Origin of the sequence: Haloferax sp. Atlit-48N (genome assembly GCF_003383015.2) — an archaeon.
Lineage (GTDB): Archaea > Halobacteriota > Halobacteria > Halobacteriales > Haloferacaceae > Haloferax > Haloferax volcanii.
Genome location: NZ_CP137689.1, coordinates 927,437 through 980,487 on the forward strand (window position 1 = coordinate 927,437; position 53,051 = coordinate 980,487).

Sequence of the window (53,051 nt, forward strand, 5' to 3'; positions counted from 1 at the left end):
TGGACGCCTACGTCATCGTCGTCGACGACCCCGTCGAACTCGGGATGCAGCGGACCGCCGAAAAGGAGGGCCTCAGTTCCATCTCGGACATCGACATCGTCGACTACGCCCGACACCCGCTTGTCGAGACGACCCGTCGACTCCAGTAGCCCGGCGTCAGCCGTCCACGTCGTACTCGGCTTTCCACGCGTCGACGGTCTCGCGCGCCTCGGCTTCCGACTCGAACCGCTCGCCCTCGTAGCCGCGGCCCTCGGCGGACTGGTAGAGCCGGTCGACTCTGACGTGCCACGCGTTCGGCCCGCGTCGGAGCCGAATGGTCGCGTGACCGTCGCTCCGCTCCCACTCCACGATGCGGTCGTCCCGACGGACTTCCGTCCAGCTCATGCCGGTGAGTGGCGGCGAAGCCCGAAGTGTCTACCCATCCACCGGCGTCGAGGCGTCGGCCATCGCCGCGGCCGCCGGGCGCGTCTCCGCACCGCACCCCGGACAGACCGCGTACCCGAGTCGGTCGTAGGGAACCTCCGGCGACGGGCGCTCCAGCCCACACTCCTCGCACGTGAAGTACGAGACCCATTCGAAGGACATACTGACACGCAGGCGTGTCAACGTATTAATTAATCACCGCTTACTGTCCGAGACGGACGGTATCGGTGTGGTTATTCCACGCCGCGCCAACGGAGGAGACGATGACAGTCGAGAACCCGCGGCGGGCGCTCGGGGTGGTGTTTCTCATCGTCTTCGTCGACCTCCTCGGGTTCGGTATCCTCATCCCGGTGATTCCGCTGTACGCCCTCTCGTTCGGCGCGACGGAGTTCGTCGGGAGCCTGCTCATCGCCTCCTACTCGGCGATGCAGTTCCTCGCCGCGCCGCTTTTGGGTCGCCTCTCGGACTCCCGCGGTCGGCGGCCCGTGCTGCTCCTGTCGCTCACGGGGAGCGTTCTGGCGTGGCTCCTGTTCGGCGTCGCCGGGTCGCTCGCGGTGTTGTTCGCCGCGCGGATGCTCGCGGGCGCGATGGGCGGCAACATCGCCACGGCGCAGGCGTACATCGCCGACATCACCGCCGCGGACGACCGGGCGAAGGGGCTCGGCCTCCTCGGGGCCGCCTTCGGCCTCGGCTTCGTGTTCGGCCCCGCGCTCGGCGGCTTCTTCGCCAGCGAATCGGTCATCGCGGCCGCGCGGGGCGTGTTGCCCGCGTTCGTCCCCGTCTCGGAGTTCTCGCTGCCGAGTTTCGCCGCCGCGGTCATCACCGGGACGAACCTCGTCGTCGCCTTTTTCGTCCTGCCCGAGTCGCGGCCGCCGGATGCGCACGAGACGCCGGCCTCGGCCGAGCCCCGCGAGTCTCGCGTCCAACAGCTCCTTTCGGCGCTCCGGTCGCCCGGACTGGGCACGCTCGTCGCCTCCTTTTTCCTCGTCTCCTTCGCCTTCTCGGCGCTCGAAAGCCAGTTCATCTTCCTCACCAACGACCAGTACGGCTACGGCGCGACCGAGAACGCGGTGCTTCTCACCTACGTCGGCGTCGTCCTCGCGGTCGTCCAGGGCGGCCTCGTCGGCCCGCTCACCGACCGCTTCGGGGAGTACCGACTGGCGGTCGGCGGCGCGGCGATTCAGGTGCTCACGCTCGCGGCCGTCCCCTTCTCACCGCAACTGGGCGCGTTCGTCCCCGACCTCGGTGCGCTCTTGCCTGTCGGTCCCGTCCTCCCGGCGGGCGTGCTCGCGTTGCTCGTCGTGATGACGCCGCTGTCGTTCGGCAACGCGCTCACGAACGTCTCTTTGAACACGCTCGTCTCCCGCTCGGCGACGGACGACGAGCAGGGCGGCGCGTTCGGTCTCACTCAGAGCGCCGGAAGCCTCGCTCGGACGTTCGGGCCGGCGCTGGCCGGCGGGCTCTACACCGGTGTCGCGTTCTGGACACCGTTCGTCGTCGGCGGCGCGCTGATGGTTCCGATTCTCGTGCTCCTCGGACGGCTGGACCGCGAGGCGGTCACGTCGACGGCGGGGTGAAAAAAAGGAACCCGGGTCGGCGGGCGGGCCAAGTCGGTGAGCGAGTCTTCGATTCTCAGGCGGGCGTCGGGCCGTCCGGGGCCGACGAGTCGTCGTCGGACCGGAACTGCGAGACGAGGTCGAGCGAGTCGTCGGCGCTGCCGAGCAAGAACAGCGAGTAGTACCGGAAGTACGTCACGACGGGCATCTGGACGACCGCGCCGACCGCGATGGTCGCGAGGACGAACAGCACGCCGAGCGCGCCGAAGACGACCAGGCCGACCGTCGAGAACAGCGCGACGTTCGCGGCGTTGAGCGCGAGGAACGCCGCGCCGCCGACGATGGCGAAGGGGATGGCGACGACGAGCACGGCGAGGAGCGCCGCGATGCCGACAGCGATGCTCGCGAGGATGCCGAGGATGAACCGGACGATGACGTACAGGCCGAACTCGGAGAGTTCGGCGCGGAACACCGGCACGACCCGTCCCCACGACGACAGGAGCGCGCGGTCTTCGGCTATCATCGTCGGGACGACGAAGTCGGTCGTCAACTGCATGACGATGGCGACGACGAGCAGTAGCGCGATGGCGAGGAAGACGAGCGGGATGGCGAGGAGGCCAACCGCGGGCGTGACCGCGACGGAACCGAGAAGCACCGCCGCGATCGGGAGCAGGATGACCGCGAGGACGGCGACGAACAGCCCGGCCTGAAAGCCGAACAGCCTGACGCCGAGCCAGAAGCGCTCGCGGAACGGCTTGCGGATGCGCACGTCTTTCGTGACGACGGCGTCCACGAGGACGAACTGCATCACGGAGCCGACGAACATCCACACGAGCCAGAGGACGATACCGACCGCCACGAGCGCGATGACCGCGGCGAAGACGTTTTCGGGCGTCACGAACCCGGGGAGCGAATCGGTCGGGATGTCGGTCGAGCCGCCTCCGGTGGGGGTGGTCGTGCCGGTGTTGCTTCCGGCACCGCCGCTCCCGCCGAGACCACCGACGAAGAGGGCGATGAATGCGAGGCGCGCCCATCGACCCGCGTCGAACGGGAGGAGGAGCGACGTCGTGGCGTCACGAGCGTCGTCGAGGGCGTCGATTGCTTTCCAACTCATGGCCGACAATGCGACGCCCCGCGAGATAAAGCTGTTCGAGCGCTAAGGTGTCTCTCGCACGCCGGTCGCGTCTACCGCCCGGAAGCGCCACCCATCGGCGTCGTCCGCGGGGCGTTCACACCGCGGGGCCGAGCCGACACCCTCAGGGGAGTCCGGTTCGAACGCTCGCGGTACATGGTAGGTGTCGAAACCGCGCTTCGCCTCGGCGGCGGTCTGGTGTTGTTGCTCGCGAACGCCTTCTTCGTCGTCTCCGAGTTCGCGATGACGCGCGTCCCGCAGTTCGACGAGTCCGCTTTCGAGGGCTCCCGCGGGCTCGAACTCGCGTGGGAGATGACGGAGCGACTCGAAGTGTATCTCTCGGGCTGTCAGGTCGGGATTACCATCGCCAGCGTCGGCCTCGGCGTCGTCGCTGAACCCGCGGTCGCGGCCACGTTCGACGCGGTCCTCGGCGGCGGCGGGGCGGCGGGCTCCCACACGTCGCTTTCGGTCGGGCTGGCGCTCGTCGTCATCAACCTCTCGCACGTCGTCCTCGGCGAGCAGGTGCCGACGTACCTCGGCGTCGAGCGCTCCCGCACGGTGGCGAAGTACACCGCGCCCGTCCTCTACGGCTGGACGAAGCTGATGTACCCGGTCATCGTCGTCGCCGACTGGCTGGCGAAACGCCTGCTGTCGCTCGTCGGCGTCGAGATAACCCGCTCGTGGCAGGAAGCCGAACTCGACGACGAGGACGGCGACGGCTCCGCGGGTGAGGGCACCCGGCTCACGCGCGGCGAGGTCCGCAGCCAGATGGGGGACGTGCTCTCACAGGGTTCGCTCCCCGAGGACCGCCGCGAGGAAGTGCTCAACGCGCTCCGAATCGGTGAGTTGCCCGTCCGCGACGTGATGGTCCCCGCCGACCACGTCGTCGCGCTCTCGGCCGACGCGACCACCGACGAGAGCCTCGAACGCGTCCGGTCGAACCCCCAGCACTCGCGGTTCCCGCTCGTCGGGGACTCGCTGGACGACGTGCGGGGCGTCGTCTACGCGCCGACGGTGCTCTCGAACATCGACCGCCTCCAGTCGGGCGACCGCCGCCTCGACGACATCGCCGCGCCCCCGCTTTCGGTCCCCTCGGACCTCTCGGTCAGCGACCTCATCGACCGCTTTCAGGAGGAGAATCAGGAACTCGCCATGGTCCGCGACCCCGAAAGCGGCTCCGTGGTCGGCCTCGTGACCGCCTCCGACGCCTTCGAATCCATCACCGGCCAGCTCTACGACCCGCTGGACCTCGGGGCGTAGGACGCCCGCGGACCGGGGTGGGCCGGCCGGTGGTCCGCGACCCGCCGCGCTCGCGGACCGCCCACGCTTTTCCCCCGGCGCTCGTATCGACTCGCATGACGCCCTTCGAACGACGGACCCGCGCCTGTCAGGAGCGACTGACCGACGTGGACGCCGACGCGACCGTGCTGTTCCCCAGCCGAAACCTGCTGTACCTCTCGGGCTTCGACGAGGAACCCGCAGAGCGCCACCTGCTTCTGTTCGTCCCTCGCGAGGGCGCGCCGGCGTTCCTCGTCCCCGACCTCTACGAGACGCAGGTCCGCGCCGAGTCGTGGGTCGCTGACGTGCGAACGTGGAGCGACGACGACGACCCGCGGGACGCCCTCGCGGACATCGTCTCGGACCTCGGCCTCGCCGGCGGCCGCGTCCTCGTCGACGACACGATGTGGGCGCGCTTCTCGCAGGACCTCCGGGCGGCGCTCCCCGACGCCGACTTCGGCCTCGCGAGCGAGGTCGTCGCGCCGCTGCGCGCGCGGAAGGACGACGCCGAACTCGACGCGCTCCGCCGCGCCGGGGCGACCGTCGACCGCGCGGTCGAGCGCGTCCGCGACATGGGCGCGGACGCCGTCGGCATGACCGAGAACGAACTCGCCGCGGAAATCGAGCGCCACCTCGCGGACGAGGGCGGCGAGGGGATTCCCTTCGGCCCGCTCGTCGGGTCAGGTCCCAACGGCGCGATGCCCCACCACAGCCACGGCGACCGCGTCATCGAGTCGGGCGACCCGGTCGTCCTCGACTTCGGGACCGTCGTCGACCACTACCCGAGCGACCAGACCCGAACCGTCGTCTTCGCCGGCGAACCGCCCGCGGAGTTCGCTGAGGTCCACGGCGTCGTACAGGCCGCCCGGACCGCCGCCGTCGAGACCGTCGAACCGGGCGTCGCCGCCGGCGACGTCGACCGCGCGGCCCGCGAGGTCATCGAGGAGGCGGGCTACGGCGACCGATTCATCCACCGGACCGGCCACGGCGTCGGTCTCGACGTACACGAGGAGCCGTACATCGTCGCCGGGAGCGACCGCGAACTCGAAGTCGGGAACGTCTTCAGCGTCGAACCGGGCGTCTATCTCCCCGACGAGTTCGGCGTCCGAATCGAGGACCTCGTCGTCGTCACCGACGACGGCGCGGAACTCCTGAACGACACCGACCGCGGCTGGCGCTGCTGACCGGCCACCGGTAACGTGACCTGGAACTATTAACTTCCTGACCACCGTAGCGGGCGTATGGTCTCCCGACAGACGCTCGTCGTCACCGGGTTCGTCCTCGCCGCCCTCCCCGCCGCCTATCTCGTCGAGCTAGCCACCGGACAGTTCGTCCTCTCGTTTTTCGCGCTCCTCGGCGTCGGCGTCGGCGCGCCGTCGCTCGTCAACGACTACCTCGATAGTCGCGAGCGCGACGAAAACGGGGTCTGAGTCCGAATCCCGAAAAAATCAGTACCGTAGTCGATACCGACGCGTTGGCCGTTACTCGTCGTCTTCGTCGGCGGCCGCGTCGTCAGTCGCACCGTCGTCAGCCGCGCCGCCGTCGCCGGACGGCTCGACGTTGCCGATGATGGCGTCGATGTCGGCGTGTTCGTACAGCAGGTCGCGCATCCGGTTGACCGTGCGCTCGTCGCGGGTGCGGCCCGTGCTGACGATGTCCTCGGCGCGGTCGGTCACGGAGAGCGTGTCGCCGTTGACGAGGAGCACCGGGACGCCTTTCTCTTCGGCCTTGCCGATGACGGCCCCGACGGGTCGGTGGCCGCCGGTGAGGATGATGCATTTGACGCCGGGGGCTTCGAGCGCGGCGCGCTGGATGTTCGCGCGGTCGCCGCCGGTGATGACCGCGGCGTTCTTCGTGCGGCGGAAGTAGCGGAGCGCCGCGTCGCCGCCCATCGCGCCGACGAGGAAGCGCTCGACGAAGGCGTCGGTCGGCGCGTCGGTCGCGAGGTCCGCGCCGAGTTCGTTGGCGAGTTCCTCGACAGTGACGCCCGCGAGGTCCTTTTCGGTCGGGACGACGCCGAGGACGGGAACGCCGCGGGCTTCGAGGAACGGCGCGACCTCGGTTTCGAGTTCGTCGTAGGCGGAATCGCTCACGCGGTTGAAGACGACGCCCGCGAGGCGGTCGGGGCCGATGTCTTCGACCGCCGCGACCACGTCGTCGAGGTCGCTCGGGTGCTGGTAGTCGGCGACGAGGACGACTTCGGCGTCGAGGAGGTCCGCCACGTCGCCGTCGGTGAGGTCCACGATGCCGCCGGTGCGGTAGGAGCCGCCGCCCTCGACGAGCATCAGGTCCTTGCCGGCCGAGATGTCCTCGAAGTGGTGGGAGATGACCTCCGAAAGCTCCTCGGCGTTCTCCTTGCCGCGGACCGCGCCCTGGATGAACGTCGGGGAGTAGACGACGGGTTCGAGCTGGTGCATCTCCGCGTCGATGTCGAGCAGTTCGCGGGCGAGCATCGGGTCCTCGTCGAGCGTCTTGCCGGTGCTGGACTGGAGGCGGGTGCCCTTGGGCTTCATGTAGCCCACGTCCAGTCCGCGCTCCGTGGCGAGGACGCCGAGTGCGAGCGTGATTGCGGTCTTCCCGGTGCTTTCTCCGGTCGAGGTGACGAGTACCGTGTTCATTGTTGAGTGATAGGGTGGTGAAGTGTTTAAAGTTCGTCCGGGTCGACGGTGAGTCGAACGTCGACGGCCTTCACGCCGTCCGGCAGCGCGACGAGCGGGTTGATGTCGAGTTCGAGGATGGCCGGGAAGTCGGTGACGAGCTGGGAGAGTCGCTGGATGGTCTCCGTGATACCGCCGATGTCCACCGGGTCGTTACCGCGGGCACCGCGGAGCATCGGCGCGGCGTCGATTTCCTTCGTCATGTCTTCCGCTTCCGTCTCGGAGACGGGCGCGACGCGGAACGTCGTGTCCTCGAGGATTTCCACGAAGATGCCGCCGAGGCCGAACATCATGAGCGGGCCGAACTGCGGGTCGCGGTTCATGCCGACGATGGTCTCGACGCCGTCGTCGAGGTTCACCATCTCTTGGACCTGCACGCCGAGGATGTTGGCGTCGGGCTGGTAGTTCTTCGCGCGGGTGATGAGGTCCTCGTAGGCGTCGTAGACGTCCTCGTTTTCGACGCCGACCTTGACGCCGCCGATGTCGGACTTGTGGAGGATGTCCGGGCTGACGATTTTCATCACGACGTTGCCGTCGATGTCCTCCGCGACTTCGAGCGCGTCGGCGGGGTCGTCGACGATGTCGCCGGCCGGCGTCTCGATGCCGTAGGCGTCGAGCAGTTCCATCGCTTCGACGCCGAGGCGAGTCTCGTCGCGGTCCTTGACCGTTTCGAGGATTTCCCGGGCGCGCTCGCGGTCCACGTCGAACTCGGTGGGCGCGTCGTACTCGCGCTGGCGGATGTCGGCGTACTCCGAGAGCGCTTCGAGGCCGTCGACGGCGCGCGAGGGGTCGAAGTAGTTCGGGATGCCGGCGTCTTTCATCACGTCGGAGGCGGCATCGACGCGCTCGCCGCCCATGAAGCAGGCGGCGATGGGTTTGTCGTACTCCTGTTGGAGTTCGACGGTGTCGGCGGCGAGTTGGTTGTAGTCGAGGACGGCCGTCGGACAGGTCAAGACGAGCGCCATGCCGACGTTGTCGTCGGCGAGCGCCACGTCGAGGGCCTCCTTGAACCGGGCGTTGTCGGCGTCACCGACGATGTCGACCGGGTTGTAGATGTTCCCCTCGGCGGGGAGCGACTCGGAGAACGCTTCGAGCGTCTCGTCGGTGAAGTCGGCCATCTGGAGTTCCGACTCGCCGATGGCGTCGGTCGTCATGACGCCGGGGCCGCCGGCGTTCGTGATGACGGCCACGTCCTTGTTCTCGGGGAGCGGCTGGTCGCCCAGCACGCGGGCGGTGTCGAACAGGTGCTGGACGGAGTCCGCGCGGATGACGCCCGCCTGTTCGAGGCCGGCCTCGTAGGCGGCGTCGGAGCCGGCGATGGTGCCGGTGTGCGAGGAGGCTGCCTGCGCGCCGGCGTCGGTCTTGCCGGACTTGACGAGGACGATGGGCGTGTCCTTCGTCACGTCGCGGGCGGAGTCGATGAACTCGCGACCCGCCGAGATGCCTTCGAGGTAGCCGATGATGACCTCGGTGTCGGGGTCGTCGTTCCACGCCTCGATGAAGTCGGCCTCGTCGAGGACGGCCTTGTTACCCAAAGAGACGATGTCCTTGAAGCCGATGTCCTCGTCGTTAGCCCAGTCGATGACGGCCGTGATGAACGCGCCCGACTGGCTCATGAAGGACATGTTGCCGTCGAGGGCCATGTCGGGGCCGAACGTCGCGTTCATGCCCACGTCCGTGTTCATGATGCCCAGACTGTTCGGGCCGACGACGTTGAGGTCGTACTCCTCCGCGATGTCGCGGAGTTCCTGCTCGCGGGCGGCACCCTCGCTGCCCGTCTCGCCGAAGCCGGCGGTGATGACGACCACGTTCTGGATGTCCGCCTCCCCGGCGGACTTCATCGCCGGCAGGACGACCTTCGGAGGGACGACGATGACCGCGAGGTCGGCGTCCGTCTCGCCGACGTCGCCGTAGCACTGGAGGCCGAACAGTTCGTCGTACTTGGGGTTGACCGGAACGACCTCACCGTCGAACTCGTCGATGAGGTTGTCCATGATTGCCCGCCCGATTGCTCCTTCGCGCTCGGTCGCACCGACCACCGCGATTCGGTTCGGCGCGAACAATTCGGATAGCTCTCCCATTGGTTGTTGATTCCCGTCATTGACTGATAAACTCGGTGGTGTGGGCGCTCTCACGGCCTTTGGTGGCACGATACAGTAGCGCAATTAATCGGGAGGGTTCGTGATTTATACCACAGAATTGGGCCGAATACGCTCGTCAAGTGGGGGGTATCGACGCCGGCCCGTGGCGGCCAAACATATAACTCCGTTGCCTGAAAACGACGGGCCATGTCCCCACCACCGGACGACACGCCACTCCACCGGACCGCGGGCGCGAAAGTCGCCGTCGCGGTGTTCCTCGCGCTGACGCTCGCCTACGCGCTTCTCATCGCCCAGCAAGTCCTCGCGTGGGTGTTTCTCGTCGTCATCGTCGTCGTCATCTGGTACGCCGCCAGACTCGTCGTCGCCATGGAGGAAATCGCGACGCAGCTCGGCCGTCTCGCCGACGAACGCACCGGTTCTCGCGGCCGGGGCGACGAATCAAGCTGAGATTAAATCACGGCCGACGCGCTCGAACCAGAGACCGTCTCGCCCGCGAGTCGGCCGGTCGAGAAATCAAAGATCAACCGATAGAATCGCCAGTTCGTCCGTTTTCCCCGAGTATCGGAGAAACCGGAGGGTTCCGATTACGAGATGGTTTTATTCACGGTTCTTGTATTCTTAACTAACTTCGGGGAGCGCGACGTTCCACCCGCAACAATGTACCCGTTACAAGTCACGCTGACCGAGTCCATCGCAGAGTTGACCAACGCCGTGCTCGCGTTCGTCCCGCGGCTCGTGGGCGCGCTGTTGATTCTCATCGTCGGCTGGTTCATCGGCAGCATCGCGGCCCGGCTCATCACGCGGGTCGCCGACCGCGTCGAAGTCGACAAGGCCGTGTTGGCGACGCCCGTCGGGAAGATTCTCGGCGGGACCGAAAAGGCCGTCTCGGGCGCGTTCGGGACGCTCGGCAAGTGGTTCGTCTACGCTATCGCCGTGCTCGCGGCCGCCGACGTGCTCGCGGTCGACCTGTTTTCCGAATGGGTCTCGACCGCGGCGTCGTACGCGCCGTCGTTCGTGGCCGGCCTGCTCGTCATCGTCCTCGGATTCGTCGTCGCCGACTTCATCGGTGACGCCATCACCCGGACCCGCGCGGCGACCGAGACGCCGTACACGAGCGTCTTCGCGGTCGGCACCCGGATGTTCCTCTACTTCACCGCCGTCGTCATCGGTCTGAGCACGATGGGCATCGACGTGGCCATCCTGTTCACCATCGCGCAGGCGTTCGCGTGGGGCATCGCCGCGGCCCTCGCCATCGGCGTCGGCGGCGCGGTCGCCTTCGGCGCGCGCGACTACGTCTCGGCCAACGTCGAGCGCTGGATGGGGTCGGCCCGCTCCGTCGCGGCCACCCCCGTCTCCCCGATGGGCGGCGACACCGACTCACCCGAGGGCGCGTCGCCGGCCGACGACTGACCGCAGAGTCCCGATATATCAGAATATCTATCTCATCTTCCTGTCGGAGTTTTTGGCCCATCTAAACTGTCTGAGGCTTGCTACCCGCAACTCAAATATTTAGGCGAGCCAAAAATATCTGGTATATGATAATACTTATCGGCGCCGAGTGGCTACGTTCGGTATGGACCAGTTTGCCGCTCTCACGTTCGTCTTTCTCGCGGGGCTCGTCACGGCCATCGCGACCGGGGTCGGCGCGATTCCGTTCTTCTTCGTCTCGGACGTGAGCGACCGCTGGAACGTGGCGCTGTGGGGCGTCGCCTCGGGCATCATGGTGTCGGCGTCGCTGTTCGGCCTCGTCTTCGAGGGACTCGCGAACGGGACGCCGCTCCAACTCGGCATCGGAATGCTCGCCGGCGTCGCGCTCGTCCTCGTCGCCCACCACGTCATCGAGGGCGCGGAGGTCAACCCCAAGCAGTACGAGGAGGCCGACTTCCGCAAACTGCTGTTGATTCTCGGCATCCTCACCGTCCACAGCTTTCCCGAGGGCGTCGCCGTCGGCGTCTCGTTTGCCGACCTCGGCCTCGACGGCGGCTTCCAGCTGTTCGGCTTCGTCGTCCCGCTGCTCGCGGTGTTCATGACTATCGCCATCTCGATTCACAACGTCCCCGAGGGGCTGGCCATCTCCATCCCGCTGCGGTCGATGAACGTCTCGAACTGGAAGCTCGTCTGGTGGGCCATCTTCTCCAGTCTGCCCCAGCCCATCGGCGCGGTCATCGCGTTCTACTTCGTCCGCATCGCCCGGGAGTTCCTCCCGTTCGGCTTCGGCTTCGCGGCGGGCGCGATGGTGTTTCTCGTCCTCACGGAGTTCATCCCCGAGGCGCTCGAACTCGGAAAGCGCCTCCCGCGCGGCGGCCGGGTCGAACTGCTCGCCGGCCTCGTCGCCGGCTTCGCCGTCATGGTCCCGCTGGCGTTCATCTGAGCGCGGCGGACCCGCCACGACGGCCCAGACGCGTGGCTCTCGCTTTCGACTCGGAACGACAGAGAAAACTGTGAACCGCGAGCCGCGAACGCGGCTTAGTGCGAGTGACCGAGCGCGTCCGACAGCGGAACGCCGAAGCGCTCCTCGAACAGCTCTTCCATCTGTTCGTTGATTTCAGCGATGTCGGCCGGCGCGCCGCCCTCGCTGTGGTGCGCGACGACGTGTGCCTGCTGTGCGAACGCCTGCACGACCACGTCGGCGACGACGTCGGTCGGGTCTTCGCCCTGCTCCGCGAAGATGTCGACGAGGCCCGCGGGGAGTTCCAGCGCTTCGGTGTCTCCGCCCGGTCCCTCGATGGTGTACGTCTCAGTTTCGACCATGCCACCACGTGGGGTCGGCCGCGGGTTAAGGCTTGAGTTTGCGGGCGCGCCGGACGCCCTCGGGGAGCGCTCCGAGCACACCCGTGAGCCACGGTTGCCGCGCTGCGCGTCGCGGCGCGGTCGCGCGTCTCCGCCTCAGTCGGTCCGCGGAATCGCAACCGTCCCCGCCGCGAAGAAGACGACCGCGAGGGCCGCGAGAACCGCGAGGTTGGTGAGCCAGTCGCCGCCGCCGTAGGTGAGCGCCCGGACGCCGCGGGCGAAGTACGTGAGCGGCGAGAGATTCAGCGCGGGGACGAACCACGCCGGGAGCAGGTCGGGCGTCACGAACGTCTCCGAGAGGAACAACAGGGGCAGCGCGATGGCGTTGCTCGCGGCGATGACGCCGTCCTGCGAGTCCGCGACGCTCCCGATGACGGCCCCGAGGCCGCAAAACAGCGTCACGCCGAGCGCGACGAAGGGGACGATTGCGAGCGTCGCGGGCGTCAGCGGAATCGACGCGCCCGTCACGAGCGCCGACAGCGCGAGGAGCAACAGCGCCGCGAGGCCGATGACGACGACGTTGACGAGCGAGTGCGCGAGGAGCCACTCAGCGCGCGACAGCGGCGTCGTCGCCAGCTTCTCGAAGCGACTCCCCTCGCGGTGGCGCGCGATGGTGCTGCCGACCCGCGACAGCGGGGTGAACAGCACGACGACCGCGAGGTAGCCGGCGATGTAGTACTCCTTCGGCTCGGCGAACAGGCCGCCGCCGGTCGGCTGGGTCTGCACGAGCGCCCCGAAGATGACGACGATGATGGCGGGGAAGAAGAACGTGAAGAAGACCGCCGTCCGCCGCCGGAGGAACGAGTGCCACGAGGCGACGAACTCCGAGCGGACGCGGGCGGCGAGGCTCATCTGTCACCTCCGACCGCGGCGGCCGCGGCGGGACGGGCCGCCTCGAACTGCTCGCCGGTCAAAGAGAGGTAGACCTCTTCGAGGCCGGGCTGTTTCCAGACGAGCGACTCGTAGACGACGCCCGCGTCGTCGAAGGCGGCGACCACGTCGCCGATGTCGCGCGGGCCGACGCCGTGGACGGTGATGCCGTCGCCCGACACCGTCGCGTCGAGCGCGGCCGGGAGCGACACCGAGCCGAGGGCCGCGTCGGCATCGGCGTCGCCGTCGGTTCGGACGACGAGGCGGCTCTCGCCGCCGTACTCGGTGACGAGGGCGTCCGGCTGGCCGACCGTGACGAGTTCGCCCGCGTTGAGCAGGCCCACGCGGTCGGCGAGGCGCTCTATCTCCGCCATGGAGTGGCTGGTGAGAAACACCGTCGTCCCGCCGGCGGCGAGGTCTTCGACGAGTCCCCACAGCGACCGGCGGCCCGCCGGGTCGATGCCGGTGGTCGGCTCGTCCAAGAACAGCACGTCGGGGTCGTTGACGAGCGTCAGCGCGATGCAGGCGCGGCGCTGTTGGCCGCCCGAGAGGTTCTCGTACCACGTGTCGGCGGCGTCTGCGAGGCCGACCTCGTCGAGCACCGCGTCGGGGTCGCGGGCGTCGTCGTACAGCCCCGCGTAGTAGGCCACGAGTTCGCGGGCGGTGAGCCGACCCGCGGGCCGGAACTCCTGCGGGAGGACGCCGAGGCGCTGGCGGTCCACCTCGGTCGGGTCGCGTCCGAGGATGGCCGCCGACCCCGAGTCAACCGCGGTCGTGCCCGTGAGGGCGCGAACCAGCGTCGTCTTCCCCGCGCCGTTCGGACCGATGAGGCCGAAGACCTCCCCCGCGGCGACCGACAGGGAGACGCCCGAGAGCGCCTCCACGTCGCCGTAGGACTTCCTGAGGCCGTCGGCGGCGAGTACCTCGTCCATGTCGTACCCGTCGTCACTATCGGGTGGTAAGAGATTCGGAATCGCCGCTCGATTCGAGTCGCGGGGCCGGCGGACGAGCGCGGGGCCCTAACCGACCCGACCGCAGCAAGCCTTACTCCGCTCGCGCTGTACTACGTTGACATGAACGGGTCCCGACGCGAGTTCCTCGCCGCGACCGGCGCGGCTCTCTTGGGCGGCTTCGCGGGCTGTGCGAGCGCACCGACCGACGACGCCGGAGCGACGACCGACAGCGACGCGACGACCGGCGAGACCGACGGCTCGACCGCGACCGCAGATTCCGGGGGCGGCGGCTCGCTCGCGGGCCTCGAAGTCGCCTACGAGACGGTGGCGACCGGGTTCGCCTCGCCGGTCGACGTGGCCATCCCCGAGGCGTTCGGCGGGAGCCGACGGTTCGTCGTCGACCAGCCCGGTCGAATCTGGTTGCACGACGACTCTGGACTGCGAAGCGAATCGTATCTCGACATCACCGACCGCGTCGTCGACGTCGGCGGCTACGACGAGCGCGGCTTCCTCGGCGTCGCTTTCCACCCCGAGTTCTCCGACAACGGGCGGCTCTACCTCCGGTACAGCGCCCCGCGGCGACCGGGAACGCCCTCCGACGACAGCCACACGTTCGTCTTGAGCGAACTGACGGTCGACCCCGAAGCGACGACCGTCTCGGCCGACGCCGAGCGGACGCTGCTCGAACTCCCGCAACCCCAGTCGAACCACAACGCCGGAGCCGTCGCGTTCGGCCCGGACGGCTATCTCTACGTCGCCACGGGCGACGGCGGCGGCGCGAACGACGAGGGGCGCGGCCACGTCGACGACTGGTACGACGCCGTGCCGGGCGGCAACGGACAGGACGTGACCGAGAACCTCCTCGGGAGCGTCCTCCGCATCGACGTGGACTCGACCGGCGGCGTCTCGGGCGACGACGACCGGCCCTACGGAATCCCCGAGGATAACCCGCTCGTCGGCTCCGACGGCCGCGACGAGCAGTACGCGTGGGGGTTCAGAAACCCGTGGCGGCTCTCGTTCGACGGCGAGGACTGCTACGTCGCCGACGTGGGACAGGGCGCGTGGGAGGAGGTGAACCTCTTGGAGCGCGGCGGCAACTACGGCTGGAACGTCCGCGAGGGCGCACACTGCTTTCGCGCGGGCAACTGCCCGACCGAGACGCCCGACGGCGCGCCGCTCATCGACCCGGTGCTGGAGTACCCCCACAGCGGCGACGGGCCGTCCGGGGTGGCCGTCATCGGCGGCCACGTCTACCGCGGCGAGGCGATTCCGGACCTCTCGGGCGCGTACGTCTTCGCCGACTGGCAGTCCGAGGGCAGACTGTTCGCCGCCCGCCCGAGCGAGTCGCGCCCGTGGGACATCGCGGAGCTACCCGTGACGGACCGCGACGACGGCGGGACGAACGTCCTCGCGTTCGGCCGCGACCCCGACGGCGAACTGTACGTCTGCACCAGCGACCGAGGGGTCGTGACCGGGTCGTCGGGCGCGCTGAACCGGCTGTCCGGGGTGTGACGGCCCGAGTCGAGAACTCAAATCACACTCTGCTCAGGCGTCGCCGTCGACGTTGACCCGCCTGCCGGTCGTCGCTGACTCGTAGGCCGCCTCGGTCAGCGCGGTCACCCGCAGGGCGTCCTCGGCCGGGATGGCGAGGTCGGCTTCGTCGCGCGCGGCGTCCACGAAGTTCCGGAGCTTCTTCCGGGTCAGCTCCTCGAAGTCGGGCGTCGGCGGCGCGGCGGTGTAGGTCGTTCCGCTCTCCGTCACCTCGATGGTCTCGCCGTCGAAGGCGACCATCCCCTCGGTTCCGATGACGCGGAGCGACTCGCCCGGCTCGGGGACGCTCTGTCCGTCGCCGGAGACGCCCACGCTCGCGGTGAGGCGGTCGCCGTCGCGGTCGAGGACGACCGCGAGCGCCGAGTTCACGTCCACGTCGTGGCCGCGGTGGTCGACCGCCGCGGCGACCGTCACCGGCTTCGAGCGCGTCACCCAGAGCATCGCGTCGAGGAGGTGCGACCCCGAGTCGTACAGTTGGCCGCCGCCCGACAGCGACGGGTCGCCGCGCCACTCGTCTTTCGTCCAGCGAATCCACTCCTGTTCGAGGTGGCAGACCACCATGTGCGGGTCGCCGATGCGGCCGCTGTCGACGACGCGCCGGAGTTCGTGGAACCGCGGGTCGAAGTGGCGCTGGTAGCCGACCGCGAGGGTGAGGCCGCGGTCCTCGGCGCGGTCGATGAGCGCCCGCGCGCCGCCGAGGTCGGTCACCATCGGTTTTTCGAGGTGGACGTGGAGGTCGGCGTCGAGCGCGTCGAGCGCCTGGTCGAAGTGCTCGGTGTGCGGCGAGGCGATGGTCACCGCGTCGAGGAACTCGGCGTCCAGCAGTTCCGCGGCCGTCTCGTAGGTCGGCACGTCGAACTCGCCTCCGAACCGCTCGCGCACCTCGTCGTCGGGGTCGACGCCGGCGACGACGCGCACTCCCTCCAGTTCGTTGAGGAGGCGACACTCCAGCATCCCGAGGCTTCCGAGGCCGATACCTGCGACTCTGAACATGGTGTATCAGTCGCGCGGAAGCCGCAAAAGCGTGCGGGCGAGTCGCAAGGGGTTCCCGGGTGGCTCGTGTGGGTCGGCCGTGAACGACGCAGTCCGCCAGCGGTTCGCCGTCGTGCTCGCGTTGGTCGGTGTGGCGCTCCACGTGACTGCCCTCGCCGCGAATCCGTCGCAGGGATTCGTCACCGAGGGATTCGCGGTTCTGTTGCTCGCGCTCGCGGTCGGCGGCGCACCGGTCGCGCGCGACCTGCTCGCGGCGGACGTGGCCCCCGCCGAATCGCCCGACGCCGACGAACAACGCTGAACCGCTCGCCGCTACTCACACGCTTTAGTCGCCGGCCGTCGTGGGGTCTCCCATGAGCCTCGACTATCGACGACTCGGGTCGACCGGCACCCGCGTCTCGGAACTGTGCTTCGGCACGTGGCGATTCGGTCGAAAGAGTAGCGGCGTCTTGGAGACCGACGAGGAGGAAGCCCACGAACTCCTCGACGCGTTCGAGGAGCGCGGCGGGAACTTCATCGACACCGCCAACGTCTACGGGAATCCGAACGGGACCTCCGAGGAGTACATCGGCAACTGGCTGGCCGAGCGCGACCGCGAGGACTACGTGCTCGCCTCGAAGGTGTACTTCCCGTTCGACGAGGACAACCCCAACGGGCGCGGCCTCTCGCGGACCCACATCCGCAACCAAATCGAGGGCACGCTCGACCGACTCGACACCGACTACCTCGACCTCTACTACATCCACCGCTGGGACGAGGAGACGCCCATCGAGGAGACGCTCCGGACGCTCAACGGCCTCGTCGAGGAGGGGAAAGTCAACTACCTCGGCGCATCCACGATGGCCTCGTGGCAACTCACGAAGGCGCTGTGGAAGTCCGACGTCAACGACTACGCCCGGTTCGACGTGACGCAGCCGCTGTTCCACGCCGGCTACTACGAGGACGTGAAAGACTACCTCGACGTGTGCGGCGACCAGGACATCGCGGTCTGTCCGTACTCGCCGCTCGCGGGCGGCTTCCTCACGGGCAAATACGAGCGCGCCGACCCCGACGACCCGACCGAGTACGTCGCGCCCGACGGCGCGCGCGGCTCGTTCGACGAGCGTTTCGACCGGTTCTACGTCTCCGAGCGCGGCTGGAAGGTGCTCGACGAGATTCGCGCCGTCGCCGACGAGGTCGACGCCAGCCCCGCGCAGGTCGCGCTCCGCTGGCTGATGGACTACCCCGAGGCGACGGTCGTCCCCATCGTCGGCGCGCGAACGACCGACCAGCTCGACGAGAACGTCGGCGCGGCCGACGTGGACATCTCGACCGACCAGTGGGAGCGCATCATGAACGCCCGCTACGACGAAGACGGCCGGCGCTGGGGCCACTGAGCGGCCGCCGGCGACTGCGGGCGGTTACGGGCGGCTCGACCGATGCCTGCTTTTTTCACGCGATGCCGAGGTCTCGGAGGAAGTCGCAGACGACGTGGACGTAGAGCACGACCGCGAGGAACGCCGCGAGCGAGCCGAGTCCCGAGAGCGCGAGCGCGCCGACCGCGACGCCGCCGGCGAGGTGGTGGCTCAGGAGGCGTTTGCGGTCGAACTCGGTGTCGAACTCCTCGAACACTCGCTCTTGGTCGAGGAGGCCGACCCGCGGGTTCGTCACCGCGAGCCGCAGGTTCGCCCAGTCGCCGCGCTGGACGCGGGCGATGACGAAGTGGTCGAGGTCGACGAAGACGCTCGCGAACACCGCGCCGGCGACGAGAAGCGGCAGGCTCCCCGGCGGGTCCACGGCGACCGCGGCGACCGCCCCGGCGACCGCGCCGACGGCGGCGTGTTCGAGTGACTTCACGGGTCGCCCCGCTCAGCCGACGTGCGGGCGGACCCGCCGGAGCACGAGGTCCGGGTCGAACTCGTCTTCCGACTTGTCCCAGACGCGCTCGCCGTCGACGATGACGGTGAGGACGCCGTGGTCGCCCGTGACGAGCGCCACGCGGTCGAGTCGGTCGCCGAACTGTTCGAGCAGCGCGTGCTGGAGCGTCTCGGCGCGGTCGAGGAAGCCGCAGGGGACGCAGTATTCGATTTCGACCTGGGTCATACGCGGACGTTCACGGCGCGCGGGTAAAAGCGAGGGGGCGGGTCGTGAGTGTGCCCGCGGGAGCGACCCCGCCTACTTCCCGAAGCCGGGGCGCCACCGGAGGAGCACCACGGTGACGAGGAAGACCAGCGTCGAGAGGTCGTACGAGAGCGTCGTCACGGTCGCCGCGACCGCGGTTCCGCTGCCGAAGACGCTCGTGGCGACCGACGCGAGGACGGGCCACGAACACGAGACGCAGGAGAACAGGCCGACGACGCCGGAGACGGCCGCGCCCGCCGCCTCGACGACCGTGTCGTAGACGAGGAACGCGAGCGCCGCGTAGCCGACCACCCGCGCCGGCATGAGTACGAGGTTGAACAGGTCGCCGCCGTAGACGAGCGCCGGGCCCCATCCCGGCGGGAGGAAGGCGACGCGGACGCCGCTCGCGCCGCCGGGCACGGGCGAGGTGACGAGGCCGCCGGCGACCGCGAGGAGCGCGAAGTAGCCGACAGCGACGGCGGCCGCCTTGCGCTTCGTCGCGGTCGAGGCGGGTGCCACGTCGGTGTCGAACAGGACCCAGAGGCCGACGATGACCCACGCGACGCCGTAGACGGCGTAGCGCGGCGCGCCGACGCTCGCCTCGGTGAAAAGCAGGTAGACGAACGCCAGAATCAGCGTCGTGTTCACGGCGAAGGCGGCGCGGAGCAGACTGGCCCGCGAGGGGCGGGGAAGTGCGGATGCGGTTGCCATGTGTGTGGGTGGTGTCGCAGGCGGTTCTCAGATGGCGAGCGTGTCGACGACGATGGCGAGCAGCAACATCCCGAGGTAGGCGTTCGAGGCGTGGAACGCCCGGAAGGCGGCGGTGTCGTCGCGCTCGTAGTGCAGGCGCACGACGAAGTAGAGGAACGCGCCGCCGAAGAGGATGCTCGTCACGAGGTAGACGACTCCGAGGGCGTCCATGACCGCGAGGCCGGCGGCGGCGACGAGCGTCGCGCCGAGCCACCAGAGGATGTGCTTTCGCGTCTCGGTCTCGCCGCGGACGACGGGCATCATCGGGAAGCCGCCGCGGGCGTAGTCGTCCTTGTAGGCCAGCGCGAGGTTGTAGAAGTGCGCGGGCGTCCACATGAAGATGACCACGGCGAGGACGACGCCGCCGAGGCCGACGTCGCCGGTGACGGCGACCCAGCCGATGAGCGCCGGAAGCGCGCCGGCCGCGCCGCCGATGACGGTGTTCTGGACCGTGTTGGGCTTCAGGATGAGCGTGTAGACGACGCTATAAAAGGCGATGGCGACGACGCCGAGGACGGCCGCGAGCCAGTTGACGGACGCGAACAGCGCCACCGACGCGACCGTCAGGAGCAGACCGAACGCGACCGCGTTGCGGACGGGCACGAGGTCGACCGCGAGCGGCCGGTCGCTGGTCCGTTGCATCCGGCGGTCCACGTCGCGTTCGAGGACGTGGTTGAACGTGCCGGACGCGCCGATAGAGAGGACGCCGCCGCCGAGGGTCGCCGCGATGACTTCGGGCGTGAGGCCGGGCGAGACGGTGCCGGCGAGCGCCATCGCCGCCGACGCGACGAGACAGAGGAGCCACATCAGCCGCGGCTTCATGAGCCGGAAGTACGCGTTGACCGTCGCCTTCGCGCGGGCGACCGGGTCGGTCGGGACGGGCGGCCGCTCGCCGTCGTCGGCCGGGGGGCTCATCGACGGGGTGCCGACCGGCGCGTCGTCGGGGTCGCCGGTGGCCGCTTCGAGCGTCCACGCGAGGGCGGCGACGAGGCCGCCGAAGATGACCATCCCGAGGACCAAGTGGAGCGTCGAGAGGGCGGGGCCGACGCCGACGGTGGCGACGACCGCGCCGAGGCCGGCCTGCGCGGGATAGAGCACGGCCGACGCAGTGACGGTCGCTCGCACCCGGCGAGACGTGTCGGCCCGCCACGCCGAGACGAGCGTGGCGACCGTGAGGAGGCCGACGAGGACGGCCGCGACGCGGTGGCCGAGGGCGACCCAGCCGTTGAGCGTCGCGGGGAGCGAAAAGCCGTCGCCGCACGCGGGCCACGCGCTGCACGCGGCGGTCGCGTCCGTGAGCGCGGTCGTCGCGCCGACGATGAGCAGGAGATAGACGCCCATCGCGGTCGCCGCGAGCAGGCCGTGGAACGTGTTCGAATCGCGATTCGTGGCCACGAAATTCACCTACGGACGTGTTGGACCGTCCCGTATTTAGGACCCGCGCTTTTCCGCCTCGCGTTCGGGCGTCGCTCCCCGTGATATGAGGGGGAGGGGTTGATAAACGGCGGGCCGAGAGTCGGTACGCATTTATGCGGTTGTTCCTAAGTCTCGCTCAGCATGAGAAAGACGCGTTTCGCGCTCGCGTCCCTGCTCGCGACGGCCGCGATGGCGCTCGTTGCCACCCCCGCCGCCGCGCAGGCGTCTGCCACGTCGGAACTCATCAACCAGCTGAACGGGGAGCTGCTGTACGTCGCTATCCCGATCACCGTGCTGGTGGAGGTCATCCTCCTCTACACCGTCATCAAGTTCCGCAACAGCGAGCGCGCACTGCCGACCAAGGAGAACCGCCGGCTCGAAATCACGTGGACCATCGCGACAGCGATTATCCTGCTTTTCGTCGGCGTCGCCTCCTACGGCGTGCTGGCCAACGAGAACGTCACGCACCAGGGCAACGACATCGCCATGGACGACGACCCGGTCGTCGTCACGGCGGAGGCCTACCAGTGGGGCTGGAACATGTACTACCCCGAGGAGGGTAACTTCTCGTCCGGCAACGAGATTGTCATCCCCAAGGACCGCCCGGTCTACTTCCAGGTCACCTCAACGGACGTGATACATGGATTCCACGTCCCCGAACTCGCGCTCAAGCAGGACGCGATGCCGGGTTCGACGAACACCATCAAGACCGTCGCCTACGAGGAAGGCACCTACCAGGGCTACTGTACCGAGTACTGCGGCGTCGCGCACTCCCAGATGTACTTCACCGTCGATGTCGTCTCGCAGGACGAGTACCAGAACTGGCTCGACGAACAGCAGTCGGCCAACAGCGAGTCGTCCGGCTCCTCGAACTCTACCGCGACGAACTCCACGCAGTAACGCTTCCTCCCTTCTGTTTCGACGCTCCACCCGAGTGACGACGCTCGCGCTCGTCGCGGTCGGTCGTCGGAGAACTCGTCGCGGGCCGCAGTGCAGTCGGCTATCGTCCGGACGAACGGCGACTCAACAGCGTCGCTCGACGATGCGGTCGATGATGCGACCCGTCGAGAGCAGTTCGTCGTCGTGGCGGAGCTCCCGGGGCGTCGCGCGCGTGACCTCGCAGTCGATGCCGCGGGCGTCGAGGGCGGCTTTGATTCCGTCCTCGTCGTGGTGTTGGTCGTAGCCGAGGACGATAACGTCGGGGTCGATTTCCTCGATGGGGACGAAGATGTCCTCGGCGTGGCCGAGATGCGCCTCGTCGACCACGTCGAGCGCGGCGACCATGTCGCGGCGCTGGCGGCCGTCGAGTATCGGTTTCGGCTTGTGCGTCACGTTCTCGCCGCGGGCGATGATGACGTGGAGTTCGTCGCCGAGCGACGCGGCGTCCGAGAGGTAGTGGACGTGGCCGGGGTGGAGGATGTCGAAGGTGCCCTGCGCGATGACCCGTCTCATCGGTCCAACTCCGCGTCGATGTCGTCCTGCGTGAAGTCGAAGAACGATTCGGGGTCGGGGAGGTCTGCGTCGAGCACGTCGAGGTCGCGGACCTCGCCGGACTGGTCGAACGCCTCCCAGTCGTCGGGGCCGTACGGCGAGCCGATGATGATGTGGACTCGGCCGCTCCCGAACGTGTCGAGGTCGGCGTCGCTCGGGCGGAGGACGCCGTTCGGGTGCGAGTGAATCGACCCGACGGCGCGGAAGTCGTTCGGCACGAGGTCGTTCCTGACGGTCGCGCTGTACGGGTCCGAGACCGTCCCCGGGATGATGAGCACGTCCGTCACGACGTAGCCGTCGCGGTCGACGCCGACCCGTCGGGCCTCCTCGCCGCGGAGGAGTCCCATGTACTCGTTCGGATGCGTCTCCGCAGAGGCTTCGAGCGCGAAGTCGAGGGCGTCGGCCGCGATGCCGACGACCTCCCGCGACCGGAAGAGTCGCATACCGAACCGTCCGCGGGCGCTCCATCTAAGGGTTCCGGAACGCCGAGTCGGTCGCCGGAACGGAACCGCCATACTGAGGTCGGCGCTCGCCCGACATCGGGTGTGACGCTCGATTCCGACCTCGTCGCCCGCGTGACGGACGCGCTCTCGGCGGACGCGCCGCCGACCGCGACGACCGAACTCGACGGCGGACACGTCGGCCGCGTCTACCGACTCGATTTCGACGGGCGCGACCCCGTCGTCGCGAAGGTGGGCGACACGCCGCTCGACGTGGAGGCCGCGATGCTCGACTCGCTCGCCGCGGCCGGCCTTCCGGTCCCCGCGGTCCACCACGCCGACCCCGACCTGCTCGTCCTCGACTACGTCGAGGGCACGTCCGAGTTGACCTCCGCCGCCGAGCGCGACCTCGCCACCCACCTCGCCGCGCTCCACGAGACGACCGCGCCGGCGTTCGGCTTCCCCTACGACACCCTCTCCGGGCCGTACCGACAGCCGAACCCGTGGACCGACTCGTGGGTCGCGTTCTTCCGCGACCAGCGCCTCCTGCCGTGGACCGAGGCGGCGCTCGGTTCGGGACTCCCAGACGCGACGGCCGAGCGAATCGAGTCGGTCGCCGCCGACCTCGACGCCCTCCTCGTCGAACCGGCGGCCCCGCGACTCGTCCACGGCGACGTGTGGGGCGCGAACCTCCGCGTCCGCGACGACCGCGTCGTCGCCTTCCTCGACCCGGCGTGTTACTACGGCCACCCCGAGGTCGAACTGGCCTACATCGACTGGTTCGACGCCGCGGGCGACGCCTTCTTCGACGCCTACGACGAACGCCGACCCATCGCCGACGGCTTCTTCGAGCATCGCTCGCCCGTCTACGCGCTGTTTCCGCTCCTCGAACACGTCCGCGTCTTCGGGGCCGACTACGTCCCGTCGGTCGAAGACGCGCTGGACGAACTCGGCTACTGACGCCCCCGCGCAGGCGAGTTTCGAGCCGAATCGGGTCTGTGCGAACCGGCCGCGCACGCGAGATGCTTTTGTAAAGCTTAACACTACCCCCTGACCTAGCGGGACTATGAGCGACGAGCACGCCGGGGATTCCGGCGACGACTCGGGTCCGAATTCGGACGCACGACCTATCGTCTATGATCTCGCACCGAACTGTACCGCCGACGACGTCGAGACCGACGCGTACTACCACGCCGTCGTCAACGGCGTCGTGGAGTACGGCATCTTCGTCGACGTCTCCGACTCCGTCTCCGGGCTCATCCACGAGTCCAACCTCTCGGCCGACTACGAGGTCGGGGACCGACTGGTCGTCCGCCTCGAATCCGTCCGCGACAACGGCGACATCGCGTTCGCCGAGGACACGCCCGACGACTACCGCACCCTGACCGTCGACCACGAGCCGACCATCACGCCTATCTCCAGTCTCTCGGTCGGCGAGTCGGTCACGGTCGAAGGCGTCGTCACGCAGATTAAGCAGACCGGCGGCCCGACCGTCTTCCGCATCGCCGACGACTCCGGCATCGTCGCCGCCGCTGCCTTCGAAGAGGCCGGCGTCCGCGCGTTCCCCGAAGTCGACCTCGACGACGTGGTCCGCATGGCCGGCACCGTCGAAGACCACGAGGGCACCCGTCAGCTCGAAGTCGACGGCCTCACCGTCCTCGACGACGAGACCGCGGCCGACGCCCGCCAGCGAATCGACGCCGCGCTCGACGAGCGCGCCGAGCCGGAGCCGGTCGAGCCGCTCGTGGAGTGGTCGGCGTTCGAGAAGCTCCGCGACGACCTCGAAGACGTGGCGCGCCTGCTCCGACGGACGGTCCTCGAAGGCCGCCCGATTCGCGTCCGTCACCACGCCGACGGCGACGGCATGTGCGCGTCCGTCCCGGTCCAACTGGCCCTCGAACGGCTCATCACCGAGGTTCACGACGACCCCGACGCGCCGCGGCACCTGTTCAAGCGCCTGCCGAGCAAGGCCCCGTTCTACGAGATGGAGGACGTGACCCGCGACCTGAACTTCGCGCTCGAAGGTCGCGCCCGCCACGGCCAGCGGCTCCCCTTCCTGCTCATGCTCGACAACGGGTCGACCGAGGAGGACGTGCCCGCCTACGAGAACCTCGCGCACTACGACGTGCCCATCGCGGTCGTCGACCACCACCACCCCGACCCCGAGGCGGTCGACCCGCTCCTCGACGCGCACGTCAACCCGTACCTCCACGACGAGGACTACCGCATCACGACCGGCATGATGTGCGTCGAACTCGCGCGGATGATTCACCCCGACGTGACCGACGAACTGCGTCACGTCCCCGCCGTCGCCGGGCTGTCCGACCGCTCGAAGGCGGAGGTCATGGACAACTACATCGCGCTCGCCGAAGACGAGGGCTACGACCGCGAACAGCTCCTCGACGTGGGCGAGGCGCTCGACTACGCCGCCCACTGGCTGCGCTACAACGACGGCGCATCCATCGTCAACGACGTGCTCAACGTCGGCTGCGACGACGAGGAGCGCCACCGCGAGCTCGTCGAGTTCCTCTCGACGCGCGCCGAGCGCGACGTGGACCGACAGCTCGAAGCCGCGGAGCCGCACCTCGAACACGAGCGCCTCGACAGCGGGGCCAACCTCTACCGCATCGACCTCGACAAGTGGGCCCACCGCTTTACCTACCCCGCGCCGGGCAAGACCACGGGCAAGCTCCACGACCGCAAGGTCCAGGAGACGGGCGAGCCGGTCATCACCATCGGCTACGGTCCCGACTTCGCCGTCCTCCGCTCCGACGGCGTCCGCCTCGACATCCCGCGGATGGTCGCCGAACTGAACGAGGAAGTCGTCGGCGGCGGCGTCTCCGGCGGCGGCCACCTCGTCGTCGGCTCCATCAAGTTCGTCAGCGGCATGCGCGAGGAGGTCATCGACCGCCTCGTCGAGAAGATGGCCGAAGCCGACATCGACGAAGAGCTGTCGACGACGGCGTAAGCCGGCGTTCGACTCTCAGACTGCGACCGCTCATTTTTCGAACTCCAGTCGTCTGAGCGCCGCGAGTCCGACGACGACCGCGAGGGCCGCCGCGGCGACGAGTCCGGGCTTCGGCTCCGCTCCGCGCCCGCTGGCTCGCCAGTCGGCCGCGAACGCCTCGCGGAAGTACGCCGCGGCGGCCGGGTCCGACAGCGCGAGGACGACTTCGCGGTTCTCGCGGGCCGAGTGCCGGTTCCAGTTGAGACTGCCGACGAGCGCGGTGTCGTCGGCGACGACGCCCTTCGCGTGAATCGCGCCGTACCGGTCGCCGGGGCGCGCGAGGCGGACCGAGAGCGGGCTGCCGGTGCGGTCGGCCCACTCGTTCAGGCGCTCGGCGAGCGCGCGGTTCTCCTCCTCGTCGTACCACGCGCTCCCGAGGAGGAGTCGGACGCGGACGCCGCGGTCGGCGGCGCGCTTGAGCGCGCGGACGAACGGGCCGTCGGCCTCGACGGTCGGTTGTAGCACGTCGATTCGGCGCTCGGCGGCATCGAGTCGGGCGACGACCGCGGACTCGGCGTTGTCGGGCGCGCGGAGGACGGCGACGCGGTCGACTCGAAGCGCCTCGGGCGCGATGCGCGACGGATACGAGCCGTTCGCCGATTCGGTGCGGACGAACGACCGGCCGACGCGGTACGTCTCCCACGAAGCGGTCTCTGGGAGGCTCGCATCGGTTTCGAACGTGGCCGCGAGGTCGGCCGCGACGGCCGGCGAGCGCGCGACGACGCCCCAGCCGCGGCTCTTTTTCCCGCCCGTTCCGGCGGGTTTCCAGTTTTCGGTCATCACGAGCGCCGCGTCGTCGACGACGGCGTACTTCGGGTGGTGAAACGAGTGCGGGTCGCCGACGACGCGGACCGACACGCCGGCGTCGACGAGGCGGTCGAGGACCCGCGCCGACCGCCGCGGGAAGCCGCCGACCGGGCTGTCCTCGACCAGTACCTCGACCTGCACGCCGCGCTCGCGAGCGGCGACGAGTTCGTCGGCGACGCGCGCGGAGGAGACGACGTAGCCGGCGAGCAGAATCCGCTCGTCGGCCGCCCGGAGCGTCGCTATCGGACGCCCCGGCGAGTCGGGGAGCACGAACAGCGTCGCGTTCGCGGGGCCGTGGGTCGTGACGTTCCGCCGGGGGAGCGTCCGCGGCCACCACGACCACGCGCCGTCCCGCCGTTCGAGGAGCGCGCCCTCGCGGCTCCGGTCGTAGCTGAGGCGGTCCGCGACGACGCCGTTGCCGGCCGCGTCGCCGTCGCCACCGACGACGCGGAGCGTGACCGTCTCGCCGCCGTTTGCGAGGTCGAGACCGGGCGCGACCACTGGGAGGTCGGTCAGGTTCGACGCCGCGGACGGGTCGGTGACGACGGCAACCGCCCCGCCGGGCGCGACGAAGGAGACGGTCTCCTCGCCGTCGGCCAGCGAGAGTTCGGTTCCCGCGGGCGCGGCGACGGCGACGAACTCGCCGCGGTCGTCGGGCGTCGCCGGGTCGGGGAGCGCGGCGACGATGCGCGGGTCGCCCGATACCGGCGGGTCGGCGGCGGTCGCTGATTCTGTCGCGTTCGCCGTTCCCGGCGCGGCCGCTATCGGCGCGGGGACGACGGCCGCGGCCGCGAGCAGGACGGCGAGCGAGACGGCGAACGCGGTGGTGGGGGGCCGTCGAGACACACCCCGCGGTGGTCGCGTTTCCCTACAAAAACGTTCGCGACCGGGGACTCAGCGCGAGCGACTGCGAGAGAAAGAGAACGAAAGGGGACCGCAGAGCCGCCGGACTGCCGCGTCGGTTGTGCGGTCTCAGACGGTCGCTTCGGCTTCGACATCGTCGCCGAGGAACTCGGCGGCGAGTTCGGCTTCGCGCTGGACGAGGAACGAGCGGTCGTCGGCGTAGCCGGCGGCCACTTCGAGCGCGTCGTTCGTGCCAATCTGCCGGAGCGCCCACGCGGCGCTGGCGCGGACGGCGTCCTCGTCGTCGTCGGCGACGACGTCCGACAGCGGCTCGACGGCGCGGGTGTCGCCGATGAGACCGAGCGCGCGAGCGGCGGCCGAGCGGACGTTGTCGTTTTCGGTGACGAGCTTGTTCGCGATGGATTGGGTCGCCTCCTCGGAGCCGATTTCGCCGAGCGCCTTGAACACGACCTTCTGGAGCGCGGGGTCGCTGTCGGTGTCGACGTAGTCGACGAGCATCTCGACGCCCTCCTCGGCGGCCATCTTCCCGATGGCCTTGATGACGCCCTTGTCGCGGCGCTTGGCCTGCCCCTCGATAGTCTCGTAGGCGCGGTCGTCGTTCATCCGCGTGAACGCCTCGATGCAGTACTCCTGCATGAAGTCGGACTGGAAGCTCTCGAACGCGAGCGCAATCATCTCGACGTTGCCGCGCTTTTCGTGTTCCTTCAGCGCCGACAGCTCCGGCGGGAAGTCCTTGTAGTGGCCGAGCACGTCGTAGAAGCCCTGCACTTGGAGCTTCTCGCGGGTCTCGAGGTCGTCCCACTCCTGGGCGTCGTCGAGACCGTCCGCGAGGCCGTCCGCGACTTCGATGAGGTCCGCGATGGTCTCTGCGTCCTCGTCGGCGTCGAGGGCGGCCGCTTCGACGGCCGAGACGGCGTCGTCGATGGCGGCGGTGAGCGCGTCTTCGTCGTCACCGTCGACCGAGACGCTCGCGTCGAGCACGCCGTTGAACTCGTCGGCGAACGTCTCGACCGCGGCGACGATTTCGCCGTCGCCCTGCTCGGTCCACCGAGTGTCCGTAATCGTGGACTTCGCTTCTTCGAGCGTCTCGACGGCGTCGTCGGCGTAGGGACCGCGCTGGGATTCGAGGTCGTCGCGCAGGTCGGACAGGCGCGATTCGAGCTCCTCGGCGGGGTCGTCTTCGTCTTCGTCGTCCGGTTCGGGCAGGTCCGCGGCCTCCACGTCGGCCTCGATGTCGTCGAGCGTGGCCTCGACCTCGTCGAGGTCGGCTTCGGTCTCGGCCGCGTCGAGAGCCTCCTCGGCCTCGGTCAGGCGCTCGTCGAAGCTCTCGGGCGAGAGTTCTGTCGTATCGTCGTCCCCGTCACTCATATGCCGGAAGTCCGTTCGACTGTAAAAAGAGCGTTTCCCTTCGCTCCGCGTCTCGGACCGGGACCGACCGCCGATTCCATTCGGGTCACTTTTTCGCGACCCGTCCGTTCCTCCGAGCGTGACCGGTCCCACTATCGCCGTCCCGCAGCGCGCCGCGTTCGACCTCGACCCGGCGCGAAACGAGGCGGACGTGCGCGCCCGCGCCGCCGACCTCCCCGAGTCGGTCGATATCGCGCTGTTCTCCGAGTACGCGCTCACGGGCTTCGTCGCGGACAGCCGCGCCTTCAGCGGCGCGATACCTCGGGAGCGCGCGACCGACTTCCTCGCGTCCGTCGCCGCGGAAAACGGCTTCGACGTACTGGCGGGCTACCTCGAACGCGACGGCGAGACGCTCCACAACGCGGCCGCCTACGTCCGACCCGACGGCTCGGCGACCGTCTACCGCAAGCGACACCTCTGGGGCGGCGAGGCCGATATCCTCGCGCCGGGCGACGAACTCGTCGTCGCGGACACGCCCGCCGGCCGGACGGGAATCCTCACCTGTTACGACCTGAACTTCGTCGGCGACAGCGCCGCGCTGACCGACGAGCGAGTCGACGCCCTGTTCGTCGTCGGCGCGTGGCCCGCCGCCCACTCGACGAACTGGCGACTGCTCTGTCGCGCCCGCGCCCTCGACGGGGTTCGCTGGCTCGTCGGCGCGAACCGGACGGGGAGCGGGTCGATTTCGGGAACCGCGGGTTCGGAGTACGCGGGTCGCTCGCTCGTCGTCAGGCCCGACGGCGTGGTCGCAGCCGCGCTGAACCGCGGCGAGCGCGACCTCGTGTGGACGCTCGACCGCGACCTCTTGGCCGAACAGCGCGCGTTCGTCGGCTCGGTCGAGTAGCCGAAACCGGACTGCATCACCGGAATCGAGGGGGGTTTTTCCGACCGCGCCCAATCGGGGGCGATGACGGACTCGCTCTTTACGCCGCTTTCGCTCCGCGAGACGGAGGTTCGAAACCGAATCATGGTCTCGCCGATGTGTCAGTACTCCTCGACCGACGGGTTCGCCGACGACTGGCATCTCGTCCACCTCGGCAGCCGCGCCGTCGGCGGCGCGGGCATCGTGATGTCCGAGGCGACGGCCGTCTCCCCCGAGGGGCGCATCACACCGAACGACCTCGGCATCTGGTCGGACGACCACGTCGAGAAGCTCAGCCAGATAACCTCGTTCGTCTCGTCGATGGGGAGCACGCCGGCTATCCAACTCGCCCACGCGGGCCGGAAGGCGAGCAAGACCCGTCCGTGGGAGGGGAGCGAGCCGGTCGCGCCCGACGACGGCGGGTGGACGACCGTCGCCCCGAGCGACGCGCCGTGGCCCTACGAGGGCGAGGCTCCGCCGACCCGAAAGCTCTCGGCCGACGGTATCGAAGGCGTCGTCGACGACTTCCGCGCGGCGGCCGAGCGCGCGCTCGACGCGGGCTTCGAAATCGCCGAGGTCCACGCGGCCCACGGCTACCTCCTCCACGAGTTCCTCTCGCCGGTGACGAACCACCGCGACGACGAGTACGGCGGCTCGTTCGAAAACCGGACGCGACTCCTCCGCGAGGTCACGGACGCGGTCCGCGGGGTCTGGCCCGACGACAAGCCCGTGTTCGTCCGCATCTCCGCGACCGACTGGCTGGACGACCGCGAGTCGTGGGACATCGAGCAGTCGATTCGCCTCGCGGCCGACCTCGACGACCTCGGCGTCGACCTCGTCGACGTGAGCGCCGGCGGCATCCACCCCGACCAGCGGATTCCGAACACCGGCCCCGGCTATCAGATTCCCTTCGCGGAGGTCATCCGCGAGGAGACCGACGCGATGGTCGGCGCGGTCGGCGGCATCCGAACCGCGCGCCACGCCGACGAGGTCGTCAGAAACGGGCGGGCCGACCTCGCCATCGTCGGCCGCGAGCATCTGTACGACCCGTACTTCGCGCTCCACGCCGCGGACGACCTCGACGCCGACGCGGAGTGGCCGCCGCAGTACCAGCGCGCCGTCCCGCGGCGGTAGCGACGGCGGTGCCCGAAACGCACCTCGCGTTCGCCCCCTCGAACGCTTATCCCCGCGGCGACCCAACCGTGGGCCATGAGCGACCGACGACGCGACGACGACATCCTCGACGTACTCGACGAACTCGGGGACACGCTCGACGAACTCGGCGCGGAACTCCGCGAGGAGCGCGACCGCAACCGCGGCCGTGGCCGCGACCGACGCGTCACCGGCGACGACCGATTTCGCCCCCCGCGCCCGCCGACGTTCGGTGAGGTCCTGCGGTTCACCGAGTCGTACACCATCCCGACGGTCATCGCCGTCCTCGAAGCGACCATCGCCTCCCTCGAACTGCTCCGCCGCCTCATGCGGCTTTCCGACCCCGGCCGCGCGATGGACGACGCCCGAACCGAGACGGAGGCACGGATGCGAAACGTCCCGAAGAGCGCCGTCTCCGGCGTCGACCGCGCCCTCGACGAACTCAGAAACGCGCTCTCGGAGGCCGACCTGCCCTCGAACCCCGAGGCGCGCGACGTGATGGACCGCGCCCGCTCGCTGGCCGACGAACTCGACGCGCGACTCAGCGAGGCCGAACGCGAGCGAACCGCCCGCGAGCGTCGCTGGCGCGAGGACGAACGCACGTTCGAATCCGAGTGGCAACGGCGCGACGACGCCCGGCGCTCCGGTGACGGGACCCGAGCCTCACGCGACGCCGAGCCGGTCGGGACCGGGCCGGTCCGCATCGACGTGACCGAGGAAGCCGGCCCGGACGGCGGCGACGACGGGAGCGGGAGCGACGAGCCGACTGTCGATGTCGACGCCGAACTGGAGTCGATTAAGCGCGAAGTGAACGGCGACGACGGGGACGACGGGGACGGCGGAACCGACGCCGGCGCGGGCGACGAGCCGAGCGACCGCTGAGCGGCGACTCCATGCTCCAGCGGCCCAGACGCGAGTAAAAAAGACTCTCGACGCGCCCGCTCAGACCGGCTCGAAGCGGTAGCCGTCCCACTCCTGACTCGCGGGCTCGCGGATGCCCGCGCCGGGTTCGCGGAGTTCCTCGCAGTAGACCGGGCGGACCTCGTCGCCGATGTCGACGTCGTCCTCGCCGGTGACCTGTCCGATGGCGCGGACGGGCTCGCCGTCCACGTCGAACTCGACGATGGCGAGCGTGTTGGGCTGGCGGACGCCCGGCGGCGTCGCCGTCGAGGTGGTCCACGTCAGCACCGTCGCCGTGTAGTCGCTGAGGTCGACCGTGCCGACCGGCTCCTCGCCGCCCGGACCGACCGGGTGGCCGGGGTAGGTGATGCTCCCGTCGGGGTAGCGGTACGCCTCCATCGCGGGTTCGTCGTCGGACATTATCGGGACTCCATGATGGTCGTGGTCACGCAGTTGCCGAAGCCGCCGACGTTACACGCGAGGCCCACGTCGGCGTCGACCTGCCGCTCGCCTGCGTCACCGATGAGCTGTTTGTAAATCTCGTACACCTGCGCGACGCCCGAAGCGCCGAGGGGGTGCCCCTTCGACTTCAGGCCGCCGGACGTGTTGATTGGGAGGTCGCCGTCGCGGTCGGTGACGCCCTCCTCGACGGCCTTCCAGCCCTCGCCCTTCTCGAAGAAGCCGAGGTCCTCCGACTGGAGGAATTCGAGGATGGTGAACATATCGTGGAGCTCCGCCACCTCGATGTCGTCGGGTTCGAGGTCGGCCATCTCGTAGGCGATTTCCGAGGAGTTGACGACGCCGCCCATCGTGGTCGGGTCGGCGCGCTCGTGGACGACGTGGGTGTCAGTCGCGCCGCCGATGCCGGAGATGACGGCGTAATCGTCGGTGTACTCGCGGGCGACCGACTCGGGGCAGAAGACGAGCGCCGCCGAGCCGTCGGTGATGGGACAGAAGTCGTAGAGGCGAAGCGGGTCGGCGACGACCGGCGAGTCGAGGACGGTGTCGAGGTCGACTTCCTTGCGGAACTGGGCGTGGGGGTTGTCGACGCCGTTTTTGTGGTTCTTGACGGCGACCTTCCCGAGGGACTCCCGCGGGGCGTCGTAGGTGTCGAGATAGAGCCGGGCGGTCAGCCCCGCGAAGGAGGGGAGCGTGACGCCGTGTTTGTACTCCACCGGGTGCGTCAGCGAGGCGATGACGTCCGTCGATTCGGCGGTCGAGCGGTGGGTCATCTTCTCGCCGCCGACGAGCATCGTCATGTCGGACGCGCCGGAGGCGACAGACTGCCACGCGGCGTAGACGCCCGCGCCGCCGGACGAGGAGGTCTGGTCGATTCGGGCGGTGTAGGCGGGCATCGCCGCGAGGTCGTGGGCGAGGGCGTTCGGGACGCCCGTCTGGCCCTCGAACTCGCCGCTCGCCATGTTCGAGACGTAGAGGTGCTCGATTTCGTCGGGCGAGACGTCGGCGTCCGCCAGCGCGGCCTGTCCCGCCTCCGCGAGCAGTTCGCGAATCCACGCGTCTCGCTGCCCGAACTGGGTCATCGATGCACCGATAATCGCTACGCGGTCCATACGCGCACGTCGTCGCAGCGCGATTTAAAACCGGGTAATCCCTCGCCGGCACGTCTCAAACCGTTTATCAGTCGGTCGCCCGAACGACCGGCCATGGACGCCGAACGCCTCGCGCCGACCGTCGGAATCGTCGGCGCGCTGCTCCTCGCAATCGCCGTCGCGATTCCCGCCGTCACCGTCGAGGGCGGGGACGGACAGGTGGCCGCCTACTACGCCGCGGGCCCGGTCGGCATCTCGTTCGTCGGAATGCTCGCGCTCCTCGAAACCGTCGTCTTCCTCTCGGGCAGACAGGAGCGGACCGACCCGGCGACGGCCGCCGGCCTCGCCTTCGTCCTCTCGCTTTCGATGCTCGGCATCGCCGCGCTGTGGTCGTTCTCTATCGACCAGACGCTCCTGTTCAGCTTCGACCAGCAGTACTCGTGGCTCACCTACCACCGCTGGTCCGTCGTGGCCGCCGCGTTCGTCACCTTCGTCGGCGGCGCGTGGTACGCCCGCGGCGTGTTGTGAGCCGGGAGCGACCGACCGGAACCGGCGACTCGCGGAGCCGACGCGTCGAACCACCCCGACGGTGTCCCCCGATTTTCCCGCACCCGAGTCGAAAGGCCCTTAACAGTCGGTGGATAATGAGGGAGTGGACTAGGTCGGGCAGTTAGGCCCTGCTCTTCACCCGCAAAATAGGTCTTTAGCGGGGACCGAACACGGGCGCGTCCGGTCAGACCGGCGCGGGCCCCGGAAGCCAACGTAGAAACCTCGTCCTTCGGGGACAGCGGTTCCGCGTACCCCTTCCGCAGGGAAGGGTTCGCGCGGTTCATCGGTGGTACCCCGCCAGGCGCGGAAGCGAGCAGCGGACCATCGGACGTGCGTCGCTCGAGGGATCGCGGGGTGGAGGAGGCAACCGGGATTCCCCACGTCGGAACGCCGGGCAACCTCGCTGTCCACCCATTCATACCTCATGCAGTTACTCCCCGACCGCCCGGTCTCTCGGTCGTAGACTCGCCGTCGGCCCTCGAAGCCGCGGTCTGGCGTCGTTACCGACCTCGTGAGCGACTGCAAACAGTAGACACTCGCGACCGTAAAAGACCGCACAAGGGGTCCGGTTCCCCGGGGGAGACGCGTACTATCTGCTCTCGGCTTCCGTCTCGGTCGCGTCGGCGTCGTCCGCCTCGGCCTCGTCTCCTTTCTCGTCTTCGTCGTCGCCCCCCTCCGCGCCCTTCTTCAGTTCCTCTTCGATTTCCTCGCGGCCGCGACGGAACTCGCCCATCGCCTGCCCCGACGACCGGGCCAGTTGGGGGAGTTTGTTCGCACCGAACAGGAGGACGACGATGAGCAGGACGATGAGCAGTTCTGGGCCGCCCGGCAGTCCGGGGAACAGCGGAATGGAATCCAGCATTACGTTCGGTTACGTTCGGAGGGAAGATAAGAGAGACGGTCCGTGTCGGCGTCTCGAAGTCGCCGTAGTCCGCGTGTTTCGGCACTCGTGGGCGTTCACACGACAGGACGCGGGCGGGCGGAGCCGACCGCGTCGGCCACCGAACCGGCCCCGCGTCGCTCCCGCAGTCACCGCCAACTGGTCCAGCCGCCGTCGACGACGATGGACTCGCCGGTGACGTACTTCGAGAGGTCGCTGGCGAGGAACACCGCCACGCCGGCCACGTCGTCCGGTTCGCCCTGCCGGCCGAGCGGAATCATGGCGGTCAACTGTGCGGTCTGTTCCTCGCCCGTCTCCTCGGCCCCCTCGGGGCCGATTTTCGTCCTGATAGCGCCGGGGTGAATCGCGTTCACCCGGACGCCGTCGCCGCCGAGACCGTGGGCGAGCGAGTACGAGAGCGTCCGAACGGCCCCCTTCGACGCGCTGTACGACGGGTAGTTGCCGTTGCCGAAGATGCCGTTGACGCTGGAGACGTTGATGATGCTTCCGCCGCCGGACTCGACCATCCGTTTCGCGGCCGCCTGCGCCCCGAAGTACACGCCCTTCAGGTTGATGTCCAGCATCCCTTGGAACTCGGCTTCGGTGACTTCGAGGAACTCCTCTGGCCGCCAGATACCGGCGTTGTTCACCATGACGTCCACGCCGCCGAACGCCTCGGCGGCGTCCATCGCCGCCTCGAACGCGGCCGGGTCGGTCACGTCGAGTTCGACGTACGTCGCCGACGAGTCGGTGTCGGCCTCGATTTGCTCGTGGGTGGACGCACCGCCTTCTTTCGGCTCTTCGCGGATGTCGCAGACCACCGCGTCCGCGCCCGCCTCGGCGTAGGCCAGCGCGATTCCCCGTCCGATACCCGAACTACCGCCGGTGACGACCGCGACGCGGCCGTCGAGCAGACTCATCTGTAATACACCTCACACGAATATCGGCGGAATGATAGTTAAGAATAGCCGCTGATTCCGACGGTGTGAGAGCCGCTGAGTGCTCTCCGCGGCGAGCAGCGATTCGGAGAAGATGCACCGGCTGGGAATCGAACCCAGATAATTGGCTTGGAAGGCCAATGTCTTACCATTAGACCACCGGTGCTCGCTCGCTTCGCTCGCTCGCACCGAGCCTCGGCCTCGCTTCGCTCGGCCGAGACACCGGTGCGCGCGAACGCCGCGTCTATCTCTTCATTCTCGACGCCCCAATAAGGATGTTACCTTTTCGGTCAGGCGGCGAGGGAGGTCGATTCGCCGCCCTCGTCGGGGTTGTCGGGGGCGCTCCCGACGACTTCGAACTCGAACTCCGCCTCAGCCTCGGACTCGCCGTCCACGGCGACTACCGTCACGTCTCGCTCGTCGGGGATGGCGACACCTAGCTCGCCGTCGGCGTCGGTCGTGCCGGCGGCCTCGCCGTTTACCGTCACCGTCGCGTTCTCCACGGGCGTCCCGTTCCGCGTGACGACGACCGTCGCGTTCTCGCCGGCGGAGACGTTCCCGTCGAAGCTCACGGAGAGGTCGCCTTCGGCGTCGGATTCGGCGTTCTCACCGGCCTCGTCGGTCTCGTTTTCGCCCGCGTCGACCTCAGCCCCGGCTTCGGTGTCGGCTTCCGCTCCCGCGCCGACCTTCGTAATCGGCACGTCCGTCCCCGACTCGCTCACGACGGGCTTGAGGATGTACTTCCCGCTGTTGCCCGCCTCGAACGCCGTGATGTCGAAGACGAAGTCCACGGACTCGCCGTTGCCGACTTCGAAGTCCGTGTCGAGCTGGAGCTTGTTACTGGGGAGCTTCACGTTGACCCGTTCGCCGGTCTTCAGCGTCCCGTTCACCTCGCTCACGTGCACGAAGACCTTCGTGTAGTTCCCTTCGGGCACGCCGTACTCGCCGACGAGGCTCGCGTTTTCGCCTTGTAGTTCCGTCAGGTCGACGGTCGCGTTGTCGACCTCGTAGGCGACTCTCGACTCGCCTTCGGCCGCGTCGGTGTCGTTTACGTCGGCGGATTCGATGTCCGCATCGGCGTCGGCGTCGGCGTCAGCGTCGGCGTCGGCGTCGACCGACCCGTTGGTCGAGGCGGACGTGTTCGTCGTGTTCGCCGTCGCGTTAGCTTCGATTTCCACCTCGACGCTCGCGTTCGCCTCAGCGTCGGTGTCGTTCGCGGTGTCGGCCTCGGGTTCAGTTTCGGTCCCGGTCTCATCGTCGGCCTCCGCGTCGTCGGTGTCGGCTTCGGTCTCCGATTCGGCGTCACCGCTCGCGCGGACGAGCGTCACGCGCTCGATGGTGACGTTGAGGTGTTCGAAGTCCGCGATGGCGTTCTGCTCGTCGCTCACGTAGAAGTTCACGGTTCCCGTCCGGGCCGCGTCGCCGCCGTCGGACGACGCGGTCGTCGTCGCGTCGGCGGTCCCGTCGGTCTGCGTCTCGGTCATCGTGCCGGCCCCGCCCGCACAGCCGGCCAGTACGACCATGAGCGCGAGCAGGACAGTCGCAAGTCCAGTACGTTTCATCGTGGGAGACCGTACTGGCCGTGAGAACTTTAGAAGGGTGTTCGTAGACTTCGGTTTTCACCGAATTTCGCTGAATTACGGCCTCAATCGTCCGCGTGCGACTCGTTGAACTGCTTGGCCTTGTCGAGCAGGCCGGGCGAGATACCGGGCACGTCGTCGACGCTCACCGCGCCCTCGGCGCGAATCTCGTCGAGGCTCTTGGGGAACTCGCGGAGCTCCATGTGGATGGCGATGCCTGCCTTCGCGCCCTTGCCCATCGCCACCGGAATCTGGTTGTGGCCGGGGGTGATGTCACCGACCGCGAACACGCCGTCGACGCTGGTCCGACCGTGGTCGTCCACGGGAACCGTCCCGTCGTCGTCGAGGTCCACGTCGAGCGCCTCGAACAGCGTCGTGTTGTAGTTCGAGCCGTACATGGCGAAGCCACCCTTGTACTCGCGGACAGTGCCGTCTTCGAACTCGAAGCTCTCCAGCCAGCCGTCGTCGCGCTTCGTCATGCCCGAAAGCTCCTCCTCGACGATGTCGACGGGGTGCGCGCGGACGAGTTCGTCCGTCTCGTCGGACCACGTCGGCTCGTCGCCGCGGAGCAGCAGGTCCACCTCGTCGGTGAAGTTGAGCATTATCATGGCGACGTAGGCTGCCGAGTCCGAGTGACCCATCACGTACACCGACTCGTCGACGAACATGTAGGCGTCGCAGTGGAGGCAGTAATGCAGACCCTTGCCGGTGCGGGGCAGCGGCGGCTCGGGGCGCTCGTCGTTGAAGCCGACGCCGAGCACGACGCGCTCGGCGACGAACTCGCCCTCGTTGCCGACGAGGCGGAACCGGCCGTCGTCCAACCGCTCCGCGTCGGTCACGAAGTCGCGGTGGATGTCGGTCCCGTAGTCTTCGAGCTGGCCGCGCGCGGTTTCGAGGAACTCGTTGCCCGAGGTGTCCTCGGTGACGCCGATGACGTTGTGCGTGTCGAGCATCATGGCCGCGCGGCCGCCGCCGCGGTCCACGAGCGCGGTGTCGTGGCCCAGTCGCGTCGTGTAGAGCGCGGTCTGGAGGCCCGCGGGGCCGCCGCCCACGACGACAACCTCGTACTCCCGTGGTTCGTCGGTCTCGGTCATACACGGGAATTCGTCGCGGCGCTCTTAAGCCCACATCACCTGTGCGCGGCCGGCATCCACCCGAAACGCGTTAGCAACCAACACGATTCCGTCCGTGAGGCCCCAGTCCCGACCAACGCTCAGCAGCCGGCGACGACGGCGTAGCAGTTCCCGCTGGAGACCGTCGATTCGACCACCGCGAGGTCGCTCGCGTCGAGGTCGGCGTCGAACTCGTCGGGCGCGTAGATGTGGTAAAAGCGGGGGACCGTTTCGCCGCCGGGGAGCGTCCAGTCGACCGTCGTGTCGAAGCCGTCCTCGCGGTCGAACGTGTCGTGGGCGGTGCTCCACGCGCTGACGACCGCGCGGCCGTCGGCGTCGAGCACGCGCGCGAGTTCGTTCAGGCTGGCAACGCGCGCCGCCCGCGGCGCGAGGTGGTGAACCGTCGCCACGTACACCGCGAGGTCGAAGGCGTCGTCGGTGAAGGGAAGCCGCGAGGCGTCGCCCTGCACGAGTCCGGCGTCGAAGCCGCGTTCGGCCGCCCGCGCGACCGCCTCGTCGAGCAGGCCGCGGCTCACGTCGAGGCCGACGACCTCGTCGGCGTGCTCGGAGAGGAGGTCGACGTGCCGGCCGTTACCGCAGCCGAGGTCGAGCGCGCGGGCGGCCGGTCCCGACTCGGTCGCGTCGGCGACGAACGACTCGACTTCGGGCCACGGATACTCGCGGGTGGACGCGAAGTGCGACGCGATGCGGTCGTACGTCTCGCGGACCCCGTCTCGGGGTTCGTCTCCGTCCATGCCGGTCGGTCGGGGCGGCGGGACAAAGACCGCACGGGTCGCGGGCGTCGGTCGGGGGTCGTTCCCCTGATGAGTCGCGCGCACTCAGATGAACAGGAACGTCACGTAGGTGATGACGAGCAGGATGGCGGCGTGTTTGACGCCGTCGGCAATCTGCCCCTCGCCGAGCTGTCCGGCGATGACCCCCGAGCAGAGCCCCTGAATGGCCGTGACGTGGAAGAACAACAGCGTGTACGACTCGGTGTCCACGTCGCGCAGGCCCGAGAACGCGCCCGAGGAGACGCCGGCGACCTCGCCGGAGCCGACGCCTCCGGCGCTGGCCTGCTCGACCGCCGGGATGAACGACACCGTCAGCGCGGCGATGATACCGAGGAAGACGAGAAACGAGATGTAGATGACGAGGAGGTACGTGAGCATCTCCTGGTTCCGCTCGCGGGCGAGGCGGCGGCTGTCTTGGGCCTCGTTGGCCGCGATGCGGAGCACGGGCGCGAGGTCGCCGCTGGCGCTCATCGCGTTGGTGATGAGCGTCACCGACCGCGACACCATCGGGCTGGCCGTCCGGCGGTCCATCCGCCGGAGCGCGGTCTGTGCGTCAGCCCCCCAGTCGATGTCGCGGACGGCGCGCTCGACCTCGTCGCCGAGCGGCCCGAGGTCCGACGCCGACACCCGGCGGAGGCTCTGGACGACCGTCAGCCCGGCTTCGTTGACGCTCGCGAGGCGGTCGAGGAAGTCGGGCATGCTGCGCTCGATGGCGCGGATTCGGCGCTTTCGCAGCTCGTGGAACGCCGAGACGACGACGAGCGAACCGATTGCGGCCTCGACGACGTGTTCGTCCACCGCGTCGGCGACGCCGAGTATCGTGGGGTCCGCGGGAATCGTGGCCCGCAGCGCGACCCAGACGAGCCCCAGCGGGACGGTGAGCGCGAGCGCGACGAGCGGCTTGCGTCCGAGGGTGTCGAGCGGGCGCTCGAACCAGTTGCGGAGCGCGCGGAGCCGGTCGTAGGCGGCGAGCCGCTCGCGGTTCGCGCGCCACGGGTCGCCTCGGGCGTCGGTCTCGCCGCCGTCGGTCGCGGGGGCCGAGCCGACGCCGCCGGTCGCGTCGATGCGCCGGACCGACTCTGCCGCGGTGTCAGCGCCGTCGTCGGCAACCGCCGCGCCCCGGAGCGACTCGGTGATACTGTCGATGTAGACGACGAAGCCGAAGCTCGCCAGCGGGATGCCGACGTAGCCGACGATGCGGATGAGCGTCAGCGTGTCCGCGAGGACGAGACCGATGACGACGAGCACGGTGATGAAAAACAGCGGGCCGGCGACGAGGACGGTGACGTACACCTCCGCGAACGTCGAAAGCAAGTCGAGGTACTGCTGTTGTTGGGCTTCGGCTTCCTCCTGAAACCGCTCGTACTGCTCTTGGAGGAACGACGAGAGGTTGCGACCGCTCCCGAGGACGCTGGCGAGGTTCTCTGCGAACTCCTCGAGGCTCGGACTCGGCGTCCGCGTCGCCATCGTCTGGAGCGACGAGAGCACGTCGGTGCCGAAGGCGTCCATGTCGCGGACGACGATGGAAACCTCGCGCGCCGCCTCGCCGTAGATGGCCTCGTTTCGCGCCAGCGTCTCCAGCACCTGTGGGAACGGCATCCCCGACCGCGACAGCGCGAAGACGAACGCGACCGTCCGCGGGAGCGTCGCCTCGATTTCCGACGAGCGGGTCCGCGCCCGCTCGGTGAGGACGTACCACCGACCCCAGTAGACGCCGAGCGCGAGGAGCGTCCCGAGCGTCGCGCTCGAAAGCAGCAGTGCGAGAAACAGGTCGCGGAGCGGGAGCGCCTGAATGCTCGTGAGGCCGCCGAGGAAGCCGAGCGCGCCGGGGAGGACCTCCCGAATCGTCTCGGATTGGACGGCGAGGGTGTCGAGCGTCACGGCGGCGAGGTAGACGCCGAAGACGCTCCCGGCGACGCCGAAGACGGTCGCCATGAGGAGCGTCCGCGAGGCGTACACGCGGTGGGTGACGCTCACGTGCGCCGCCCGCAGCTGCGTTCGCTGTTCCCTGCGCCGGGGGTTCTCGTTGGCGACGTAGAAGCCGAAGACGGAGAGCGCGACCCGCGAGACGAGGAGGTCGGCCGCGCGGCTCACCGGCGACAGGACGACGGGCAAGACGAGGAGGACGGCGAGCACGAGCGGGAGCAGATACAGGTTCTGTGCGACCATCTCAGGCCTCCGAGCCGGCGTCGACGATGTCCTCGTCGGCCTCGACGCGCCGCATCACGTCTTCCGAGTCCGCGTAGTACTCGTTGATGAGCGCGGTAAAGCGCCGGTAGTCGGTGACGCCCTTGTCGAGGAGGTATCGGAGGAACCCCTCGCGCCGCCGGAGTTCGCGCCGGAGTTCGGTCCGCGACCAGCCGTTTTCGCGCTGGATTTCGGTGAGCAGCGAGCTGTCGTTTTGACTGAACGTGTCCGTCTCGGGCTCCCACGCGAACGCCGACGAGTAGTCGAGTTCGCCGGTCCGCTGGTCGATGTCGCCGATTTCACCGATGGTCTGCGAGCGGCGGACGCGCTCGCCGCCGTGACGGGTGAGCGTCTGGACGCACAGCAGGTCGAGCGACTGCACCATCGCGCGCGGGACGTTGATCGGCTCGTTTTCGAGGCGGTTGATGACCGTCTCGATGCTGTCGGCGTGCATCGTCGAGAACGTCGTGTGGCCGGTGTTCATCGCCTGGAACAGGGTCACGGCCTCGTCGCCGCGAACCTCGCCGACGATGATGTACTCGGGGCGGTGCCGGAGCGCCGAGCGAAGCAGGTCGTACATCGAGATGTCGGTCCCCTCGTGGAGTCGTTCGCGGGTGACAGACGACAGCCAGTTGTCGTGGTAGAGCGCGAGTTCGCGGGTGTCCTCGATGGACAGCACCTTCGACCGCGGCGGGACGAACATCGACACCGCGTTCATCGAGGTGGTCTTGCCCGAGGCCGTCCCGCCCGCGAAGATGAGGCTCTTGTTGTGTTCGATACAGAGCCACAGGTAGGCCATCTGCTCGATGGAGAACGTGCCGTAGCGCACGAGGTCGATTGGGGTGAACGGCTCTTCGGCGTAGAGGCGGATGGTAAACGCCGACCCGCGCGGCGTGACCTCCTCCCCGAGGGCTAACTCGGCGCGCGCGCCGTTCGGGAGCGTCGTCCCGAGGACGGGGTCACCGACGCTGATGTGCTGGCCGGAGCGCTGGGCGAGGCGGATGACGAAGTTGTCGAGTTCCTCGGCGGCGAACGAGACGTTCGTGGCGATGTCGGTGTACTCGTCGTGGTAGACGAAAAGCGGCAGGTCGTAGCCGTCACACGAGATGTCCTCGATGTGGGGGTCCTTCATCAGCGGGTCCAGCGGGCCGTAGCCGTGGAAGTCGCGCCGGAGGTAGTACAACAGCGTGTAGAAGGTGTTCATGTCGAGTTCCAGCCCGTACTGTTCGAGAATCGACTGAAGCTCCTCGACCAGCGCCGTCTCGGTTCGGGGGTCCGCCTCGCGGCGGTACAAAAGCGGGTCGCGGATGTCGGTGCGGACGCGTTCGAGCAGCGACGCCTCGAACTCGTCGAGGTCGGGTTCGACGGTGTGGTACTGGTGGGCGGTCGCGTCCGTGTCGTAGGTGACGACGACGTAGGCGAAGGGGGCGTTCACCCAGTAGCGCTCGACCTCCTCGTGGCCCTCGGGGACCTCGTAAGTTCCGAGCGGCGTGTCGTCGGGCGAAAGCGGGTGCACGTCGAGGTCCGACCCCCGAAGCATCTCGGCGGTTCGGCGCAAGAGCCGCTCCGCTTCGGCGGCCGCGGCGTCGAACTCCCCGCTGGCGAGGAGTCTCCACACCCCTCGTTCCACCGACGGGTCGCGCATTCCCCTCGTCTCGCTCGTCGTATCTCGTGCCATCGTCACCCGGTCAGTTGGTCGGGGATATGGTGGGTCGAGACTTAAAAGGTCCGCGCGGGAGACTGTCATTCGACGAGCAGGACCGGTCGCGACTCGCCGTCAGGTCCGGTCGACGGTCAGGAGGACGCCGGCGAGGACGAGCGAGATGACGACGCCGAGCGGGAGCGGAATCCCCGGAATCCCGCGCGTCACGAGGAGGTACGTCGCGGCGGCGAGAACGACGCCGACGACGCCGAGGAGGCCGCCGAGCACCCGAACGGGGTCGACCGGGCCGGCTTCGACCCGCTCGTCGCGCAGGTAGTACACGAGCGAAAACAGGACCGCGAGCGCGAGGACGGCCGCGCCGACGACCCACGCCTGATAGGCGACGGCGACGGTCTGCCCCGATTGGAGCGAGAGCGCGGACAGCGGGCTTCTGATTGCGACACGGCTGGACAGGCCCCACGAGAACTGCACCTCCGCGAAGGGGAACCGGACGAAAAGCAGGCTCACGCCCGAGAGGTTCGGCGTGTACGTGACGTTCCACGGGAGGAGCGCACAGAGCCACGTCGAGACGACGGCCAGCGCACCCGCGTGTTCGGAGCGGACCCAGACCATAGGACAATCGCACGGTCTGACAGGTAAAAACTACCGACAGTCCGGGGCGCGCCAGTGGGGCAGCAGGACGGGAGAGGACGCGCTCGGTCGACCCTCAGGAGAGCCGTTCGGGGTCGCCGTGCGTCAGGCCGCTCTCGTCGGCGTCGCCGGTGTTGAGCGTCTCGGTCGGCTCGACGAGCAGCGCTTCGGTCGGTTCGAGCGCCACGGGGCGGTGTTCGACGCCGCGGGGGACCACGAGGAGGTCGCCCGGGCCGAGGTCCGCGTCGTCGCGGTCGCGGAACTCGATTCGGAGCCGTCCGTCGCGGACGAGAAACAGTTCGTCGGTGTCGTCGTGGGCGTGCCAGACGAACTCGCCGTCGAGTTTCGCGACTTTCACCGCGTAGTCGTTCAGCTCCGCGGCGATTCGCGGGGCCCACGTCTCGTCGAACGACGCGAAGCTCTCGTCGAGGTTGACGGGTTCCATATGCGGTTCGCTCGCGGCGGCGGCCGATAACCGTTGTGCCGAGCGCGCGTCGAACCGGCGTAATCGGCCGGTTTCGACGCCGGAACCACGCTTCGGGCGGCGTCACGTTAATAGGCGGCGCAGTACAACCAACGGTACGGAATGCGGCGTGACTACTTCGAACTCGATGTCCGCGATGTCGATTGGTACGAGGACGACGGCGACCCCCGCCAACCGACGGTATCTATCGACTTCTACGGCCCGGCCGAGGAGCTTCGGTCGCGGTTCCTCTCGACCAGCGGCGACGTGCTCGCCGCGGAGGAACTGGACGTCTCCTTTCGGCTGCAAGACTCCGTCGACGCCGACGACGCCCGCGGCGTCGTGAGCGTGACGGACCGACTGACCGGCGACTACGTCCTCGAACTCAACGCCCGCGCCGACGACGTGCTCGACTTCATTCGGGCGGCCCGCGAGTACGGACGCGCCGCGGGCGACGACGAGGGGCGCTACCGCGTCGACGTGGCCATCGAGGGGGACCACTTCGAGACCTTCGAGAAATCGACGTTCCTCGTCTACGACGGCGACGGGACGCTCCTGCGGAGCCAGAGCCTCATCCCCTCGGGCGTCGAACTCTGAGCCGGAGCCCGTCGGTCGACGGTCGACAGCGCGGACGACGTTTTCTCTCGATGCGTTCCTCACGCTCGTTCGTGTACGATATCGGGCCGAACCACGTCTTCTTTACCGACCGCTCCCACAGAGAGTACCGTGAGAAACGTAACCGACCGCACGAGAAACCCGTTCGACATGCGACCGTCGTGTGACCGGTACGTCCCCGGCTACGGCGACGCCAACGCCGACTTCCACGTCATCGGCGACCACCCCGGCGTCCACGGGGGCATCGAGACCGGCGTCCCCTTCGCGGGGGGCGCAGGCGAGAAGCTGTTCCCGGCGCTCGAAGACGGCGAGTTGCTGGCCGAGGCCGGCGACGAACCGACCGTGAACAGCACGTTCTTCTCGTATTTGCACATGTGCGTGCCGGACGGCACGCCGTCGGCGGCCGACTACACCGACATGGAGCGCTTTTTCGACGCGGAGCTCCGCGCCATCGCCGCCCACGTCCTCCTGCCGGTCGGCGCGGTGGCGACGAAGCACGTCCTGAACAACTACACGTCGGTCGGCTGGAAGACGGACATCGACATGGAAGCACTCCACGGCGAGGAACTCCGCGGGAGCGGCTTCCTCGTGTTGCCCATCAAGGACCCCGCCGAGTGGGACGACGGCGACCACGACGAACTCGTCGCCGGCCTGCTGGAGCTTCAGTCGACCGACTTCCGCCGCGAATCCGACCTCGGCCGCTTCATGCCCGGAGCGGACCCGTATCTGGTCAGATAGCGTATTTTCGGCCGCGTTCGACTCTCGTCCGCGGATTCGATAGATTCTTCACCATTCTGGCGTCCGTTCGTCCAGTAACAACCATGAAGGTTACTAGGTGTCCAGTTAATACGGCTAAATGAATCACATAAGAGCATATTTATCCAGTCGTTCTGGAGGCCGTGGTTCTAATTGGCGATAACAAAGGACTTTTTACAACTAGTGTCCAACGTGGTGTTGACGCGCGTGGTTCGATTCACTTCCGCCGGGCGCGTCAGGCAGCTGTGAGACTGGTGCTCCTCACAGTGGCTTGGTCAGTCCGGGGACCTGCGCTCGGCCGCGGTCCCCGCTCTTAACTCAGACACGAGCGATAGCTCGACGTCTCGTCACGGAGAATCGCGCTCCGAAAGCGACCGCGCTCCGATTAGAGCTTGTCCGCGAGTCGCTTGAGCGCGCCGTATCCGTACTCAGTGACCGGCTCGCCGTGGCCCACCGCGACCACGTCGACCGGCGGGCAGCGCGCCGCGAACGCGCGGACGCTCCGTCTGTTCTCCGCGGCGTCGGTCGCGATGAATCCCGGCAGCAGCCCGAGGCTCCCGTTCGACTCGCGGACCATGTCGCCGACGAACGCGACGCCGTGGTCCTCGTGGACGAACGCGGTGTGGCCGGGGGTGTGTCCCGGCGTCCGGTACGCGACGAAGCCGCCGAGTTCGTCGCCGTCGCGGACGACCTCCACGGGGTTCGTCGGGCGCTCGACGAACGACGCGAGCGCGCGCTGTGCAGCGCCTTTCAGCGAGGTGAGCGACGGCTTCGACGCGCCGGTCAGGTGCGAGGCGTCCGGCTCGGCGAGGTGAATCGGCACGTCGTCGCGGAGGCTGAGCGAGGCGAGCGACCCGACGTGGTCGAGGTCGAAATGGGTCACGAGCACCCGGTCGATAGCGCCGGGGTCGAGGTCGGAGCGGGCGAGGCCGCGGAGGAGTCGGTCGCGGTCCCACGGCGTCCCGGCGTCGACGAGCACCGTCTCCGAGCCGTCGGAGACGAGGTACGCGTTCACGCCGCGGAGTCGGAACCGCCGGACCGAGTCGGTCGGGATGGCCATACCGGCCCGTCGGGCGCGGGCGACAAAAATCGTGGGCGAGGGCGGCCCGCACGCCGCGACTTCCGAGGCGGCCGCCTGCCGGGACGCCCCGCACCGCGCCAGCTACCGCGAGGCGAAGAGATACCACCCGGCGTCGACGACGAACCCGCCGGCCCCGAGAAGCGGGCAGACGACGAAGCCGAGGAGGTCGACCGCGACGGGGCGGCCGACGCCGACCGCGCCGGCCACCACGAGCGCCAGCGGGACGGCCGCCGCGAGCGCGTAGACCCACGTTGTCCACGCGTGGCCGAACCGGGCGATGACTCCGGCGACCGAAACCGCGAGGAGCGCCGCCGCGACCGGGAGGACGACCACCGTCGGCGTCGCCGCCGCGGTCTGCAAAGCGGCGAGGCTCGGCACCGACAGCGGCGACGACGCGAGAAGCGCCGCGGCGGGCGCGGCGGTGTCGAGCGACGCGAGCGCGGTCACGAACCCCGCGCCGTCGCCCGAGAGGTGCCACGCCAAGCCGCCGAGATACGCCAGCAGCGCGCCGAGCGAGACGCCCCAGCCGTACCAAAGCGGGTTCGTCCCCCCGGACGCTGACGCGGACGCCGACTCGGAGCCGTCGCGTTCGCGTTCGAACCGGCCGGTCGTCCCCGTTCGACTGGACTGCGTGTTTCGGGTGCGGCCGCGCGACGCCCCGCTCGCGGCCGACGACTGCGATGCGCCCGTAGTCCGCGACGACGACCCGGAGGCGCGCGACGAGGAAGCCGACCCCGAGCGGCGCGACCGACCCGACCGCGACGAACTCGCGGTCGAAGACGAAGACGACGCGCGCCCGGACGACGACCGGGACGACGAGGAGGACGACCGACCGGAAGAAGACGAGGAGGACGACGTGGACGAGGACGACCGGCCGGTCGAGGACCCCGACGAACCTGACCGCCCGCCGGCGTCGGCGCTTCCAGAGCCGCCGGCCCCGGCCTGCTCGTCGGCCTTGCCGGGGTATCTGAACTTCGTCAGGCCGTCGAGGCGCTTTTCGACGTACGTCCCGTGGCCCATCCGGTCGTAGTCGGCGCGCTCGGCGTCGTCGGTGAGGACTTCGTAGGCCTTCCGGACGACGGTGAACTGCGCCGTGGCTCGCTCGTCGTCGTTGACGTCGGGGTGGTACTCCCGAGCGCGCTGACGAAAGGCCTGCTTTATCTCCGCCGTCTCGGCGTCGCGTTCGACCCCGAGGAGTTCGTAGAAGTCCACCGGCATTCGACGTGCGATTCGATGCGACGCCGGCTTTTGAATGTACCGGGCGTTCGCCCGGCGAATCGAGCCGGTGACCGACCGCGTGCCGGCGAGCGCGCGACAAACCGCGGGACGCCGCGTCCCCGAGACCATTCGGAATAATCATGCACCTCGGCGGTTAGGTGGCCGCATGGAACGGATACGGCTCGGTAACACCGTCTTCGAGGGCCTCAACAACGCCTATCTCCTCCCCGGCGACCGACCGACGCTGGTCGACGCCGGCGTGGCGACCGACTCGGTCCGCCGCGACCTCCGCGAGGGACTCGACGCGGCCGGGTGCGGGGTTGCGGACCTCGACGCCATCGTCCTCACCCACTGGCACGCCGACCACGCCGGACTGGCGGGCGAACTCCAGGCCGAGAGCGGCGCCCCGGTCTACGTCCACGCCGACGACGCGGGCATCGTCGCGGGCGACCCCGACGCGGTCGCGGCCGAGCGCTCGATTCGCGAGCGCCGCTTCGACGAGTGGCGTATCCCCGACGAACCGCTCGCCGAAGTGACCGCGTTCCTCGACGGCCACGACGACCTCCGGGGCGACCGCGTCGACGTGACGCCCGTCGAGGACGGCGACCGCATCGCCGCCGGCGACGGCGAACTCGAAGTCGTCCACCTCCCCGGCCACGCCGCCGGCCTGAGCGCTTTCGCCTTCGACGGCGAGCCCGGCGCGGGTCGCCAGGCGTTCGTCGGCGACGCGATTCTCCCGAAGTACACCCCGAACGTCGGCGGCGCTGACCTGCGGGTCGACCGCCCCCTCGAAACCTATCTCGACAGCCTCGCGCGCCTCGCGGCCCTCGACTTCGAGCGGGCGTGGCCCGGCCACCGCGACCCCATCTCCGACCCCGCCGGCCGGGCGCGCGTCATCGCGGAGCACCACCGCGAGCGCACCGAGCGCGTCGTCTCCGTCCTCGACGATCACGGGCCGGCCGACGCGTGGACCGTGAGCGCGCGCCTGTTCGGCGACCTCGAAGCCATCCACATCCTCCACGGCCCCGGCGAGGCGTTCGCCCATCTGGACCACCTCGTCGCCGAGGGCGTCGTCGCGCCCCCGGACGACGGCGGGCGGTACGAACTCCTCGACGCGGACCCGGACTTCGACGAACTGGTCGCGGTTCCCGAGACGAAACGTTAAAACGCCGCTGGAGGGAACGGAGAGCCATGGAACTGCGGGTCATCGACAAGACCGACGAGGAACTCCGCATCGAAATCGGCGGCGAGGACCACACCTTCATGAACGTCCTGAAGGGCGAACTCCTCCAGACCGACACCGTCACGGCCGCGACCTACGACGTGAACCCCGAGCAGTCCGGCGGACAGACGGACCCCGTCCTCTCCATCAAGACGGAGTCCGGCGTCGACCCCCTCGACGCGCTCGCGGAGGCCGCCCGCGGCGTCCAGCGCACCGCCGACGACTTCACCGACGCCTACCGCGCCGGTATCGACGCGTAATCTGCGGGTTCTCTCTCGTTTCTTCCGGCCGCGAGCGGCGCGTCTCTCAGTTCTCGGCTTCGGTTACTCGCCGCCGCCGCCCGGCCCTTCGTAGTCCTTCTCGCCGGCCTCGATGCGGACTTCGAGCCAGTTTTCCATCGGAACCAGCGGGCACTCGTAGCGCGGCGAGTAGGCGCAAAACGGGTTGTACGCGTAGTTGAAGTCGACCACCCAGCGCCCGTCGTCGGTCCGGTCCGCGGCTTCGAGGTCGAGGTAGCGACCCGCTCCGTACGTCTCCTCGGCGTTCGTCTCGTCGCGGAACGGAACCCACAGGCGGTCCTCGTCGGCGTCGGCGCGGTAGGCGTCGAGCGCGTACGACTCGCCGTCGACCTCGAACTCGAAGCGCCCCCACGCGAGGTACTCGCGCTCGCCGTCGGTCGAGGTGCCGATGGTGATGCGCTCGGGGTCGTCGTATTCCCGGAGTTCGAGTTCGAACCGGAGGTCGGGGTCGGGGTCGAAGTAGTCGAGGCCGTCGAAAACCTCCCGCTGGTCCGGCGGAATCGGAGAGTTGCGGTCCCCAGCGAGATAGCGGTCCTTCTGTTCGCGGTGCGTGCGGAGGGCGTCGAGCCACGCGTCGTCTGTCATCTCGGGTCGAGATACGACGCGGCGGCGGGTTAAGATTGGTTTCGACTGCGCGGGGGACGCACGACCGGCGGACGGGTCGGGACGGGACGCGAAAAGAGAGACGAAAAGAGGCGGAAAAGAACGGCTGTGGAGGCGGGGCTTACAGTCGAACCGGCACGTCGCGCTCGTCGAGGTACTCCTTGACGTCCCGAATCGTGTACTCGTCGAAGTGGAAGATGGAGGCGGCGAGCCCGGCGTCCGCGCCGGCCTCGGTGAACACCTCGTACATGTCCTCGGGGCCGCCGCAGCCGGAGGAGGCGATGACGGGCGTCGAGACGCTGTCGCAGACGGCCTTCGTCAGCGGGATGTCGTAGCCGTCTTTCGTGCCGTCGGCGTCGATGGAGTTGATGAACAGCTCGCCCGCGCCGCGGGACTCGGCCTCGTTGGCCCACTCGACCACGTCGACGCCGGTTCCCTCGCGGCCGCCCTTGACGGTGCACTCGAACCAGCAGGACTCGCCGTCGACCTCGGCGTAGTGCTCGCCCGCCTCGTCGAAGCGCCGGCGGGCGTCCACCGAGATGACGATACACTGGCTGCCGAAGGAGCGCGCGCCCTCCTCGATGAGGTCGGGGTTCTGGAGCGCCGCGGTGTTGATAGAGACCTTGTCCGCGCCGGCGCGGAGCGTCTCTTTGATGTCGTCGCGGGTGCGGATGCCGCCGCCGACCGTCAGCGGGATGAACACCTCGTCCGCGACCTTCGAGACGGTGTCGAGCATCGTCGCCCGCCCCTCGGCGGAGGCGGTGATGTCGAGGAAGACGAACTCGTCCGCGCCCGCCTCGTTGTACCGTTTGGCCATCTCGACCGGGTCGCCGGTGTACTTCAGGTCCTCGAAGTTGACGCCGGTGTAGACCGCGGGGTTCCCGTCCTCGTCGAGGTCGACGTCGATACAGGGGATGATGCGCTTCGTGAGCATTCGCTACCGGATTGTTTGCGAAAGAGCCGTTTCACCGTTTCGACTACGGCAGGTGGTGGCCGAACGCCGACCACTTGGCCGAGTCGTCCGATGACCGCGAGACCCTCTCGGACCGGTGTGGAGTCAGCTTGATGACCCGTCCGCGAAAAGCCCGACACGGGTTCCGACTCGAACGATGACGGATTCAGCCGAACTCCTCAGCCTGCTCGTGGTCGTCGAGTTCGTGGTGATGGCCGCGATAGTGGCGCTGTTGGTCCCGCTCGACGCCGCGATTCCGTTCCTCCCGCTCGCGCTCGTGTTCCTGGTCGTGCTGTATCTATATCGGTCCTGAACCGCCCGGGGTGACGCCCGCCCGCGAGACCGGTCGCAAGCGATGCAGTGGTTGGGCTCGCGGACGACGGTTAGGTGCGTTTTTGTACCGCGAACCCGTCGCCCCGCGTATGAGCGACGACCACGACCACGGACACGACGACCACCACGAAGGCGAACAAGACGGCCGCGTCACCTCCCCGATGCAGGAGTTCTCGATGAGTCAGGTCACGACCGGCGTCCTCGTCTTCGTCGTCGGCCTCGTCGTCACGTTCGGCATCCCGCTGGCGCTCGCGTAAGCGCGCCCAGAACCGTTCGAAACCGCTCGAAAAACGTTCGAAACCGCTCGAAACCGGCAATCCGCACGAACTTCCGCGTTCTCTCCCCTTTTCAGGCCCGCGCGGCTACGGCCGGTGTGAAATCTATCGTCGTCACCGAGTACGGGAGCACCGACAGCCTCGAACTGCGCGAGACCGAGACGCCCGAACCGGCCCCGGGCGAGGTCCGCATCGACGTCGAAGCCGCCGGCATCAACTTCGCGGACATCATGCAGCGGCGCGGGACCTACCGAGACGGCCCGGAACCGCCGTACACGCCGGGGATGGAGGCCGCGGGGACCATCGACGCGGTGGGCGAGGGCATCGACCGCGAGGTCGGTGAACGCGTCGTCGCAATGACCGGCGGCGGGGCGTACGCCGAGTCCGTCACCACGCCGGCCCCGACGCTGTTCGACGTGCCCGAGTCGATGTCGTTCGCCGAGGCCGCCGGCTTCCCCGTCCAGTTCCTCACCGCCTACAACTGCCTCCACGAGTGGGGCGACCTCGACGGCGACGAGCGCGTGCTGATTCAGGCGGCCGCCGGCGGCGTCGGCACCGCGGCGGTCCAACTCGCTTCCCACGCCGGCGTCGAGACGTTCGGCACGGCCAGCACCGAGGCGAAACTCGACCTCGCGGCCGACCTCGGTCTCGACCACGGCATCCAGTACACAGAAGAGGACTTCCGCGAGGTCGTCGCCGACGAGACCGACGGCGCGGGCGTCGACCTCGTCCTCGACGGCGTCGGCGGCGAGACGTTCGAGCGCAGTCTGGACGCCCTCTCCGACTTCGGCCGACTCGTCACCTACGGCGCGGCCTCCGGCGACTCTGCCGCGGCGGACCCGACGCGCCTGCTGTTCGAGAACAAGTCCGTCATCGGCTTCCACCTCGGCAGCGCCATGGAGCAGCGCCCCGAATCGATTCTCGGCGCGGTGCCGGAGCTGTCCGAACTGCTCGCCGCGGGCGAACTCGACGTGGTCGTCGGCGAGACGTTCGACCTCGAAGACGCCGCGGCGGCCCACGAGTACATCGAGGACAGAAAGAGCAGCGGCAAAGTCGTCCTCGAACCGTAACGAGCGTCGCGCGACGCGGGACCGCGCTTTTCGTTCAGTCCGGTTTTCGGTTCAGTCGAGTTCGCGGGCGAGCACGTCGCGCAGGGCTGCGATGTCGGCCGCGCCGTAGGCGACCTCGTCGCCGTCACTGTCGACCGCGAGCGAGAGCGTCGCGTCGTCGGTCGTCGTCCCGAGTTCGACGACGGGCACGTCGCCCGCGAGGTCGCGCAGTGCGGCCTCGTCGGTCGTCTCGACGACGACACGGCCGGGCGTCTCCTCGAACAGCGAGACGTAGTCGGAGACGGACACGTCCGCGCCGACCTCATCGGTGACCATCTCGGCCAGCGCGACCGCGAGACCGCCGTGGCTCGCGTCGTGAACCGCGACCGTGGACTCATCGGCCGCGACCGTCCGAATCGTCTCGACCGCGGTCGCGGCGTCGGCGTCCTCGGGGAGCGTCGGGAACGCGTCGGAGCCCCCGAGGTGGTCGAGGACCGCCGAGCCGCCGAGCGCGCCGCCGGAGTGGCCGACGAGGAACAGGTCGCCCTCGCCCGAAAGCGAGAGGCCGGGCGAGGAGCCGTCGGCCTTCCCCACCATCGCCAGCGTCGGCGTCGGCGGAATCGGGCCGGAGACGGAGTCGTTGTACAGCGAGACGTTGCCGCCGACGACCGGGACCGAAAGCGCCCGGCACATGTCGGCGAGGCCGTCGACGATGCCCTTGAAGCCGCCGTACACGTCGGGTTTCTCGGGATTGCCGCCGTTGAGACAGTCGACGGTCGCGAGGGGCGACGCGCCCTTCGC

Annotated in this window: 58 protein-coding genes, 1 tRNA gene and 1 other RNA gene (2 of these 60 running past the window's edge); 26 read left to right on the top strand and 34 right to left on the bottom strand. The window is 68.8% G+C overall.

The window, feature by feature from the left end; all coding sequences use genetic code 11:
- Nucleotides 1-149, top strand: partial view of a CBS domain-containing protein gene (locus tag DEQ67_RS05040; protein ID WP_004064102.1) — the final stretch only. It extends 634 nt beyond the left edge of the window; only the last 149 of its 783 coding nucleotides appear in the window; its start codon lies off the left edge, out of view; the stop codon is at nt 147-149.
- 7 nt (nt 150-156) lie between these two features.
- On the opposite strand, the gene DEQ67_RS05045 is transcribed toward DEQ67_RS05040, so the two are convergent.
- Nucleotides 157-384: a DUF7543 family protein gene (locus DEQ67_RS05045; RefSeq protein WP_004043951.1), complete on the bottom strand. Its 228-nt coding sequence runs from the start codon at nt 382-384 to the stop codon at nt 157-159.
- Between the two features lie 30 nt (nt 385-414).
- On the bottom strand, nt 415-585 hold the full coding sequence (locus DEQ67_RS05050; protein WP_004043950.1) for a hypothetical protein: 171 nt from the start codon (nt 583-585) through the stop codon (nt 415-417).
- Nucleotides 586-686: 101 nt separating this feature from the next.
- On the opposite strand from DEQ67_RS05050, the gene DEQ67_RS05055 reads away from it, so the two are divergent.
- Nucleotides 687-2,000, top strand: coding sequence for an MFS transporter (locus DEQ67_RS05055; RefSeq protein ID WP_006600508.1), 1,314 nt, complete (start codon nt 687-689; stop codon nt 1,998-2,000).
- Between the two features lie 55 nt (nt 2,001-2,055).
- Here DEQ67_RS05055 and DEQ67_RS05060 read toward each other — a convergent pair whose 3' ends face one another.
- Nucleotides 2,056-3,093, bottom strand: coding sequence for a DUF7544 domain-containing protein (locus DEQ67_RS05060; RefSeq protein ID WP_115860165.1), 1,038 nt, complete (start codon nt 3,091-3,093; stop codon nt 2,056-2,058).
- Between the two features lie 174 nt (nt 3,094-3,267).
- Between DEQ67_RS05060 and DEQ67_RS05065 the strand changes: the two genes are divergently transcribed.
- From DEQ67_RS05065 to DEQ67_RS05075, 3 genes are all read left to right on the top strand, one after another.
- Nucleotides 3,268-4,371: a hemolysin family protein gene (locus tag DEQ67_RS05065; protein WP_115802364.1), complete on the top strand. Its 1,104-nt coding sequence runs from the start codon at nt 3,268-3,270 to the stop codon at nt 4,369-4,371.
- A gap of 95 nt (nt 4,372-4,466) precedes the next feature.
- A complete protein-coding gene (locus DEQ67_RS05070; protein WP_115860163.1) occupies nt 4,467-5,573 on the top strand; it encodes a M24 family metallopeptidase in 1,107 nt (368 codons plus the stop codon).
- A 57-nt stretch (nt 5,574-5,630) separates the two neighbouring features.
- Entirely contained in the window at nt 5,631-5,819 is a 189-nt protein-coding gene (locus DEQ67_RS05075; RefSeq protein WP_004064092.1) for a hypothetical protein, read from the top strand.
- A gap of 51 nt (nt 5,820-5,870) precedes the next feature.
- Here the strand turns inward: DEQ67_RS05075 and DEQ67_RS05080 are convergent, their stop codons facing one another.
- Together DEQ67_RS05080 and DEQ67_RS05085 are read right to left on the bottom strand one after the other, a co-directional pair.
- Nucleotides 5,871-7,007, bottom strand: coding sequence for a phosphotransacetylase family protein (locus DEQ67_RS05080; RefSeq protein ID WP_004043944.1), 1,137 nt, complete (start codon nt 7,005-7,007; stop codon nt 5,871-5,873).
- A 26-nt stretch (nt 7,008-7,033) separates the two neighbouring features.
- On the bottom strand, nt 7,034-9,127 hold the full coding sequence (locus DEQ67_RS05085; RefSeq protein WP_115891315.1) for an acetate--CoA ligase family protein: 2,094 nt from the start codon (nt 9,125-9,127) through the stop codon (nt 7,034-7,036).
- Nucleotides 9,128-9,334: 207 nt separating this feature from the next.
- Here DEQ67_RS05085 and DEQ67_RS05090 point away from each other — a divergent pair, with 207 nt between their 5' ends.
- From DEQ67_RS05090 to DEQ67_RS05100, 3 genes are all read left to right on the top strand, one after another.
- Nucleotides 9,335-9,595 carry a hypothetical protein gene (locus tag DEQ67_RS05090; protein ID WP_004064088.1) on the top strand — a complete coding sequence of 87 codons (261 nt, stop codon included), beginning with the start codon at nt 9,335-9,337 and terminating at the stop codon, nt 9,593-9,595.
- A 210-nt stretch (nt 9,596-9,805) separates the two neighbouring features.
- Entirely contained in the window at nt 9,806-10,558 is a 753-nt protein-coding gene (locus DEQ67_RS05095) for a mechanosensitive ion channel family protein (protein WP_004043941.1), read from the top strand.
- 163 nt (nt 10,559-10,721) lie between these two features.
- Nucleotides 10,722-11,519: a ZIP family metal transporter gene (locus DEQ67_RS05100; protein ID WP_115802368.1), complete on the top strand. Its 798-nt coding sequence runs from the start codon at nt 10,722-10,724 to the stop codon at nt 11,517-11,519.
- A 95-nt stretch (nt 11,520-11,614) separates the two neighbouring features.
- Here the strand turns inward: DEQ67_RS05100 and DEQ67_RS05105 are convergent, their stop codons facing one another.
- The 3 genes from DEQ67_RS05105 to DEQ67_RS05115 all read right to left on the bottom strand — a co-directional run bounded on the left by DEQ67_RS05105 (nt 11,615) and on the right by DEQ67_RS05115 (nt 13,740).
- A complete protein-coding gene (locus tag DEQ67_RS05105; protein WP_006600505.1) occupies nt 11,615-11,899 on the bottom strand; it encodes a DUF7545 family protein in 285 nt (94 codons plus the stop codon).
- Nucleotides 11,900-12,034: 135 nt separating this feature from the next.
- Nucleotides 12,035-12,790 (bottom strand): ABC transporter permease, encoded by a 756-nt coding sequence (locus DEQ67_RS05110; protein ID WP_006600504.1) that lies wholly within the window; start codon nt 12,788-12,790, stop codon nt 12,035-12,037.
- Nucleotides 12,787-13,740, bottom strand: a complete 954-nt coding sequence (locus DEQ67_RS05115; protein WP_006600503.1) for an ABC transporter ATP-binding protein — start codon at nt 13,738-13,740, stop codon at nt 12,787-12,789. The genes DEQ67_RS05110 and DEQ67_RS05115 overlap by 4 nt, the downstream gene beginning before the upstream one ends.
- 141 nt (nt 13,741-13,881) lie before the next feature.
- On the opposite strand from DEQ67_RS05115, the gene DEQ67_RS05120 reads away from it, so the two are divergent.
- Complete coding sequence (locus DEQ67_RS05120) at nt 13,882-15,273, top strand: PQQ-dependent sugar dehydrogenase (protein WP_115860159.1); 1,392 nt, start codon at nt 13,882-13,884, stop codon at nt 15,271-15,273.
- 33 nt (nt 15,274-15,306) lie between these two features.
- Here the strand turns inward: DEQ67_RS05120 and DEQ67_RS05125 are convergent, their stop codons facing one another.
- On the bottom strand, nt 15,307-16,305 hold the full coding sequence (locus tag DEQ67_RS05125; RefSeq protein ID WP_115860157.1) for a Gfo/Idh/MocA family protein: 999 nt from the start codon (nt 16,303-16,305) through the stop codon (nt 15,307-15,309).
- A gap of 79 nt (nt 16,306-16,384) precedes the next feature.
- Between DEQ67_RS05125 and DEQ67_RS05130 the strand changes: the two genes are divergently transcribed.
- Nucleotides 16,385-16,606, top strand: a complete 222-nt coding sequence (locus tag DEQ67_RS05130; RefSeq protein WP_115802373.1) for a hypothetical protein — start codon at nt 16,385-16,387, stop codon at nt 16,604-16,606.
- A 52-nt stretch (nt 16,607-16,658) separates the two neighbouring features.
- The gene (locus DEQ67_RS05135; RefSeq protein ID WP_115802374.1) at nt 16,659-17,681 is read left to right on the top strand and encodes an aldo/keto reductase; all 1,023 of its coding nucleotides are present in this window, start codon (nt 16,659-16,661) and stop codon (nt 17,679-17,681) included.
- 55 nt (nt 17,682-17,736) lie between these two features.
- Here DEQ67_RS05135 and DEQ67_RS05140 read toward each other — a convergent pair whose 3' ends face one another.
- The 4 genes from DEQ67_RS05140 to DEQ67_RS05155 form a co-directional block, all read right to left on the bottom strand.
- On the bottom strand, nt 17,737-18,141 hold the full coding sequence (locus DEQ67_RS05140) for a metal-dependent hydrolase (protein ID WP_115860155.1): 405 nt from the start codon (nt 18,139-18,141) through the stop codon (nt 17,737-17,739).
- A 12-nt stretch (nt 18,142-18,153) separates the two neighbouring features.
- On the bottom strand, nt 18,154-18,387 hold the full coding sequence (locus tag DEQ67_RS05145; RefSeq protein ID WP_115802376.1) for a SelT/SelW/SelH family protein: 234 nt from the start codon (nt 18,385-18,387) through the stop codon (nt 18,154-18,156).
- A 72-nt stretch (nt 18,388-18,459) separates the two neighbouring features.
- Nucleotides 18,460-19,116, bottom strand: a complete 657-nt coding sequence (locus DEQ67_RS05150) for a DUF7546 family protein (protein ID WP_115802377.1) — start codon at nt 19,114-19,116, stop codon at nt 18,460-18,462.
- A gap of 27 nt (nt 19,117-19,143) precedes the next feature.
- On the bottom strand, nt 19,144-20,550 hold the full coding sequence (locus DEQ67_RS05155; RefSeq protein ID WP_115802378.1) for a heme o synthase: 1,407 nt from the start codon (nt 20,548-20,550) through the stop codon (nt 19,144-19,146).
- A 162-nt stretch (nt 20,551-20,712) separates the two neighbouring features.
- Here DEQ67_RS05155 and coxB point away from each other — a divergent pair, with 162 nt between their 5' ends.
- Nucleotides 20,713-21,471, top strand: coding sequence for a cytochrome c oxidase subunit II (coxB, locus tag DEQ67_RS05160; RefSeq protein ID WP_004064062.1), 759 nt, complete (start codon nt 20,713-20,715; stop codon nt 21,469-21,471).
- Between the two features lie 123 nt (nt 21,472-21,594).
- Here the strand turns inward: coxB and DEQ67_RS05165 are convergent, their stop codons facing one another.
- Together DEQ67_RS05165 and DEQ67_RS05170 are read right to left on the bottom strand one after the other, a co-directional pair.
- Nucleotides 21,595-22,023 (bottom strand): adenylyltransferase/cytidyltransferase family protein, encoded by a 429-nt coding sequence (locus DEQ67_RS05165; protein WP_004064061.1) that lies wholly within the window; start codon nt 22,021-22,023, stop codon nt 21,595-21,597.
- The gene (locus DEQ67_RS05170) at nt 22,020-22,505 is read right to left on the bottom strand and encodes a Mov34/MPN/PAD-1 family protein (protein WP_004064059.1); all 486 of its coding nucleotides are present in this window, start codon (nt 22,503-22,505) and stop codon (nt 22,020-22,022) included. Before DEQ67_RS05170 ends, DEQ67_RS05165 begins: the two co-directional genes overlap by 4 nt.
- Nucleotides 22,506-22,607: 102 nt before the next feature.
- On the opposite strand from DEQ67_RS05170, the gene DEQ67_RS05175 reads away from it, so the two are divergent.
- Together DEQ67_RS05175 and DEQ67_RS05180 are read left to right on the top strand one after the other, a co-directional pair.
- The gene (locus DEQ67_RS05175) at nt 22,608-23,462 is read left to right on the top strand and encodes a fructosamine kinase family protein (RefSeq protein WP_115802379.1); all 855 of its coding nucleotides are present in this window, start codon (nt 22,608-22,610) and stop codon (nt 23,460-23,462) included.
- Nucleotides 23,463-23,568: 106 nt separating this feature from the next.
- A complete protein-coding gene (locus tag DEQ67_RS05180; protein WP_008605507.1) occupies nt 23,569-25,470 on the top strand; it encodes a DHH family phosphoesterase in 1,902 nt (633 codons plus the stop codon).
- Nucleotides 25,471-25,500: 30 nt separating this feature from the next.
- Here DEQ67_RS05180 and DEQ67_RS05185 read toward each other — a convergent pair whose 3' ends face one another.
- Both DEQ67_RS05185 and DEQ67_RS05190 read right to left on the bottom strand, forming a co-directional pair.
- Nucleotides 25,501-27,162, bottom strand: coding sequence for a phospholipase D-like domain-containing protein (locus tag DEQ67_RS05185; protein ID WP_115802381.1), 1,662 nt, complete (start codon nt 27,160-27,162; stop codon nt 25,501-25,503).
- Between the two features lie 126 nt (nt 27,163-27,288).
- A complete protein-coding gene (locus tag DEQ67_RS05190; protein ID WP_115891314.1) occupies nt 27,289-28,548 on the bottom strand; it encodes a HEAT repeat domain-containing protein in 1,260 nt (419 codons plus the stop codon).
- Between the two features lie 118 nt (nt 28,549-28,666).
- On the opposite strand from DEQ67_RS05190, the gene DEQ67_RS05195 reads away from it, so the two are divergent.
- The 3 genes from DEQ67_RS05195 (at nt 28,667) to DEQ67_RS05205 (ending at nt 31,483) form a co-directional block, all read left to right on the top strand.
- Nucleotides 28,667-29,431 (top strand): carbon-nitrogen hydrolase family protein, encoded by a 765-nt coding sequence (locus DEQ67_RS05195; RefSeq protein ID WP_008607388.1) that lies wholly within the window; start codon nt 28,667-28,669, stop codon nt 29,429-29,431.
- 63 nt (nt 29,432-29,494) lie between these two features.
- Nucleotides 29,495-30,583, top strand: coding sequence for an NADH:flavin oxidoreductase/NADH oxidase (locus tag DEQ67_RS05200; RefSeq protein WP_004043920.1), 1,089 nt, complete (start codon nt 29,495-29,497; stop codon nt 30,581-30,583).
- Between the two features lie 75 nt (nt 30,584-30,658).
- Nucleotides 30,659-31,483 (top strand): DUF7547 family protein, encoded by an 825-nt coding sequence (locus DEQ67_RS05205; protein ID WP_008607396.1) that lies wholly within the window; start codon nt 30,659-30,661, stop codon nt 31,481-31,483.
- A 60-nt stretch (nt 31,484-31,543) separates the two neighbouring features.
- On the opposite strand, the gene DEQ67_RS05210 is transcribed toward DEQ67_RS05205, so the two are convergent.
- Together DEQ67_RS05210 and DEQ67_RS05215 are read right to left on the bottom strand one after the other, a co-directional pair.
- Nucleotides 31,544-31,921: an OB-fold domain-containing protein gene (locus DEQ67_RS05210; protein WP_115802384.1), complete on the bottom strand. Its 378-nt coding sequence runs from the start codon at nt 31,919-31,921 to the stop codon at nt 31,544-31,546.
- Complete coding sequence (locus tag DEQ67_RS05215; protein WP_004064046.1) at nt 31,921-33,072, bottom strand: thiolase C-terminal domain-containing protein; 1,152 nt, start codon at nt 33,070-33,072, stop codon at nt 31,921-31,923. Before DEQ67_RS05215 ends, DEQ67_RS05210 begins: the two co-directional genes overlap by 1 nt.
- 93 nt (nt 33,073-33,165) lie before the next feature.
- Between DEQ67_RS05215 and DEQ67_RS05220 the strand changes: the two genes are divergently transcribed.
- Together DEQ67_RS05220 and ffs are read left to right on the top strand one after the other, a co-directional pair.
- Nucleotides 33,166-33,579, top strand: a complete 414-nt coding sequence (locus DEQ67_RS05220) for a DUF7548 family protein (RefSeq protein ID WP_004043916.1) — start codon at nt 33,166-33,168, stop codon at nt 33,577-33,579.
- Nucleotides 33,580-33,701: 122 nt separating this feature from the next.
- Nucleotides 33,702-34,013: signal recognition particle sRNA (gene ffs / locus DEQ67_RS05225), an RNA gene on the top strand.
- Between the two features lie 176 nt (nt 34,014-34,189).
- Here ffs and tatAo read toward each other — a convergent pair.
- From tatAo to DEQ67_RS05275, 10 genes are all read right to left on the bottom strand, one after another.
- On the bottom strand, nt 34,190-34,462 hold the full coding sequence (tatAo, locus tag DEQ67_RS05230; protein ID WP_115802385.1) for a Sec-independent protein translocase protein TatAo: 273 nt from the start codon (nt 34,460-34,462) through the stop codon (nt 34,190-34,192).
- Nucleotides 34,463-34,629: 167 nt separating this feature from the next.
- A complete protein-coding gene (locus DEQ67_RS05235; RefSeq protein WP_115891313.1) occupies nt 34,630-35,400 on the bottom strand; it encodes an SDR family oxidoreductase in 771 nt (256 codons plus the stop codon).
- Between the two features lie 113 nt (nt 35,401-35,513).
- Nucleotides 35,514-35,584, bottom strand: a tRNA-Gly gene (locus tag DEQ67_RS05240).
- Nucleotides 35,585-35,708: 124 nt separating this feature from the next.
- Nucleotides 35,709-36,941: a DUF4382 domain-containing protein gene (locus tag DEQ67_RS05245; protein WP_115891312.1), complete on the bottom strand. Its 1,233-nt coding sequence runs from the start codon at nt 36,939-36,941 to the stop codon at nt 35,709-35,711.
- A 122-nt stretch (nt 36,942-37,063) separates the two neighbouring features.
- Nucleotides 37,064-38,092: an NAD(P)/FAD-dependent oxidoreductase gene (locus tag DEQ67_RS05250; RefSeq protein WP_004043912.1), complete on the bottom strand. Its 1,029-nt coding sequence runs from the start codon at nt 38,090-38,092 to the stop codon at nt 37,064-37,066.
- 119 nt (nt 38,093-38,211) lie between these two features.
- On the bottom strand, nt 38,212-38,865 hold the full coding sequence (locus DEQ67_RS05255) for a class I SAM-dependent methyltransferase (RefSeq protein ID WP_004064038.1): 654 nt from the start codon (nt 38,863-38,865) through the stop codon (nt 38,212-38,214).
- Between the two features lie 84 nt (nt 38,866-38,949).
- Entirely contained in the window at nt 38,950-41,073 is a 2,124-nt protein-coding gene (locus DEQ67_RS05260) for a type II secretion system F family protein (RefSeq protein WP_115891311.1), read from the bottom strand.
- A gap of 1 nt (nt 41,074) precedes the next feature.
- Complete coding sequence (locus DEQ67_RS05265; RefSeq protein WP_188148657.1) at nt 41,075-42,736, bottom strand: type II/IV secretion system ATPase subunit; 1,662 nt, start codon at nt 42,734-42,736, stop codon at nt 41,075-41,077.
- A gap of 132 nt (nt 42,737-42,868) precedes the next feature.
- Nucleotides 42,869-43,366, bottom strand: coding sequence for a DUF7549 family protein (locus DEQ67_RS05270; protein WP_115860145.1), 498 nt, complete (start codon nt 43,364-43,366; stop codon nt 42,869-42,871).
- Between the two features lie 94 nt (nt 43,367-43,460).
- Nucleotides 43,461-43,829, bottom strand: a complete 369-nt coding sequence (locus DEQ67_RS05275) for a cupin domain-containing protein (protein ID WP_115891310.1) — start codon at nt 43,827-43,829, stop codon at nt 43,461-43,463.
- Nucleotides 43,830-43,970: 141 nt separating this feature from the next.
- Here DEQ67_RS05275 and DEQ67_RS05280 point away from each other — a divergent pair, with 141 nt between their 5' ends.
- Together DEQ67_RS05280 and DEQ67_RS05285 are read left to right on the top strand one after the other, a co-directional pair.
- On the top strand, nt 43,971-44,444 hold the full coding sequence (locus DEQ67_RS05280) for a DUF5793 family protein (RefSeq protein ID WP_004043906.1): 474 nt from the start codon (nt 43,971-43,973) through the stop codon (nt 44,442-44,444).
- Between the two features lie 129 nt (nt 44,445-44,573).
- Nucleotides 44,574-45,200: a uracil-DNA glycosylase family protein gene (locus DEQ67_RS05285; protein WP_004064030.1), complete on the top strand. Its 627-nt coding sequence runs from the start codon at nt 44,574-44,576 to the stop codon at nt 45,198-45,200.
- A 403-nt stretch (nt 45,201-45,603) separates the two neighbouring features.
- Here DEQ67_RS05285 and DEQ67_RS05290 read toward each other — a convergent pair whose 3' ends face one another.
- Both DEQ67_RS05290 and DEQ67_RS05295 read right to left on the bottom strand, forming a co-directional pair.
- Entirely contained in the window at nt 45,604-46,278 is a 675-nt protein-coding gene (locus DEQ67_RS05290) for an MBL fold metallo-hydrolase (RefSeq protein WP_115802391.1), read from the bottom strand.
- Nucleotides 46,279-46,380: 102 nt separating this feature from the next.
- A complete protein-coding gene (locus DEQ67_RS05295) occupies nt 46,381-47,517 on the bottom strand; it encodes a J domain-containing protein (RefSeq protein ID WP_115891406.1) in 1,137 nt (378 codons plus the stop codon).
- 166 nt (nt 47,518-47,683) lie between these two features.
- Between DEQ67_RS05295 and DEQ67_RS05300 the strand changes: the two genes are divergently transcribed.
- The gene (locus tag DEQ67_RS05300; RefSeq protein ID WP_004064025.1) at nt 47,684-48,682 is read left to right on the top strand and encodes an MBL fold metallo-hydrolase; all 999 of its coding nucleotides are present in this window, start codon (nt 47,684-47,686) and stop codon (nt 48,680-48,682) included.
- A gap of 26 nt (nt 48,683-48,708) precedes the next feature.
- The gene (locus DEQ67_RS05305; RefSeq protein WP_004043899.1) at nt 48,709-48,999 is read left to right on the top strand and encodes a DNA-directed RNA polymerase subunit L; all 291 of its coding nucleotides are present in this window, start codon (nt 48,709-48,711) and stop codon (nt 48,997-48,999) included.
- A gap of 63 nt (nt 49,000-49,062) precedes the next feature.
- On the opposite strand, the gene DEQ67_RS05310 is transcribed toward DEQ67_RS05305, so the two are convergent.
- Both DEQ67_RS05310 and hisF read right to left on the bottom strand, forming a co-directional pair.
- Entirely contained in the window at nt 49,063-49,623 is a 561-nt protein-coding gene (locus DEQ67_RS05310) for a DUF1684 domain-containing protein (protein ID WP_115891309.1), read from the bottom strand.
- Nucleotides 49,624-49,762: 139 nt separating this feature from the next.
- The gene (gene hisF, locus DEQ67_RS05315; protein ID WP_004064021.1) at nt 49,763-50,575 is read right to left on the bottom strand and encodes an imidazole glycerol phosphate synthase subunit HisF; all 813 of its coding nucleotides are present in this window, start codon (nt 50,573-50,575) and stop codon (nt 49,763-49,765) included.
- 175 nt (nt 50,576-50,750) lie between these two features.
- Between hisF and DEQ67_RS05320 the strand changes: the two genes are divergently transcribed.
- The 3 genes from DEQ67_RS05320 to DEQ67_RS05330 all read left to right on the top strand — a co-directional run bounded on the left by DEQ67_RS05320 (nt 50,751) and on the right by DEQ67_RS05330 (nt 52,271).
- Nucleotides 50,751-50,906 carry a hypothetical protein gene (locus DEQ67_RS05320; RefSeq protein ID WP_004064019.1) on the top strand — a complete coding sequence of 52 codons (156 nt, stop codon included), beginning with the start codon at nt 50,751-50,753 and terminating at the stop codon, nt 50,904-50,906.
- A 109-nt stretch (nt 50,907-51,015) separates the two neighbouring features.
- Nucleotides 51,016-51,183: a DUF7550 family protein gene (locus DEQ67_RS05325; protein WP_004064017.1), complete on the top strand. Its 168-nt coding sequence runs from the start codon at nt 51,016-51,018 to the stop codon at nt 51,181-51,183.
- A gap of 116 nt (nt 51,184-51,299) precedes the next feature.
- Nucleotides 51,300-52,271 (top strand): quinone oxidoreductase family protein, encoded by a 972-nt coding sequence (locus tag DEQ67_RS05330; RefSeq protein WP_115860139.1) that lies wholly within the window; start codon nt 51,300-51,302, stop codon nt 52,269-52,271.
- Nucleotides 52,272-52,322: 51 nt separating this feature from the next.
- Here DEQ67_RS05330 and purL read toward each other — a convergent pair whose 3' ends face one another.
- Nucleotides 52,323-53,051 carry the final stretch of a phosphoribosylformylglycinamidine synthase subunit PurL gene (gene purL, locus DEQ67_RS05335; RefSeq protein WP_115860137.1) on the bottom strand. 1,386 nt of this gene lie beyond the right edge of the window, so the window shows 729 of its 2,115 coding nt (coding positions 1,387-2,115); its start codon lies beyond the right edge, outside the window; its stop codon occupies nt 52,323-52,325.

What these genes read in the sequence shown, in the direction of transcription:
- DEQ67_RS05205 (WP_008607396.1), top strand. Translation starts at nt 30,659, where the DNA reads ATGAGCGACCGACGACGCGACGACGACATCCTCGACGTACTCGACGAA.
- DEQ67_RS05075 (WP_004064092.1), top strand. Translation starts at nt 5,631, where the DNA reads ATGGTCTCCCGACAGACGCTCGTCGTCACCGGGTTCGTCCTCGCCGCC.
- DEQ67_RS05095 (WP_004043941.1), top strand. Translation starts at nt 9,806, where the DNA reads ATGTACCCGTTACAAGTCACGCTGACCGAGTCCATCGCAGAGTTGACC.
- DEQ67_RS05325 (WP_004064017.1), top strand. Translation starts at nt 51,016, where the DNA reads ATGAGCGACGACCACGACCACGGACACGACGACCACCACGAAGGCGAA.
- DEQ67_RS05135 (WP_115802374.1), top strand. Translation starts at nt 16,659, where the DNA reads ATGAGCCTCGACTATCGACGACTCGGGTCGACCGGCACCCGCGTCTCG.
- DEQ67_RS05295 (WP_115891406.1), bottom strand. Translation starts at nt 47,517, where the DNA reads ATGCCGGTGGACTTCTACGAACTCCTCGGGGTCGAACGCGACGCCGAG.
- DEQ67_RS05120 (WP_115860159.1), top strand. Translation starts at nt 13,882, where the DNA reads ATGAACGGGTCCCGACGCGAGTTCCTCGCCGCGACCGGCGCGGCTCTC.
- DEQ67_RS05045 (WP_004043951.1), bottom strand. Translation starts at nt 384, where the DNA reads ATGAGCTGGACGGAAGTCCGTCGGGACGACCGCATCGTGGAGTGGGAG.
- DEQ67_RS05320 (WP_004064019.1), top strand. Translation starts at nt 50,751, where the DNA reads ATGACGGATTCAGCCGAACTCCTCAGCCTGCTCGTGGTCGTCGAGTTC.
- DEQ67_RS05105 (WP_006600505.1), bottom strand. Translation starts at nt 11,899, where the DNA reads ATGGTCGAAACTGAGACGTACACCATCGAGGGACCGGGCGGAGACACC.
- DEQ67_RS05060 (WP_115860165.1), bottom strand. Translation starts at nt 3,093, where the DNA reads ATGAGTTGGAAAGCAATCGACGCCCTCGACGACGCTCGTGACGCCACG.
- DEQ67_RS05305 (WP_004043899.1), top strand. Translation starts at nt 48,709, where the DNA reads ATGGAACTGCGGGTCATCGACAAGACCGACGAGGAACTCCGCATCGAA.
- DEQ67_RS05220 (WP_004043916.1), top strand. Translation starts at nt 33,166, where the DNA reads ATGGACGCCGAACGCCTCGCGCCGACCGTCGGAATCGTCGGCGCGCTG.
- DEQ67_RS05275 (WP_115891310.1), bottom strand. Translation starts at nt 43,829, where the DNA reads ATGGAACCCGTCAACCTCGACGAGAGCTTCGCGTCGTTCGACGAGACG.
- DEQ67_RS05255 (WP_004064038.1), bottom strand. Translation starts at nt 38,865, where the DNA reads ATGGACGGAGACGAACCCCGAGACGGGGTCCGCGAGACGTACGACCGC.
- DEQ67_RS05190 (WP_115891314.1), bottom strand. Translation starts at nt 28,548, where the DNA reads ATGAGTGACGGGGACGACGATACGACAGAACTCTCGCCCGAGAGCTTC.
- DEQ67_RS05100 (WP_115802368.1), top strand. Translation starts at nt 10,722, where the DNA reads ATGGACCAGTTTGCCGCTCTCACGTTCGTCTTTCTCGCGGGGCTCGTC.
- hisF (WP_004064021.1), bottom strand. Translation starts at nt 50,575, where the DNA reads ATGCTCACGAAGCGCATCATCCCCTGTATCGACGTCGACCTCGACGAG.
- DEQ67_RS05050 (WP_004043950.1), bottom strand. Translation starts at nt 585, where the DNA reads ATGTCCTTCGAATGGGTCTCGTACTTCACGTGCGAGGAGTGTGGGCTG.
- DEQ67_RS05170 (WP_004064059.1), bottom strand. Translation starts at nt 22,505, where the DNA reads ATGCGACTCTTCCGGTCGCGGGAGGTCGTCGGCATCGCGGCCGACGCC.
- DEQ67_RS05080 (WP_004043944.1), bottom strand. Translation starts at nt 7,007, where the DNA reads ATGAACACGGTACTCGTCACCTCGACCGGAGAAAGCACCGGGAAGACC.
- DEQ67_RS05125 (WP_115860157.1), bottom strand. Translation starts at nt 16,305, where the DNA reads ATGTTCAGAGTCGCAGGTATCGGCCTCGGAAGCCTCGGGATGCTGGAG.
- DEQ67_RS05150 (WP_115802377.1), bottom strand. Translation starts at nt 19,116, where the DNA reads ATGGCAACCGCATCCGCACTTCCCCGCCCCTCGCGGGCCAGTCTGCTC.
- DEQ67_RS05085 (WP_115891315.1), bottom strand. Translation starts at nt 9,127, where the DNA reads ATGGGAGAGCTATCCGAATTGTTCGCGCCGAACCGAATCGCGGTGGTC.
- DEQ67_RS05250 (WP_004043912.1), bottom strand. Translation starts at nt 38,092, where the DNA reads ATGACCGAGACCGACGAACCACGGGAGTACGAGGTTGTCGTCGTGGGC.
- DEQ67_RS05110 (WP_006600504.1), bottom strand. Translation starts at nt 12,790, where the DNA reads ATGAGCCTCGCCGCCCGCGTCCGCTCGGAGTTCGTCGCCTCGTGGCAC.
- DEQ67_RS05280 (WP_004043906.1), top strand. Translation starts at nt 43,971, where the DNA reads ATGCGGCGTGACTACTTCGAACTCGATGTCCGCGATGTCGATTGGTAC.
- DEQ67_RS05165 (WP_004064061.1), bottom strand. Translation starts at nt 22,023, where the DNA reads ATGAGACGGGTCATCGCGCAGGGCACCTTCGACATCCTCCACCCCGGC.
- DEQ67_RS05055 (WP_006600508.1), top strand. Translation starts at nt 687, where the DNA reads ATGACAGTCGAGAACCCGCGGCGGGCGCTCGGGGTGGTGTTTCTCATC.
- DEQ67_RS05245 (WP_115891312.1), bottom strand. Translation starts at nt 36,941, where the DNA reads ATGGTCGTACTGGCCGGCTGTGCGGGCGGGGCCGGCACGATGACCGAG.
- DEQ67_RS05115 (WP_006600503.1), bottom strand. Translation starts at nt 13,740, where the DNA reads ATGGACGAGGTACTCGCCGCCGACGGCCTCAGGAAGTCCTACGGCGAC.
- DEQ67_RS05270 (WP_115860145.1), bottom strand. Translation starts at nt 43,366, where the DNA reads ATGGTCTGGGTCCGCTCCGAACACGCGGGTGCGCTGGCCGTCGTCTCG.
- DEQ67_RS05070 (WP_115860163.1), top strand. Translation starts at nt 4,467, where the DNA reads ATGACGCCCTTCGAACGACGGACCCGCGCCTGTCAGGAGCGACTGACC.
- DEQ67_RS05180 (WP_008605507.1), top strand. Translation starts at nt 23,569, where the DNA reads ATGAGCGACGAGCACGCCGGGGATTCCGGCGACGACTCGGGTCCGAAT.
- DEQ67_RS05260 (WP_115891311.1), bottom strand. Translation starts at nt 41,073, where the DNA reads ATGGTCGCACAGAACCTGTATCTGCTCCCGCTCGTGCTCGCCGTCCTC.
- DEQ67_RS05210 (WP_115802384.1), bottom strand. Translation starts at nt 31,921, where the DNA reads ATGTCCGACGACGAACCCGCGATGGAGGCGTACCGCTACCCCGACGGG.
- DEQ67_RS05265 (WP_188148657.1), bottom strand. Translation starts at nt 42,736, where the DNA reads ATGCGCGACCCGTCGGTGGAACGAGGGGTGTGGAGACTCCTCGCCAGC.
- DEQ67_RS05310 (WP_115891309.1), bottom strand. Translation starts at nt 49,623, where the DNA reads ATGACAGACGACGCGTGGCTCGACGCCCTCCGCACGCACCGCGAACAG.
- DEQ67_RS05290 (WP_115802391.1), bottom strand. Translation starts at nt 46,278, where the DNA reads ATGGCCATCCCGACCGACTCGGTCCGGCGGTTCCGACTCCGCGGCGTG.
- DEQ67_RS05235 (WP_115891313.1), bottom strand. Translation starts at nt 35,400, where the DNA reads ATGAGTCTGCTCGACGGCCGCGTCGCGGTCGTCACCGGCGGTAGTTCG.
- coxB (WP_004064062.1), top strand. Translation starts at nt 20,713, where the DNA reads ATGAGAAAGACGCGTTTCGCGCTCGCGTCCCTGCTCGCGACGGCCGCG.
- tatAo (WP_115802385.1), bottom strand. Translation starts at nt 34,462, where the DNA reads ATGCTGGATTCCATTCCGCTGTTCCCCGGACTGCCGGGCGGCCCAGAA.
- DEQ67_RS05065 (WP_115802364.1), top strand. Translation starts at nt 3,268, where the DNA reads ATGGTAGGTGTCGAAACCGCGCTTCGCCTCGGCGGCGGTCTGGTGTTG.
- DEQ67_RS05300 (WP_004064025.1), top strand. Translation starts at nt 47,684, where the DNA reads ATGGAACGGATACGGCTCGGTAACACCGTCTTCGAGGGCCTCAACAAC.
- DEQ67_RS05200 (WP_004043920.1), top strand. Translation starts at nt 29,495, where the DNA reads ATGACGGACTCGCTCTTTACGCCGCTTTCGCTCCGCGAGACGGAGGTT.
- DEQ67_RS05215 (WP_004064046.1), bottom strand. Translation starts at nt 33,072, where the DNA reads ATGGACCGCGTAGCGATTATCGGTGCATCGATGACCCAGTTCGGGCAG.
- DEQ67_RS05090 (WP_004064088.1), top strand. Translation starts at nt 9,335, where the DNA reads ATGTCCCCACCACCGGACGACACGCCACTCCACCGGACCGCGGGCGCG.
- DEQ67_RS05145 (WP_115802376.1), bottom strand. Translation starts at nt 18,387, where the DNA reads ATGACCCAGGTCGAAATCGAATACTGCGTCCCCTGCGGCTTCCTCGAC.